The following is a 56,965-nucleotide window of genomic DNA, read 5'->3' as shown; positions in this document are numbered from 1 at the left end:
GATCGCATCGGAGCGGAAGTCCCAGACGAACAGCACGTCGGCGCCGGGCAGCGCGTCGGCCAGTTGGTCGGCGTCGGCGTAGCGCAACTCGGCGTGGGCTTGGATGCGGGCCATTTCCGCCGGTGGGGTCCCACCGTGGAGGACGACGACCGTGGGAGTGCGGTGGATCATGACCTGACCTTAGGTGCGGTGGGGCGTGGGGGCCGGGCAACGGTGATCGTCGGGCGCGCCGGATGAAGAGTTTGTTTCGCCTGCGCTGAACGGGAAAACCGCTTCGGCGCGAGGCATTGACACGCTATGAAGCGTTCGTAGGATTGTCAACAATCCACGGGTACCCTCGGCGACCGAGGCGATTCCCGACCACGCGCGGCGGGGCCGGGACCGGAGGAGATGAGTCAACAGTCCCCACTCCTGCGAACGGAAGATCACGATGCCCAGGTACCTGTCGATCACGCTGGAAAAGCGCGGTGTGTCCTGCGTGGCGGAGCTGCTGGACAAGGACGCCCCCCGCACCTGCGAAGCCGTGTGGCAAGCGCTGCCCCAGGTCGGGCCGGTGCACCACGCCAAGTACGCGCGCAACGAGATCTACACGATGGTGCCGCGGTTCGCGGCCGATGAACCCGGCCAGGAGAACCCGACGGTCACCCCGATCCCGGGCGACGTCGTGTACTTCTCCTTCCCCGGCGGCATGCTGGACCGCCAGTTCAAGGAGGAGAAGAACATCCACGAGCTGCCCGGCGTGATCGACCTGGCGATCTTCTACGGGCGGAACAACCTGCTGCTCAACGGCGACGTGGGTTGGGTGCCGGGCAACGTCTACGCCACCATCGTGGAGGGGCTGGACCGGATGGCCGAGGCGTGCAACGACGTCTGGCGGTCCGGCAGCGTCGGCGAGACCCTCCGCTACGACCGCTACCAGGGTTGACGGGGGGACAAATGCCGCCTGACTTCCTCGGGGCGGTATCGGGCCCGGAGCCGCAACGCGGCGTGGGAGTGATCGCCCCGTTCGACCTGGCGCTGGACCGCGAGCTGTGGCGGTGGACCCCAGCGGGCGTCTCGCTGTATTTGACGCGCACGGCGTTCGTGCCGGTGCCGGTGACCGTCGAGCAGGCCAGCCTGGTCAGCGACGAGGCCGCGGTGCACGGCGCGACTCGCGACCTGCTGGTCCCGGAGCCGGAGGTGGTCGCCTACGCGTGCACCTCCGGCAGCTTCGTGAACGGGGCGACGGGGGAGCGCGCGCTGGTGGAGGTGATGCGGCAGGCCGGTGCGCCGGCCGCGGTCACCGCCTCCGGCGCGCTGGTGCAGGCCCTGCAGATGCTGGGCGCCGGCCGGATCTCGATCGCCACGCCGTACGTGGAGAGCGTGACCGAGCGGTTGCACGGCTTCCTCGACGAGCACGGCATCGAGGTGGTCACCAGCGTCGGCCTGGGACTGCTCGGCCAGATCTGGAAGGTCAACTACCGGCAGGTGGTGGACATCGTGCGCTCGGCCGACCGGCCGGAGGCCGAGGCGATGTTCATCAGCTGCACCAACCTGCCGACCTACGACATCATCGGGCCGCTGGAGCAGGAACTGGGCAAGCCGGTGCTGACGGCCAACCAGGTCACGATCTGGGCGGCGCTGCGCGAGATGGGGCTGCAGGCGGTGGCCCCGGAACAGCGGCTGATGCAGGTGGTGGACGCGCCGGCCGCGTGACGATCGCATCAAGAACGGGTTAGCCGCTGCGGACCCTGCGGTAACATTGTCAACAATCGACCGGTTGTGCGGTGTTGGCGTCGACGGATCCGCAGCGGTGGTGTCGGAAACGATGTCGACTAAGGATGGAGCTACCGGTGCCGTTCACCGCAGGAATTCTCTACCCCGGCTACAGCGCCGAGGACGACTACCCGGCGCTCGAAGGGCTGCTCGGCGGTGATGTCCGGCTGCCCCTGGTGCACACCTTGATGCGCGAGGACGCGCATCGGGTGGACGCGCTGCTGGACATCGGCTCGGACGACGTGCTCGCCGAGGGTGCGCGGCAGTTGCTGGAGCACGGTGTGCAGTCGGTGATCTGGGCGTGCACCAGCGGCAGTTTCGTCTTCGGCCCGCAGGGCGCGCGGGAGCAGGTGGAGAAGCTGCAGGCGGTCACCGGGCTGCCGACGTCCAGCACGTCGTTCGCGTTCGTGCACGCCGCGGCGGCCCTGGGGCTGCGGCGGGTGGCGGTGGCCGCGACCTACCCCGACGACGTGGCCACCAGGTTCGTCGAGTTCCTGCAGGCCGCGGGGCTGGAGGTGGTGAGGTTGTCCAGCCGGGGCATCATCACCGCCGCCGAGGTGGGCACGCTCGGCCGCGACGCGGTGCTGGAGTTCGCGGCGGCCAACGACGACGACCGGGCCGATGCGCTGCTGATGCCGGACACCGCGCTGCACACCGCGGCGTGGCTGGGTGAGCTGGATGACCGGCTCGGCAAACCGGTGCTCACCGCCAACCAGGTCAGCGCCTGGGAGGCGCTGCGACTGGCCGGTGATCGCGCGGCGCGCGACGGATTGGGAACGCTGTTCCGCGAGGGAACAGGAGGGGAGCGCGATGCCTCCCCGGAATGAGGAGATGGTGTCAGGTGCTCGGGACCGACGAGCAGAACCAGCAGCCGGGTGAGTTAGAGCCGGTGCAGCGCAAGTCGACCGCGGCGATCGTGGCCGACCAGCTGCGGGCGGCGATCATGTACGGGTCGCTGCCGCCCGGAAGCCAGCTCGGCGAAGCCGAACTCGCCGCCCGGCTGGGTGTCAGCCGGGGGCCGCTGCGGGAGGCCATGCAGCGGCTGGTCGCCGAAGGGCTGCTGCGCAGCGAACCGCACCGCGGGCTTTTCGTGATGACGCTGGACGCCGAGGACGTCCACGACATCTACCTGGCCCGGCTGGCGGTGGAGCGCGCCGCGTGCGAGCAGATCGTCCGCCACCACCGGGTGGAGGCGGTGGCGGAGCTGACCGCGGCGCAGAGCCGGATGGTGGCCGCGGCGGGCAAGGGCGACTCGATCGAGCTGGCCGACGCCGACCAGGAGTTCCACGAGACGCTGGTGCGGGTGTCGGGCAGCCCGCGGCTGCAGCGGATGGCGCAGACGCTGCTGGTGGAGAAGCGGATGTGCCTGACGGCGCTGCAGGACAAGTACCACGCGGACGTGCAGGCGCTGGTCGACGAGCACAAGGGGCTCGTCGACGCGATCGAGTCGGGCGACGAGCAGCTGCTGCTGGAGCGGCTGACGGCGCACATGACCGACGCGCTGGAGCGCCTCAACGGCTCCATGGTGAACTGAGGTACCTGATGCGGGGCGGGGTTCCCTCCACAGTGGAGGGAACCCCGCCCCGCTAAGCAGGCCGTGCCGCGAATCTGTTGTTGTCAGAGGCCGCCGACGGCGACGTACTTGGTCTCCAGGAACTCGTCGATGCCGAACTTGCCGCCTTCGCGGCCGAGTCCGGAGTGCTTCACGCCGCCGAAGGGCGCCGCCGGGTTGGACACGATGCCCTGGTTGAGGCCCACCATGCCGCTCTCCAGCGCCTCCGACACCCGCAGGCCGCGCTGCAGATCGCGGGTGTAGAGGTAGCTGACCAGCCCGTACTCGGTGTCGTTGGCCTGGGCGATGACGGCCTGCTCGTCGGTGAAGGTGGTGATCGGCGCGACCGGCCCGAAGATCTCCTCCCGGCCCATCCGGGCCTCCAGTGGCACGTTCGTGAGCACGGTCGGCTGGTAGAAGTAGCCCTCGCCGTCGCGGCCGGCGCCGCCGGTGACGACGTCCGCGCCGAGCCGCACCGCGTCGGCGACCAGCTCGGTGACCTTGCCCAGCTGGGCGTCGTCGATCAGGGGGCCCACCTGGATCTCGTCGGTGACTCCGCGGCCGACCCGCAGGCCGCTCATCCGCTCGGCCAGCCGCCGGGAGAACTCCTCGGCGACGTCGGCGTGCACGTAGAACCGGTTGGCCGCCGTGCAGGCCTCGCCGATGTTGCGCATCTTGGCCAGCATCGCGCCGTCGACCGCGGCATCCAGGTCGGCGTCGTCGAACACGATGAACGGCGCGTTGCCGCCCAGCTCCAGCGACACCTTGAGCACCTGGTCGGCGGACTGCTCGATGAGCTTGCGGCCCACCGCGGTGGATCCGGTGAACGACAGCTTGCGGGCGCGGCCGTCGCGGATCATCGGTTCCATCAGCTTGCCCGCGCTGCGCGAGGTGACCACGTTGAGGACGCCGTCGGGCAGCCCGGCCTCGATGAGGATCTCGGCCAGCGCCAGCATCGACAGCGGCGTCTGGTGCGCCGGCTTGATCACCGTGGTGCAGCCCGCGGCGATGGCCGGGCCGATCTTGCGGGTGCCCATCGCCATCGGGAAGTTCCACGGCGTGATCAGCAGCGCCGGGCCGACGGGCTGGCGCATCACCAGGAACCGGCCGCTGCCGTTGGGCGCCACCGCGTAGTCGCCGCCGATGCGCACGGCCTCCTCGGAGAACCAGCGGAAGAACTCCGCCGCATAGGTGACCTCGGCGCGCGACTCGGTCAGCGGCTTGCCCATCTCCAGCGTCATCAGCAGCGCGAGGTCCTCGTGCCGCTGCATGATCAGCTCGAAGGCGCGCCGCAGGATCTCGCCGCGCTCGCGAGGCGGGTGCTTGGCCCACTGCGGCTGGGCATCGGCCGCGGCCGCCAGCGCCGCCAGCCCTTCGCGCGGGGAGGCGTCGGCGACCGAGCACAGCGCACGGCCGGTGGAGGGATCGTCGACCTCGAAGCTGCGGTCTCCTTCGGCATCGCGCCATTTGCCGCCGATGAGCAGTTGCTTGGGCGCGGCGTCGACGACGGCGGCCTCTCGGGGGTGCTGTTCGGTTGAGATCGTCATGGCAACGGCGAACCCTTCTGCCTCGGGTGGTGGACAGCGACGCTCGGTGATGGTTGCATGTCAGCGGAGATTGTCAACAATCCTACATTTTGCATGTCACGAACCCTTGGAGTCGATCATGGCTGAGCTCTCGCCGGTGCTGAAGCAGGCCACGCCGGTCCTGGCCGCCCGCGGGGAAGGGGTCTACCTCTACGACGAGCAGGATCGCCGGTACCTGGACTTCACCGCCGGGATCGGGGTCACCAGCACGGGCCACTGCCACCCGCGCGTGGTCGAGGCCGCCCAGCGCCAGGTGGGTACCCTCATTCACGGCCAGTACACGACCGTCATGCACCGGCCTCTGCTGCGGCTGACCGAACGGCTCGGCGAGGTGCTCCCGGCCGGTCTGGACCGGCTGTTCTACGTCAACTCCGGCAGCGAAGCGGTGGAGGCCGCGGTCCGGCTGGCCCGTCAGGCCACCGGACGGCAGAACATCGTCGCCTTCCAAGGTGGCTTCCACGGGCGCACGATGGGCGCCGGCGCGCTCACCAGCTCCGGGGTGAAGGTGCGGGCCGGGATCGGCCCGATGATGCCCGGCGTCGTGTTCACCCCGTTCCCCGAGGCCTACCGGCACCGCTGCAGCGAGGCCGACGCGGTGCGCTTCGCGCTAGCCGAGTTCGACCAGCTGCTGGTCACCGTCAGCTCGCCGCGCGACACCGCCGCGATCATCATCGAACCGGTGCTCGGCGAAGGCGGCTACATCCCCGCGCCGCCGGAGTTCCTCGCCGGCCTGCGGGAACGCGCCGACCGGCACGGCATCCTGCTGATCGTCGACGAGGTGCAGACCGGCGTCGGGCGTACCGGCCGGTTCTGGGGCCACGACCACGCCGGCATCCGTCCCGATATCCTGATCACCGCCAAGGGCCTGGCCAGCGGCTTCCCGCTGTCGGCCATCGCCGCGCCGGAGGCGCTGATGGGCCAGGCCTGGCCGGGCTCGCAGGGCGGCACCTACGGCGGCAACGCGGTGTCGGCCGCGGCGGCGCTGGCCACCCTCGACGTGGTGCGGGACGAGGGGCTCGTCGACAACGCCGCCGAACAGGGTGCCCGGCTGCAGGAGGGTCTACGCAAGGTCGCCGCCGAGCACCCGGTGATCGGCGACGTGCGCGGGCTCGGCCTGATGGTGGGCAACGAGTTCAGCACCCCCGAGGGCGTGCCGGACACCGAGACGGCCACCCGTGTGCACCAGGCCGCCGCCCGGCGCGGGCTGCTGCTGCTGACCTGCGGACCGCACGGCAACGTGGTGCGGATGATCCCGCCGCTGATCGTCACCGCCGAACAGGTCGACGACGCCGTCGGGCTGTGGGCGGAAGCGGTGCGCGACGCCGTCAACGGCTGACCACCACGGCCGTGGTGGCGGGCTGTGAGGTCGCACTCACGCCCGCCACCAGCCGAAACGGGTGGTCTCCGATCACCGTTCGGTAGCGGTGGGTGATTCCCCGGCGGTCGTCTGCGATGCTTCACGCCAAACCCGGCGCGTGCGGGGCGCGCCGGATCGAACCGACGCAGGTGTGTGCATGAGCGACTGGTCGGCGGGACAACCGCCGAGGAGCCGGAGACCGCAAGGCGGCGGCGAGAGGTACGACTACTACCGGGGCGCTCCGAGCGGGCCGCCACCCGGACGGCGTCCGCCGCCCCCTCCGCCTCATCAAGGCCCTCGGCGGCCGGTGGACGACGAACCGCCACCGCTGCCGCCGCGGCGCAAGCAGAAGCGGTGGGGCCGGCGCATCGGCATCACCCTGGTCGTGCTGGTGCTGCTGCTGGGCGGCCTCGTGATCTACTTCGACAGCATGCTGCAGCGCACCGACGCGCTGTCGTTCAGCGGGCAGGCCCCGGACTCGTCCGGCTCCAACTGGCTGCTGGTCGGCTCCGACAGCCGTGAAGGCCTCGACGACGCGCAGCGCGAAGAGCTGTCGGCCGGCGACGCCGGCGGCCAGCGCACCGACAGCGTGATGCTGGTGCACATCCCCGGCGGCGGTGGTCAGCCGGCGCTGATCAGCCTGCCCCGCGACTCGTACGTGGAGATCCCGGGTCACGGGAAGACCAAGCTCAACGCGGCGTTCTCCTTCGGCGGCCCGCAACTGCTGGCGGAGACCGTCGAGAAGGCCACCGGCGTGCACATCGACCACTACGCGGAGATCGGCTTCGGCGGGTTCGCCGACCTGGTCAACGCCGTCGGCGGGGTCGACATCTGCCTGGACAAGCCGATGGACGACGAAATGGCGAACGCGCACCTGCCGGCCGGCTGCCAGGAGCTGGACGGCCCGCAGGCTCTGGCCTTCGTGCGGGCGCGCTACTCGCTCAAGGGTGGTGACCTGGAGCGGGCGGAGAACCAGCGCAAGCTGCTGGGCGCCCTGGTCAACAAGGCGACCAGCCCGTCGACGCTGCTCAACCCGTTCCGGCTGTTCCCGCTGGCCTCCAGCGCGAGCAAGACGTTCGTGGTCAACGACGGCGACCACCTGTGGCACCTGGCCTCGCTGGGCCTGGCGATGGGCGACATCAGCGGCGGCGATGGTGTGACCACCAGCGCGCCGTTCGGGCGCTTCGGCAAGGACTCCAACGGCGGCTCCGTCGTCGTCTGGGACTCCAAGGCCGCCAGTCGCATGTTCGACGCGATCGCCAACGACCAGCCCATCCCGCCGGACCTGCTGAACAAGTAGACCGCGCGACCAACGATGCGGGCCGCCCCGGAAGCTCCGGGGCGGCCCGCATCGCCGTTGGGAGGGACGGTCAGGAGATGAATCGCTTGAGCTGCTTGTTGTTGCCGTTGAAGGTGTCCTGCCCACCGGGGAAGGTGCCCTTGTCGTTGTGCTGCCAGATGGTCTGGTAATCCCAGCCAGCCGGCAGCGCGCCGAGGTCGGTGCCGTAACGGGCGACCCACAGCGGGTTGTTCGGAGCGAAGTCCGGATTGGACGCGGTGCAGCGGTTCCACCAGTTGGTCGTGGTGTAGATGACCGGGAAGCGCCCCGTCCGGGCGTGGTAGGTGTTGCTGAAGTCGGCGATCCACCGCGACATCGCGGCCGGGTCCAGGCCGTAGCAGGCCTCGCCGTAGGGGTTGTACTCGATGTCCAGCGCCCCGGGCAGGGTGCGACCGTCGTGGCGCCAGCCGCCGCCGTTGTCGACGAAGAAGTTGGCCTGGTCGCGGCCGGCGGAGCGATCCGGCAGCCCGAAGTGGTAGGAGCCGCGGATCATGCCGACGTCGTGGGAGCCGTCGTACTGCTGTCCGAATCGGGCGTTGCGGAAGCCGGTGCCCTCGGTGGCCTTGACGTAGGCGAACCGGGCGCCGTCGGCCCAGGCCCGCGGCCAGTCGACGTCACCCTGATGGCCGCTGACGTCCATTCCGGACACCGCGCCGGCCGGGAGGTAGCGCGCTTGGGCGTCCCTGCCGCCTGGCACGCTGTAGCCCGCCCAGGCGCCATTGGGATCTTCCGGGTTCAGCCGCGGGGCGGCGCGCGACTGTTCGGCGTTGGCCGTGCCGCCGGCCAGCGCGGCCGTCGCGATCACCGCCGCGAGCAGCGCTGCGGTCCTACGTGGACGGCGGGAAACGTTGCGGGCCGGGCGTCGCCGTTGACGGCTGCCGACCGGGCCGCGGAATTTGCGGAGCATGCACTCGCCTCCTCACCAGCAAAGGCATCGTCGTCGAGTGGGACCGGGGGTGCGGATCTTGCGCGTTGGGAGAATAACCCGCACATTGCGGGCCCGCTCAGGTCCGCCACGGCGTTTCGCCGGTTTTGCCCCATGTGGACACGAGCTGTCCACTGTGGTGGTACCCGGCGTGATCCACGTCTCCCGATTGGAGAATCGGCGTCGCGTCCGGTAGGTCTCGGGCATGGCACAGCGAACGGGTGGTCCCGGAGCGGGGCGGTACAGGGGCCGGCGGCCGGGCGATCACCGGCGCGACGAGCGGCCCCGCGGTGATCGCGGTGACGAGCAAGCGCTGCGGCAGGAGCTGCACGCCATGCACGGCGCGAGCTACGGCCGCTACAAGTCCTTGGGTGGCTGCTGGTCCTTCGGCGGATTCACCCTTGAGGTCCAGCGCGTGCAGCCGGACCCGTTCGCCCCGGCCAGCCGCTGCGAGGTCCGGATCGACCCGGAGGTCGCGGGCTTCCCCGAGCAGCTGTGGTCGACGCCGGTTCGCGCGCGGGCGCTGGCCGGATACCTGGTGCGGGCGGTGTACCGCAGGCTCCGCGACAGCCGGTTGCGGGTCGACGCCGGCCGGCAGGAGGTGCTGGACCGCAGCGCCTGCCAGATCGCCGGGGGAGAGGTGGTGCTGCGCCTGGGCATCGACCTGCCGGGACGCGGCCGGACCATCGACGGCAGGCAGGCGGAGCAGGCGCTGTGCGACGAGCTGCCCGACGCGGTGGAGGCCGCGCTGCGCTGGGCCACGGCCGATCAACGGCGGCTGCGTGAGTTCGTGGACTCCATTGAGGACACCGACGCGCTGCGGCGGATGCTGCCGGACCTGGGCCTGGTGGCGTTCGTCGCCGACGGCGCGATGCTGCCCCGGCTCAGCGGCGTCGACGAGCGGCCGCTGACCGACGGGGTGCCGTTCGCCTCGCCGGAGTCGCTGAGCGTCGAGGTCGAGCTGCCCAACCGGGGCCGGGTGCGCGGCATGGGGGTGCCCGAGGGGATCACCCTGATCGTCGGCGGCGGGTTCCACGGCAAGTCGACGCTGCTGCGCGCGCTGGAATTTGGCGTCTACGACCACGTTCCCGGCGACGGACGGGAACTGGTGGTGTGCCGCGAGGACACCGTCAAGGTGCGCGCCGAGGACGGGCGGCGGGTGCACCGGGTGGACGTCAGCCCGTTCGTCGGGCACCTGCCCACCGGCGCCGACACCACCGACTTCTCCACCGACAACGCCTCCGGCTCGACCTCGCAGGCCGCCGCGATCGTGGAGGCTGTGGAGGCCGGGGCGAAGGTGCTGCTGGTCGACGAGGACACCGCGGCGACGAACCTGATGATCCGCGACGCCCGGATGCAGGCGCTCGTCGCCAAGGAGTCCGAGCCGCTGACGCCGTTCGTCGACCTGATCCGGCCGCTGCACGCCGCGCACGGGGTGTCGACGGTGCTGGTGATGGGCGGCTCCGGGGACTACATGGACGTGGCCGACCAGGTGCTGATGCTCGACGCCTACCATGCGCGCGACGTCACCGGGCGCGCCCGGCAGTTGGCCGCCGCGCCCACCGGCCGCCGTTCGGAGGCCGAGGCGTTCCCGCAGGTCCGGCACCGCGTCGTGGACCCGCGCTCGATCCCCACCGAACGGCCGAAGGTCCGCGCCCGCGGAGTGGACGCGTTGACGCTGGGCGAATCCACTGTGGAGCTGCGCGGCGTGGAGCAGGTCGTCGACCCTGCGCAGGTCACTGGGATCGGGCTGGCGCTGGTCAGCTGCGCGCGGCGGGGCGTGCTCGACGGCGCCCGCACCGTTGCGGAGGTGCTCGACGCCTTCGACGCGGACGTCGCCGAGCGAGGCGTCCTGGCCGTCGACGAGCGCTACGTGGGCGATTTCGCCGTGCCGCGGCGCTTTGAGCTGGCGGCCGCGCTGAACCGGCTCCGGGTGCTGAGGGTGGCCGGTTTTCGCACGTGAGGAGGTTTGCCCGGCGGCGGCGGACGGGCATCATCGAGGCGAGTGGTTTTCCCGATGTGCTGCCGTGCGCACGCGCGGCGGACGGGAGGCGAGCGATGCCTCGCATGGGTTTCCCGGAACGAACCACCACCGGTTATGCCGACCGCCGGCACGCCGGGCGGGTCCTGGCCCAGCGGATGACCGGGCTGGACCTGGTCGATCCCGTGGTCCTCGGGCTGGCCAGGGGAGGGGTGCCGGTGGCCGCCGAGGTGGCCCGGATGCTGCAGGCGCCGCTGCGGGTCTGCGTGGCGCGCAAGATCGGCGCGCCGAGCCAGCCGGAACTGGCCGTCGGCGCCGTGACCGCCGACGGGCCGCCGAGCTACGACCAGCAGCTGGTGCGCTCGTTCCACCTCGACGAGCGGACCCTGCAAGCGGCCTGCGAGCGGGAGCGGGCCGAGGCGCGGCGCCGGGAGCGGCTGTTCCAGCGCGGCGAGCCGCTGCCGCTGGCCGGGCGTGACGTGGTGCTGGTCGACGACGGTCTGGCCACCGGGGCCACTGCGCGCGCGGCGGTGCGGATGCTGCGCGGGTCGGCACCGCGCAGCGTTGTGCTGGCCGTGCCGGTGGGGGCGCCGGACGCGGTCGCCGCGCTGCGTGCGGAAGCCGATGTGGTGGTGTGCGTGCTGCAGCCGGTCGGCTTCGCCGCGGTGGGGCAGTGGTACCGAGACTTCAACGCCACCACGGACGAGGAGATCTTCGAGATCCTGCAGGACCTAGACCAACCGTAAATCTTGCCAAGATGGCAATATTGCAAATCTGGCAAGATTTGCTACGGTGGTCGACATGACCGCCGAAGACGACGCCCGCATCGGGCTGCGGGAGCGCAAGAAGCGCCAGACACGCCTCGCGTTGAGCCGGGAGGCGATCCGCCTGACCGTCGAACGCGGATGGCAGGACGTCACGGTGGACGACATCGCCGCGGCCGCCGACGTCTCCCCACGAACCTTCCGGAACTACTTCGCCGGCAAGGCCGAGGCCATCGCCGCCAGCCACCTCGAACGCGCCCTGCGGATCGCCGAGGAGCTGCGCGCGCGACCGGCCGACGAACCGTTGTGGGACGCCATCGGCAACGCGGTGCAGGCGCAGTTCGCGCCGGCACCGGACGACCGGCAGCCTCGCGACGAGGGCTGGATCGACGGCCTGCGGCTCATGCTCGCCGAACCCGCGGTGCAGGGCGAAGTCCTCAAGGCGAACGCGATCGCGCAGGACGAGCTGGCGAAGGCCATCGCCGAACGAACCGGCACCGACGTGACGCACGACCTGTACCCGCAACTGGTCGCCGCCGTGGTCGGCGCGGGCAGCGCCACGGCCGTGACGCACTGGCTGCGCGAAGACCCGCACGGCTCTGCTCTGCCGCTGCTGCGCCAGGCGTTCGCCCGGATCGCGGCGGGCCTTCCGACTCCCTGAAACCCGACCGAATCGCCCGGCGCGGTCGCGGCCGGGCGATTCGCCCTGCCCTCTTCCTTTTCGAACGAACGGAGTAAAACCCCGATGATCGCCGATGTCCTCATCGCCGGCGGTGGCCCGAACGGGCTCATGCTGGCCTGCGAGCTGGGCCTGGCCGGGCTGCGGCCGATCGTGCTGGAACGCCTGACCGAGCCCGGCGACGAACCCAAGGCCAACGGCCTCGTCGGCCAGGTCGTGAAGATGGTCGACCGCCGAGGACTGCACGACCAGCTCAGCGGCGGGCCGCGACCACCGCGGCCGAACTCCGCCTACTTCATGTTCGCCGGGATGAGCCTGAACCTGGGCCTGCTGGCGGACAGCCCCGTCTACAACCTGCCCGTGCCGCAGCGCCGCATCGTGGAAGTCCTGGCGCAGCGGGCCGCCGAGCTCGGAGCCGACATCCGCCGGGGACACGAGGTCACCGACCTGTCGCAGGACGACGACGCGGTCGAGGTGGAGGTCACGGGCCCGGACGGGCCGTACCGGCTGCGGGCCCGGCACCTGGTCGGCGCGGACGGCGCCCACAGCGGCATCCGCAAGCGCGCCGGTATCGGATTCCCCGGCGTCAGCTACGACCGGACGACGAACCGGACGGCCAACGCCACCGTTCCCGCGGACTGGGTGGACCCCACGACCGGCGCGCTGAACGTGCCCGGCATCGGCGCGATCCTGCCGTTCCTGCCGCACCGCACCGAGCGCGGCGGCTTCGGGTACGCGCCGTTGCCGGGGCAGGACCCGCTGATCAGCACCATCGAGTGGGACGAGCCGGAGACCGAGGCGCAGATGACCCTCGACGAGTTGCGGGAGAGCGCCCGCCGGGTCCTGGGCGTCGACGTGCCGCTCGGCCCGCCCACCGGCGCCGGGCCGCACGTGCTGCGACGCCGCAGCGGCGGCAATACCCGCGTGGCCGAACGGTTCCGGGACCGACGGGTGTTCCTCCTCGGCGACGCCGCGCACGTCTACACCGCGGGCGGCGGTCCCGGCCTCAACCTCGGCCTGCAGGACGCGATCAACCTCGGCTGGAAACTCGCCGCCGAGCTGCGCGGCGACGCCCCGCCCGGGCTGCTGGACAGCTACGAGGCGGAACGCGGCCAGGCAGCCAGGCGCATGAACACCTACGCCCAGGCGCAGTCCGCGCTGATCGCCCCGGGCAGCGACGTCACCGCGCTGCGCGAGCTGTTCACCGAGCTGCTCGACGACCCCGGCACGATCCAGCGCATCGCGGACCTCACCGCGGGCTCCGACGTCCGCTACGACATGGGAGCCGCCGGCGCGCATCCGCGCACCGGCCGGTGCGCCCCGGAATTCGAGCTGCACACCGAAACCGGGCCGGTGCGGTTGGCGGAGCTGACCCGCAGCGCGCGACCGCTGCTGATCGACCTGACCGACGACGGATCGCCGGGTGCGCTCGCCGGGCGCACCGACCAGGTGGACGTGGTCCGCGGGCGGATCGTCGGGGCCGATATCGGTGCCACCGCCCTGCTCCTCCGGCCGGACTGCTACGTGGCGTGGGCATCGGCATCGTCCAGCCCGGATGCCGCCGAGCTGGACGCGCTCCAGGCGGCGGCCGAGAGGTGGTTCGGCGTTCCCGCGACCGCCCGTGCCTGACCGGGGCTACTCACAGTCCACTGTGGTCCGACTGGTGAGTGGACGTCCTCGAGTTCGGACGGATGTGCCTGCTGGCTCAGCCGGTGTGAAGGATCCGAAGGCGATCGGGTCCCCCCAGATCTCGATCAACGACCTGGATCGGTGCCCAGGCCCATTGCCACACGCTGATGCCTGGCGTGCGGGAGAACCGGATCTGCCCGCGGGTGCCGTCGACTGCAACGTGTGGCCAGGATTCCGCGATGCGAGCCCGGTCGGGGCCGTGAGAACGCAGGGCATCGGCGAGGACGGCGACCGTGTCGTAGCCCTCGAAGGCGACGAAGGAGGGCGCTTCACCCAGCCGCTCCCGGAGGGCCGCCTCGACCCGTGCACCGAGCGGGCTGAGGCGCTCGGGCAGGTAGCGCAAGAACGGGATCGCGGCGCCGTCGTCGCCCAGCAACGCCGCCCATTCGGCGAACTCCGGTTGCCCTGCCGGAGCACCGATCATGACCCCGGCGAGACGCTGGTCGCTGCGGACGGACTTGACGATCGACACCGCCGGCTCCGGGTTGCCGACCAGAAGGAGGAGGGCTGTCGCGCGATTGTCGACGAGTTCGTCGCACACGGCCGTGGGAGCGAGCGCGCGCATGTCGAGTTCGACGACGGTGCCACCGAGTGGAGCGAGGTGGTCCCGCAGAACGCGGGCCCCAGATGCCCAGTAGACACTCGGCTCGGCTGCTACGGCGATTCGACTGTGGCCCGCGTTGAGGAGGAAGTCCGCGTAGATCTGCCAGCCAACGGACTGCGCCGGAGCGATGCGCGCGACCCATTCCGTTGGCTGTTCGGTGAGCACGTCGAGCACCGCTGACGAGCAGAGGAACGGCACGCCAAGGGCGTCGGCTCTGGTGGCAGCGGCGCGAGCGACGACGCTGTGGTACTCCCCGGTCAGGGCGGCCACGCCCAGGCCGGCCAGTTCATCTACGGCCGCTGCGGCCTTCTGCGGATCGGCCGCGGTGTCTCGGACCACCAGCTCGAGTGGCCTTCCGGCGATCCCGCCGGCGTCGTTGACTTCGCGAGCGGCCAGTTCGAGTCCGGCGAGCAGGTGTCGGCCCGCCTCGACCCAGCCGGGCCGGGTCAGCGGGACGAGAGTGCCGATCTGGACGGACGATCCGTCGGTCCGCTCCGCGCCGGCTGGCGGTGGTGGTGTGTACATGCGTTGGTGTCTCCCGTGCGACGACTTCGTTGTAGTTTGCCCGAATCGCAGAGTGGTCGGTGTAGTGGTCGACGGTGCCGCGTCCGGCGGTGTCCTTTGTGGTCAGTGGTGGGCCGGGGTGCGGTTCGTGGCTGCGGGATGCCTGCCGGTGCGGCGCGGGCCTCCGGTCAGTGCGGCTCCGAACCAGTTGGGGGAGGCGTAGCCGGGGCCGCTGGCGAGCCCGCCCAGCCACGCTCCGGCGGCGGCACCGAGGCAGAACGCGGCGATGTTGGTGGCGGAGACGAGCGGCGCCAGCGGCGCGTCAGCGATCTGCCAGGAGGATCAGGCCCGCGTCGGTGGGGCGGAAGCCGCAGGCGTCGAAGTAGAAGCCGCGCAGGTGCGGCTCGAAGTCGACGTGCAACCAGGTGCAGCCCGCGCGCCGCGCAGACTGTGCCGCGCGCCGCACGAGTTCCGTTCCGACGCCGCGGTGCTGATGGTCGGGGCGGACCTTGGTGTCGAGCAGGAAGGCGTGGTCGCCGCCGTCCCACGCAATGTTGACGAAGCCGATCAGCGCGCCGCCGGGCAGTCGCGCGGTCACCCAGCCCAGGCTGTGCGCGCGCACCCTTTCCCACCAGCCGGGCTCGGCAGTGCCGCCGTGGGAGAGGGTCAGGGACACGAGTTCGTCGTCGGAGGCCTCGGCCCGCCACCGGTAGTCGATCTCCACCACCCGATGGTCCCAGTCTCCCGCCGGGGAGGAAATCGCTTTTCCGGCACGGGTATCCACCTTGCCACAACATTGAGTTTGATATTTCTCATGATTTCAGTGTTGATCAAAATCAATCCTCCTGACCAACCTGCACCAACCGAGGCCACGACGCGATAGCCTCGCGGCACTTACTCCTGCGCTGCGGAGAACCGGGAAACGGGTGGACTTGCGCCACCGGTCGGGGGGCTTCTGGCGCGTCGGGGTGGAGCTAGGTGTCCGTCTCGGGTTGATTGGTTCGTTATGACTGCCGCTGGACATTCCGACAGCACGCCGACGCAGGCGGGTAGGCACACGCCACCTCGGCGGTCGGGGACGAGACGGAGTGCCGATTCCGGCGAGTCGGGCTATTCGGCCGAGGTGGCGTGGCAGGTCGGCGAGGCCGCCGCCGCGCTAGGCGATCGGCTGCGCGACCCCGCTGTGCCGCACAGCGTCGAGGAGATCGAGCAGGTCATGCGCGGGTTCTCGTTGACGGTCGAGGGCATGGCCGTCGGGTGTGGCGGGGTGACCGAGTGGCTGCGGGCGGCCGGGCACGTCGGTCCGCTGTCCGGGCACGCCAGCGTGATGTCGGAGCGCCTGTCGCACATCGGCAAGGAGCTGACCCGGTTGGCCGACGCGATCGAGAAGGCGCAGAAGCGCGCGAGCTGACGCGGGGCGCGCGGGCGAACACTGTCGGTGCGGCGCCGCGGCGAGCGCAGTGGTGCTGCACGGCTGTTGCGGGCCTCTCAGTATGTTGGTGCCAACATCACGATCGCGATGATCGAACTGCGCTCCGCGGAGCGGGCTCGGTGGCGTGGTCGTGGGGATCAGCGCGGCGCCGTTGGTGGGCGCGTTGGCGGGTCGGCGGTCGGGCGCCGGTCCTGCCTTGCGGGTGCTGCGTGCTGGTCTGCTGCTGGAGTTCGGTTGCAGGCGGGGCCTGCGTGTGCGTGTGGAGGTGGCCCCTTTGGTTCGCGGCAGTGTCGGTGATTCCTCTGCCGCCTTTGATTCGCTGTTCAGCGAGGTGTTCTCGGGGACGTCGGCGGATGCTTCTGCGTCGGAGCGCGGTCTGGCGTTGGGCACGTTGCTGGATGCGCAGGCGCACGAGGTGGTGTCGAAGGCGGTTCGGGCCACTGTGGACTGGGGCAGCCGGGAGCTGGACGGTGCGCATCTTCTGTGGGCGGTGACGCAGGTGCCGGCGACGGCGGAGTTGCTGGTGTCCTCCGGGGTAAGGGTGGAGGAGTTGGCGGCCGCGGTGCGGTCGGCGGTGGAGGCGCAGGATTCGGGGGCGGCGGGCCGGCCGGTGCTGTCGTCGGCGGCTCGGCGGGCGTTGTTGGGGGCTTATCAGCAGGCGTTGGGCGAGGGTGTCGACGTGGTGGGGGCGCGGCACCTGGTGTTGGGGTTGGCCGCGGATGCGGATTCCGTGGCCGGGAGGGCGTTGGCGCGGGCGATCGAGTTGGGTGATCGGGGTGCGGCTCGGTCGGTGTTGAGCGTGACGCCGCGGCTGGACGAGTTCGGGCTGGATCTGACGGAGCTGGCACGGGCCGGGAAGCTGGATCCGGTGGTGGGCCGGGATGCCGAGATCGAGCAGGCGATCGAGGTGCTGGGGCGGCGGTCGAAGAACAACCCGGTGTTCATGGGGGATCCGGGGGTGGGCAAGACCGCGATCGTGGAAGGTTTGGCGCGGCGGATCGTCGAGGGCGCGGTGCCGTGGTCGTTGGCGGACATGCGGGTGGTGTCGCTGGACCTGGCCGGGATGGTGGCCGGGGCGAAGTACCGGGGTGAGTTCGAGCAGCGGTTCCGGGATGTGCTGGCGGAGATCCGGGCACATCGGGAGGACGTGCTGGTGTTCATCGACGAAGTGCACAGCATCGTAGGGGCCGGCGCGGGCGAGGGTTCGATGGACGCGGGGACGATGCTCAAGCCGGCGTTGGCGCGCGGTGAGGTGCGGTTGATCGGGGCGACGACCGTGGAGGAGTACCGGCGGCACGTGGAGAAGGATCCGGCGTTGGAGCGCCGGTTCGCGCCGATCATGGTGGGGGAGCCGTCGGTGGCCGAGACGGTGGTGGTGCTGGAGGGGTTGCGGGAGAAATACCAGCGGCATCACCGGGTGCGCATCGATGATGGTGCGTTGTCGGCGGCGGCGGAGTTGTCGCAGCGCTACATCGCGGATCGGTTCTTGCCGGATAAGGCGGTGGATCTGCTGGACCAGGCGTGTTCGCGGGTGCGGTTGCGGCGCGGTGGTGAGGTGCGGGAGTCGGCGGTGTTCGAGCCGACGGTGGTCGCGGATGACGTGGCGGACGTGGTGGCGTCGCGGACCGGGATTCCGGTGGCGGATGTGAGTGCGCAGGACGTGCAGCGGTTGCTGGAGTTGGAGCAGCAGTTGCGGTCGCGGGTGGTCGGTCAGGATGCGGCGGTGGCGTCGGTGGCCGAGGCCGTGCGGCGGGCTCGGGCCGGGTTGGCGGATCCGGATCGGCCGATCGGGAGTTTCTTGTTCCTGGGGCCGACGGGTGTGGGCAAGACGGAGTTGGCGCGGGCGTTGGCGCATGCGTTGTTCGGTGATGCGCAGCGGTTGTTGCGGTTGGACATGGGGGAGTTCCAGGAGAAGCACACGGTGTCGCGGCTGGTCGGTGCGCCGCCGGGGTACGTGGGTTATGGCGAGGCGGGGCAGTTGACGGATCGGGTGCGGCGGCAGCCGTATTCGGTGGTGTTGCTGGATGAGGTGGAGAAGGCGCATCCGGATGTGTTCAACACGTTGCTGCAGGTGCTGGATGCGGGGCGGTTGACCGATTCGCAGGGTCGCTTGGTGGATTTCCGCAACGTGGTGGTGATCATGACCTCGAACATCGGGGCGGATCGGGTGCTGGATGCGGGGGCCGATGCCGGGGAGTCGGCGTTGGTGGTGTTGGAGGAGTTGCGGGCGTTCTTCCGTCCGGAGTTCATCAACCGGATCGATGACGTGGTGGTGTTCCGGCCGTTGGGGGCGGAGCAGTTGCGGCGGATCGCGTCGTTGTTGCTGGAGCGCACGGGCGCGCAGTTGGAGGCGAAGGGCGTCCGGTTGGTGGTGGGTGATGCGGGCCTGGATTGGTTGGTGGAGCGGGGGTATCAGCCGGAGTTCGGGGCGCGGCCGTTGCGGCGGGTGATCGCGCGGGAGTTGGACAACCGGCTGGCGTCGATGGTGTTGGCGGGCACGGTGTCGGCGGGTGATCAGGTGTCGGTGGATGTCGTTGGTGGGGAGTTGGCGTTGTCGGTGACGTCGGTGTGGGAGCCGGTGTCGGGTGGTCGGCATGCGGCGCCGGTGGAGCGTGCTGAGGTGGAGGGTTCGCAGCCGGTTCGGAGGCACAGCGTGTTCGGGTGAGCGCGTCAGCGGTGCAGCGTGGCGATCCAGGTGGTGAGGTCCTTGGGGCGGCGGAATCGGTGGACGGTGGGGCCGTGGGGGTTGGCGGCCCATTGCCGGATTCGGGTGCGTTTGGTGTGGAAGGACCGGAAGTGCCAGAGCAGGATGGAGTCGTGTGCGAGGAGGGTGCGGATGGTTTCGCGGTTTCCGTTGCAGACGGTGGTCCTGTTGATGACGCGGGCGATGCTGCGTCGGAGCAGTCGGCTCAGGGACAGCCAGCGGGGGTAGTCGAGGGCGACGATGAGGTCGGCGCGGGCGAGTGGGATGTCGAGCCACTGGCCGTAGGCGGAGTCGAGGATCCATTGCTGCTGGGTGCAGATGTCGTGGATCTTGTCGCGTTGTTCGTGTGTGGGGATCTGGATCCAGTCGGGTTCCCAGGTGAGGTCGTCGACGGAGTGCCAGGGCAGGCCGGTGGCTCGGCTGATGCGGCTCGCGGCGGTTGATTTGCCGGATCCCGTGACGCCGTAGACGACGATGCGTTGGGCTGGGCTGGCCGGCATGGTCGTGAGCTTAGCGTGTTGCGGGTGTCGGAACGCCGGGTCGTGGTGACTCTGTGCGACTGGGTGGTGGTCGGCGGTGGGGCGGTGTGTCGCCCGGCTGGTCGGTATTTTGGCTCGTTGCAGCTTTGTGGCCATCTGATCGGGAGCGAATTTCACACGAACGTGGCGAGCCTTGTTCGGGTCGGGCGGCGGCTCCTACGGTGGGGGGTGCGGTTGAGCAGCCGCCACGGAGTACCCCTTGCGTTGAGCGCAGCGGCGAGTTCGCGGTCCCGTGGCCAACCGAACCGTCGATACGCAACCAGGGGAGGTAGCGTGATCGTCTCCAGATCCGGGATGTCATCGGCCGCGTGGGTGAGCGTGGGCCACGAGATCGTTGCGCCGCGCGCGTCCGACGATCCGGTCGTCGGGCATTCGATGTGCACGTCCGCATTAAGGCTGGCCGTGGAGTGGCCCGTGCCGGGCGTGGTGGTGGTGCGCATCGGTGGTGAGATCGATCTGTCCACGGTGCCCAGGCTGACGGAGTTGATCCGGCAGCGGCTGACGGCCGCGGCGTTGCAGGCCATCGTGGTGGATGTTTCGGAGGTGTCGTTCGCCAGCAGTGCGGCGATCGAGTTGTTGTTGCACGCGCAGCGTCGTGCCGAGCACCGGCGGACCAGGTTGTTCGTGGTTCCTGGTCATGGTGCGGTGCTGCGGTTGTTGACGATCACGCGGCTGCGCGAGCGGTTCGTGTGCCGGGCTTCGGCGGCGGAGGCGGTTGCTGAGGCGCGTGGGTGACGCGCCTCAGCGGTGTCAGCCGTCGTTCCGAGGACGCGGCGGTCGGTGGCGAAGTGTTGTGCGACATGCTGCCAGGCCTTGGTGAAGTGTTCGGCCGGTTCGGGGTGTACGTGAATAGTTTTCGCGATCAGGGGGTCTGCTGTCCGGCCTGGAACGACACCGCCCGCGCCGTGTTCACCCGCGCGTTGAGGTCGGCGACTGCCATTGGCGAGGTCACTGCGATCTGCGTGAAGTGCAGCAGCCGCGGCCCCTGCACCCCGACCTGCACCCAGCCCTCGGTGCGTTCCTCCTTCGCCAGCAAGAACAACAGCCCTAGCAAGCAGAAGAAGATGAACAGCACGCACAGCACGATCGCCCACGCCGGGATTGTGCGGGTCGTGCGGCTCATGTCGGTGAACGTCCACGCCACCTCGCCCACCGGGGCCGTTCCTGAGGGCGTCATGACCTCTGTCCGGGTGCACACGATGTCCCCGATCGTGACGACCGGAAGCGGGGCTGAGAAAGGGACGACCATGGGTGATCATCTTAGGAGCAAGCCGTCCGACCCCGCCGGAGGATGGCAGGATTCCCGCCGTGCACACCTACATCGCACTGCTGCGCGCCGTGAACCTCGGCAGCCGCGGCCGCGTCGCCATGGCCGACCTCCGCGACCTGGTCGCCGCGGCCGGGCATGGTGACGTCGCGACGTACCTGCAGAGCGGCAACGTCGTCTTCACCTCCGATCGCACCGACCCCGAGGCGCTGTCGGCGGACCTGCGGCGGCGGCTGGCCGGCGAACTCGGCGTGGACACCCCGGTCCTGGTGCGCACCGGCACCGAGATCACCGGCATCGCCGCGCACCACCCCTTCCAGGACGGTCAGCACGACCACGCCAAGCTGCACGTCGCGTTCCTGACCGCCGAACCCGACCCCGGCCAGGCCGCGCAGCTGGCCGTGCCCGACGGGGCGCCCGAAGAACTCCACCTGGCCGGCCGCGAGCTTTACCTGCACTACCCGGCCGGGGCGGGCCGGAGCAAGCTCACCGCCGCCTACCTGGAGAAGCGGCTCGGGGTCGGCCTCACCGCCCGCAACTGGAAGACAGTCACCGCACTGGCCGAACTCGCCCGGCAGCGGACCTGAAAACAGGGCGTGGCCCGGCGCACAGCGGCCTCGTGTCACGGTCGGACCTGGCGCTCACTGCGTCCCGATGTCGTAAGCGGTGCCGCCGGCGATGGCCTGGAGCTTGTCCGGGTTGGCCACGTTGTGGATCGCGGCGATGCGGCCGTCGGCGCCGAAGTCGAAGGTGACGGTGGCGATCAACCGGTCCGGTCCGCTGAACAGGATGCCCGGCCCGCCGTTGATCTCGACGAGTTCGGCCTTCATGTCGGCGGGTTCGATGCCCTGGTAGGTGACGGTGCCGATGGCCGCGAACCACCCGGCCACCGTTTCCGCGCCCACGACCGGGCGCAGCGCCTGGCGGACCTTGCCGCCGCCGTCGGTCCACAGCGTCACTTCCGGCGAGATCAACTTCATCAGGGCGTTGACATCGCCGCCGGTGGCCGCGGCCAAGAACCGTTCGGTGACGTTGCGCTGCTGCGAGCGGTCCGCGGCGAAGCGCGGCCGCCGGGCGTGCACGTGCTCCCGGGCCCGGTGCGCGCACTGGCGCACGGCGGCTTCGGAGCGCTCCACCACCTCGGCGATCTCGGCGTGGCTGAAGTCGAAGACCTCCTTGAGCACGAACACCGCGCGTTCGAGCGGGCTGAGCGTCTCCAGCACCACCAGCATGGCCATCGACACCGACTCGGCGTCGGCGACGCTCTCGGAGGCGTCACCGCCGGTCAGGATCGGTTCCGGCAGCCACGGCCCCACGTAGGTCTCCCGCTTGTGCCGGGTCGAGCGCAGCCGCTCCAGCGCCAGGTTCGACACGATCCGGGCCAGGTAAGCCTTGGGGTCGGCCACTTGTGAGCGGTCGGTGGCGGACCACTTGATCCAGGCGTCCTGGACCGCGTCCTCGGCGTCGGCCGCCGAGCCGAGGACGCGGTAGGCCACGGAGAACAGCAGGTTGCGGTGCTCGCGGAACACCTGCTGGTCGAGGTGGGCGGACAGGTCGGTCACCGGGCCTCCCGGACACGGGTGAAACGGCCCCCACGGGGCCAGAACACGCCCGAGACGGGCATCTTCTTCATGCGGCCGTAGGTCGGCCATGGTGAGGCGGTCACCGTCTCCTTGTACCGGACGGCCATGCGGCCGGTCAGGCAGATCCGGCGTGGGCTGTCATCGGGGCGGGTGAACTGCACCACGGCATCGTTTCGTCCCAGGCTGACCGGCGTGTGGTAGTAGCCGAAGCGGAACAGCTTGGGCTGCTTGCCGTTGAGCACACGGTCAATCGACAGCGCGGCGTGCACCCCGGTCGGCATGCCGCCCTGGCAGGTGCCGTGCATGACGCCGTAGCCCTGGCGGATCGCGGCCGCGTCGCCGATCGCGTACACCTCGGGATGGGTCCACCGACCGCAGCGCGGCGTCGGTGACGATGCGTCCGCGCTCGTCGACGGCCAGCCCAGCGGCGGCCGCCAGCGGCGACACCCGCGTACCGCTCGTCCACAGGACCGCGTCGGCGGCGATGCTCTCCCCGCCTGCCAGTTCGACGGTGTCGGGCAGCACTTTCACCACCTCGACCCTGGAGCGCACCTGGACGCCCAGCCGGTCGAGCGCGGCGTGCAGGTACGCCTTGGCTTTGGAGTTCATGGCGGCACCTGGCTCGGCCCGGCCCAGCAGCACGACGTTCAGCTCCGGGTGCCGCTCGGCGATCTCCGCGGCCGACTCGATGCCGGTCAGCCCGCTGCCGCCGACCACCACCGTGCCGCTACCGAGCCGCCCCAGCCGGTCGGCCAGCAACTCGGCGTCCTGGGCGCTGCTGAGGGTGTACGCGTGGTCCTCGCCCCCCGGCACCGCCGACGTGTCGGCCACGCTGCCCAAGGCGTACACCAACGTGTCGTAGTGCAGCACCTGGTCGTCGTCGATCCGCACGGTCTTCGCAGCCGCGTCCACCGCCGTCACCCAGCCCTGCACGAACCGCGTGCCCGTGCCGTTCAGCAGCTCCGGGATGCTCAGCTCGGCGAGCCGCTGGCCGGACGCCGTCATGTGCAGCCGCAAGCGCTCGGTGAACCGCTCCTGCGCGTTCACCACGGTTACCTGCACCTCTTCGCGCCGCTTGGTTCGCGCCGCTTGGTTCGGGCCGCGAGCTGGATAGCCGCGGCCATGCCCGCGTATCCCGCCCCCAAGATCACCACGCGGTGCGTGGTCGCCGTGCCGGTCTCCTGTCGTGCGCTCATCGTCGCGTCCTCCTCGACTCGCTTGCTGATGCCCACCAGATGGGGGCAGGCGGCCTGGACGTGACATGGGTCGGATGTGATGCGCAACACTATTCGAATGGGAAGCCGTCAGGCGACGGTCGACGGGGGACGCTGACGTCGAGCCCGAGCCCGCCGTGCGGTGCCGTCCCTCCGCTCATCGTCCACAATGGCCGAACCGCCGGGTGAACCAGGGCGGCATCTCGGCCTGTCCGGATGGTCGGGGCTTGATCGGTCGCTGGAGAAGGCACCCGGTGGCCGCCGTCGCTGGAAGATGCGGCGGTGGGTCGAATGGGTCAGCACAGCCCGTCGACATGGATAGGTTCGGGCCATGGACCTACCAACGGCAGCACCGTCGATTCGCGGCATGGCCGATCTGGCCACCCCTATGTCCATCCGGGTGGCCGCGACGCTCAGCCTGGTGGAGCACGCGGGGAGCGCGGGAGCGACGGCCGAGCAACTCGCCTCCGAGACCGGGACCTCGGCGCCTGCACTGCGACGCTTGCTCGATCACCTGGTCACGATCGGCGTCTTCGAACTCGATCCGCAGTCCAGCCGCTACCGGCCCACGGACCTCGGCATCCAGCTGAGCGAGGACGCTCCGGACGGGATCAAGCCCCTGCTCGACATCAACAGCGCCGGCGGCCGCGCCGAACTCGCCTTCGTCGAACTGCTCGGGACGATCACCACCGGTACGCCCGCCTACCCGCACCGGTACGGGCGCGATTTCTGGGCGGACCTCGACAGCCGGCCCGAATTGCGGCGCTCGTTCGACGCCCAGATGAACTGGCGGTTCCAAGCGCAGGCACCGCAGATCGCCGAGCGCTTCAACTGGAGCCGCTTCTCCGAGATCCTCGATGTGGGCGGAGGTGATGGGACCGTGCTCGCCGCGATCCTGCACGCCCATCCCGGCCTTCGCGGGCGTGTCCTGGACCTGCCTCCGACGGCTACCGTTGCCAACGACAGATTCGCGGCCGCTGGACTCGACGGTCGGGCCGGCGCCGTTTCCGGCAGTTTCTTCGATCCGCTGCCCGTGGGGGCCGACGCCTACCTGCTGTCCGACATCCTGCACGACTGGGACGACGAGCAGGCCCGCACGATCCTGGCCGGATGCCGCCGCGCTGCCGCACCCAGCGGCACCGTGGTGGTCATCGAGCCGGTGCTGCGGCAGGGCGTCGGCACCGCGATCGACCTGTTCATGCTGATGTGCTTCGGCGGCCGGGAACGCACGGTCGACGAGCTGGCCGAGCTGGCTGCCGACTGCGGACTCGTCCTCCGCGACTCGGTTCCGGTCGCGGACGGGCGGACGGCACTGGAATTCGGAGTCATGAACGGACCCGGCTGACGAACATGGCCCCGTGGTGCTGCCCGCCGCGAAGCTCGGGCAGCACCACTCCCACAACGGCCAGCTCGCCAGCCGACTCCAGGACCAGGAATCAACAGCGGTCGAGCACTCTGCCCTGGTCACGGTCCACAGCCGATCAGCGCCTCCGCCACGGCGACCTGCACGTCGTTCAGCTCGGTTTCGCCGTCCTCGATGTCCCACAGGCAGTTCTGCAGCACCCGCCCCAGCGTCCAGCCCGCCGCGCGCTGCCGATCCAGGCCCACCACCTCGATCATCGCCTCGAAGCGGCGTCGCACCGCCGCGGCCACATCGCCGGTGGCCACCACGTCGTCCCACCGGTTGTGCAGCGCCGGCATCAGTTCGAAACACGGGTCACCGGCCAGCGGCTGCGGGTCGATGGCCAGCCACGGTTCCCGTTGCGCCGCAAGAACATTGTCGTAATGCAGGTCCCAGTGCAGCAGTCGGTCGCCCGCCTCGCCGCGCAACTCCTCGACCACGCCCGCGCAGTGCTCCAGCAGCCGCCGTTGCGCCGGATCGGACAGCTGCGCGCACGCCTCGGGCACGTCGGTGAGCATCGCGGCCGCGATGTCCGACAACCGCCGAACGCCGGGCGGCGCGGGCACGGCGCTCAACCGCGCCAGCAGCCCGGCCAGGATCCGCGTCGCCGCCACGTCATCGTCCACACTGGACAACGAGGTGGCCGTGAGCCGTTCCAGCAGCATGCTGCCCGAATCCGGATCGTGCTCCAGCAGCCGCACCGCACCTCGCCCGCCCCACACCCGCAGCCCCACCGGCTCCCCGGCGGTGTCCTCGGTGACCGGCTGCAACTTCAGCACCGCGGGGCTGCCATCGGCGCGCACGACCGGCAGCACCAGAGCCACCATGCCGTGCCGGGCGGCGCCATCCGGGCGCAGGCGCCACGCCGCCAGCCGCTGCTCGGCCAGCGCGGGAAGCCCGTCGATCCAACTGGATCCGCGGGAGCTGGTGCGATGGGTCGCCGCGAGCGCGGCCGGAACCACCACAGCAGGAGACATCGTCGAAACACCCCTTCGTCATCTGTGATCACGTGGACGAAGGAGTCCGGGGCGGGCCGCGACTACGTCAAAGCACGACACGACTCTAGCCGCTGCACGCAGCAGCACGACCATCCCCGCAACTCACCTCGGTCGCCTGCTTTGATGAGCTCATGCGCCGATCACGCACCCTCGCCGCGCCCTGGCTGGGCCTCGCTCTGAGCGCGGTCGCGTTGACCGGCTGCACCGCATCGGCCGACCCGCCCGAGTTACCACCGGCCGGGGTGTACGAACACGACGCGGCGGGGGAGACCTCGCAGGCCGAACCGATCTCGCCCGGCGGCACCGCCGCAGCGGTCACCGGCCCGTTGATCGACGCCGGCTGGTTCTGCGCGCAGGTCCGGGCCAACGCGGACGGGCGCGCCCTGTGGTGCCGGATCGGTCACCGAGACGACCGCGACACCACCGACGCGGTCGTCTCGCAGGTGGCGCAGTTCCTCCTCGACCGCGATGACCGGCTCGCGTGGGCGTGGTTCCAACTGCCCGACACGGCCCCCGACGGCGACGATCCGGTCACGGCCGCCGCGGCACCGGCGCTGTCCGCGATCTGGCCCGGCGCCGGTGACCGGATCCGGCAGGAGGCCGACGACTTCGAGCGCGACCGCACGCAGCGCCAGGACGGCGAGGTCCGGCGGACGGCGTGGCGGGACGGGCACGCCGACTACGTCCTGTCCGCCGTGGACGGGCTGGTCGTCACCGCTCGGGACACCTCGGTCCGGCGCTGGCCCTCCGGCGCCGAGCACTATGCGACGACGATGAGCTCCGCCGTCGACGACCTGCGGGCCGGCGGATACGACTGCTACTACCCGCCGCAGCAGTCCTGCAACCGCGTCCAGTCCAACGGCTACTTCCGGGTCTCGCTGCGCGGCGACCAGATCGTCTCGGCCCAGTTCGGCATCGGCAGCTGGATCGAGGGCGGTCGGCAACGGCATCTGCTCAGCCAGGAATTCCCGCGTGGGCTGACGTTCCTGACCGAGGGGGTCCGCCGCGCGGTCACCGACCGCATCGAGGACTGCCGCCGCTCCGGAACCAGCTTCGCCGGGATCGTGGCCGGGACCATCGTGATCGTCGACGCGCGCCGAGGCCCCGTCGACGGGGCCGACCACGTGACGTACCTCGACGTCCAGATCGGCGCACCACTGGCCGGCACCTACTAGCCTCAGAACGGCACCCGCGCGTCGCGAAGCGCGCCCAGCACCGCGCTGTCACCGTGCTCCACGACCAGATCCGGCTGCGGCTCGACGCGGCCCGAGAACATGCGCAGCACACCCACGGCATCGCCGCGCACGGTCGCCACGGGCGCATCCGCCCCGATCTGCCAGCCACCGGAGACCGCACCGGTGAGCTCCAGCACCAGCGGCGGCCCGGTCCACGCATCGTCGAGATCCCGCAGCACTTGCTCGACCACGCCGCGGTCGTGCTCGTGCGTGGCGAACGCCCGCCCGGTCGCCCGGCAGATGTCGACGCGGTGCATCCACATGTCGCGGGCCAGCACCACGTCCACCACGTACCCCATCGCCACCGGCAGCGTCCCCGGATAACCCGTGTCGAAGGTCTGCCCGCGCACCGCCTCGGTCATGCCCGGCAGTGCCCGGATCACCTGCCGCCACAACGGCGCGAACTCGGCCGCCAGCTCACCGGCCTGCCGGTCCCGCCACGCGTCCACCGCCATCTCGTTCAGCGCATCCAGCCGGTACAGCCGCGGATACCGCAGTGCGCCTTCCCGCGCCCGCAGCACCATGAGATCCGGGGCGAGCGCGGCCTCGGCGTTGCCGAGCACGTGGGCGACGACGTCGCGCACGGTCCAACGAGGGCAGTCGGTGGCCATCAGCCACTCCTCGGCCGACAACTCGCCCAGCACCGCCCGCATCGCCGCGACCTCTGGCCGTAGCACCTCCGCCGCGTGCGCATGCTCGGTTCGCGCCACATCATGGGCCCGCACGATGGTGGTCATGATCCACCCCCCTCGCTCGATCTCGGACAACCCCCGGATACCCCCGGGCGCCGCCCGCGACCCTCAGCGGCCGGTCCAGCGATGCGGCGTCTTGTCCAGGAAAGCGCGCACCCCGTTGCGGAAGTCCTCGCTGCCGAACACGGTGCGCACCAGGTCGTCGCCGTCGGGCAGGTTCGCCAACCGCAACCGGCGCACCGCCTCCTTGCCCGCCCACATCGTCAACGGCGCGTGCTGCGCCAACCGCGCGGCCACACCCGCCACGGTCTCCTCCAGTTCACCGACCTCGCACAGCCGCGCGACGAACCCCGCCGCATGCGCCTCGTCGGCGCTGAACATTCGCGCCCGCAACAACATGTCCTTCGCCCGCGCCGGCCCCAGGTGGAACACCAGCAGCGAATAGGTGTTCATCGACAGGCAGTTGCCCAGCGTCCGCGCCACCGGCACCCCGAACCGGCCCGTCGTCGTCGACACCCGGATGTCGCACGCCGCCGCCAACGCGATGCCCGCACCCACGCAGAACCCGGAGATCGCGGCGACCGTGGGCACCCTGGTGGTCTCCAACCGCTCCAGCACCGCCTCCATCCGCTGCTCGTAGGCCACCCCGTCCTCGCCGGAGGTGAACCCGGTGAACTGCGCGATGTCGGTGCCGGCCACGAACGCCTCGTCCCCGGCGCCGCGCAGGACCAGCACCCGGATACCGTCGTCAGCGTCGGCGGCCTCGCACGCGGCGACCAGCCCGTCGTACATCTCCCAGCTCATCGCGTTGCGCTGCCGCGGCCGGTTGAACGTCACCTGCAGCACGGCCCCCTCGCGGGCCACCAGCAACTCGTCAGACATGCGACTCCTCTTCGGACTGCTCCGGCGCGGCGCGCCGGAGGAACACCCGGGCGCGGCGGCCGAGCGCCGGGCCGGCCAGCAGCACCACCGCCAGTGCCAGGATCACCACCGCGATCGGCTTGGTCAGCACCAGCCACAGATTCCCGTCCAGCAGCGCCGAGGACTGCACCAGCGCCTTCTCGAACAACGCCCCGATGACCACCCCGACCACCAGCGGTGCCATCGGCAACTCGAAGCGCTTCATGCCGTAGCCGATGACCCCGAAGATCAGCACCAGCCACACGCTGAAGACGTTGTTGTCGATGGCGTAGGCCCCGACGAAGCTGGTGAAAAGGATCAACGGGTACAGGTAGGCGTAGGGGATGCGCAGCAGCTGCGCGAACACCGGCGCCAACGGCAGGTTGAGCACCAGCAGGATCACGTTGCCGATGAAGAACGACACCAGCAGACCCCACACCAGCTCCGGCTGCTCCTCGAACAGCAGCGGCCCCGGCTGCACCCCGTAGACCGTCAGCGCACCCAGCAGCACCGCCGTGGTCGCACCACCGGGAATGCCCAGCGTCAGCGTCGGGATGAAGTTGGCGTTGGCCGCGGCGTTGTTGGCGCTCTCCGGTGCCGCGACGCCCTGGATCGCGCCGTGCCCGAACTGCGCGGAGTTCCGGGAAACCCGCTTCTCCAGACCGTAGGCCAGGAACGACGCCAGCGTCGACCCCGCGCCCGGCAGCGTGCCCAGCAGGAACCCGATCGCGCTGCCCCGGCCGATCGCGCCGGCCGAATCCCGGATGTCGCGGCGGCGGATCATCAGATCCCGGAAGCGCGCGCGGATCGGCGTCGCCGCCCCCACCCGGATCTGGTACAGCACCTCGCCGACGGCGAACAACCCGATGACGACCTCGATGTAGGGGATGCCCGAGAGCAGCTCGATGCTGCCGAAGGTGTAGCGGGCCTCGCCGGTGCCCGCGTCGATGCCCACGCACGCCAGCAACACCCCGGCGCAGGCCATCGCCGCGGCCCGCAGCTTCGAACCGGTCGACAGCACCACCATCGTCACCAGCGCCAGCACCATCACCGCCAGGTTCTCCGGCGGCCCGAACCGCAACGCGAACTGCGCGAACGGCGGCGCGAGCGCGGCCAGCAGCACCAGCGACAGGATCGCCGCGGCGAACGACCCGATCGCCGCGATCGCCAGCGCCGCGCCCGCGCGGCCCTGCCGCGCCATCTGATAGCCGTCCAAAGTGGTCACCACGCTGGCCGCCTCGCCCGGCGTGGACAGCAGCACCGAGGTGATCGTGCCGCCGTACTGCGAGCCGTAGTAGATCCCGGCCAGCATGATCAGCGCGGTGACCGGCTCCACGGTCAGCGTCAGCGGGATCAGGATCGCCACCCCCGTGCTGGAACCCAGCCCGGGCAGCAACCCGATCACGGTCCCCAACACCACGCCGACGAAGCACCACAACAAGTTCGTCGGCGTGAAAGCAGTGGATAAACCCAGCAACAAGTTGTCGATCACTTGTGCCTCCGGTGAAAACAGGTGTTACCAATACGCGGCATCGGGGCTGTCCTCGCCAGACGACATCTGAGAACCCGCGGCGGTGCGAGTTGCGAGGGTGGGCTAAGCGGCTGACGCCGCTTCAAAACCGGCGAATCCGTGTCGAGCATGCTGGGCCTCCCGCCTCGACTCCGGTTTCTCAGAACCCGAACACCCCGGTGGGCAGCGGTACCCGCAGCACCACCGCGAAGATCACGTGCATCGCCGCCGCCGACACCGCTGAGAGCGCCAGCGAGGGCAGCACCTTGCGCCGCTCCAGCCAGGTGGAGATCACCAGCACCAGCAGCCCGAACGCGGTGACCATGCCCAGCAGCGGCACCACCAGCAGCGCCGCGGGCAACAGCGCGAACACCCGCCGCAAGATCCACATCCGCTGCGCGGGCGTTCGCCCGAAATCATCGGTGCCGCCCTCCGGGGCGGCCGGGGCCGGCCGGCGCAGCTGCTCGACCAGCAGCAGCACCGAGAACACCGCCAGCAGACCTCCAGCCACCAGCGGCAGGAACCCCGGCCCGATCCGCGACTCCGGCAGCATCACCCCGTAACCGACCGCGCTGACCGCGAAACCCGTGCCCACCAAAGCAAGCCCACCGAAGAGCGCCACCTGCGGCGACCGCTGCCCGCTCATCGCCGCACCACCTGCGCCAGCAGCTCCTCGTTGTCCCGCAAGTACGTGGTGAACTCCTCGCCGAAAGCCAACCGCGGCTGCAGGAACTCCGACTCGACGTACTCGGTGTAGGCGGGGGAGCCGGCGAAGCGGCGTGCCACCCCGATCCAGTACTCGGCGGCCTGCGGGTTGAGCCCGCCTGGCGCGATCATGCCGCGGAACTGCGCGATGGACACCGGCACGCCCTGCTCCACCGACGTCGGGATCCCCGCCAGCTCCGGATAGGTGTAGCGCTGGTCGGCGAACACGCACAGCGCCTTGAGCTGCCCGGCCCGCAGCTGGCCGACGACCTCGCTGGGATTCAGCGACGCCAGCTCCACCTGCCCGCCGAGCACCGCCGCCAGCGTCTCCCCGCCGCCCTCGTAGGGCACGGTGTCGAAATCGGCGCCGGCCACGCGCTCCATCTGCGAGAACACCACCGCATCCGGGCCTACCGCACCGGAAATCCCGGCCAGCACCCGCCGCCCGCGGCTCTGCGCCACCGCGTCCGCGCAACTGGTGATCGGCGACCCCGGCAGCGCCACCAGCAGCGTGTAGTCGTCGCCGATCTTCATGATCGGCGTGAAGCTGCGGTAGGAGAACGCCACGTCGACGCTCAACGGCAGCGACAGCAGCGACGTCTCGGTGGCCAGCAGGTAGTCCGGCGAACCTGCCTTGGCCAGGAAGTAGGAGTAGCCGACCGCGCCCTGTCCGCCCTCCCGGTTGTCGACGTTGACCCGCAGCCCCGGCTCCACGCCCGCGAGTCCGTCGGCCATCGCGCGCCCCGCGATGTCGCTGCCGCCACCGGCGGCGAAGGGCACCACCATCGTCACGTTCCCCACCGGCCGCGGCCCACCGGAACCTTCCTGCCCGGCGCTGCCGGTGGCGCACCCACCCAGCAGCACCGCCGCGCACAACGCGGCCACCACGCCGCGACTCCGCAACAACACGCGCATCGCTGCTCCTCCTTGAGCTGCGTCGCGAAAAAAAGGGAAGAAGTAGGGGATTTACTCGCCGGTGGCGATGACCCCGGACTCGCGCAACCGTTCCAGCTCCTCGGTACCGGCACCGGCCTCGGCCAGGACCTCCGCGGTGTGCGCGCCCAGCACCGGCCCGGCCGCGCCGCGACGCGCCGGGGTCGCCGACATCCGCATCGGCGAACCGATCTGCCGCACCTCGCCGAGCTCCGGATGCGGCGCGTCCCAGAAGAATCCGCGCTGCCCGAGGTGATCGTCGGTGAACACCTGGTCCATGGTCGCGATCGGCGCGCACGGCACCCCCGCGGCCACCAGCACGTCCACGATCTCCGCAGTCGTACGCGACGCCGTGGCCACCTCGATGGCCGCGATGAGGCTGTCGCGGTGGTGGTAGCGGTCGTAGGAACTGGTGTAGCGGTCGTCGTCGAGCAGTTCGGCGAGCCCGAGGGCATGGCAGAACGCCGGCCAGGTCTTCGTCGTCGTGGCCCCGACGGTCACCCACCCGTCCTTGCTGCGCACCGCCTGGTAGGGCGCGCTGTTCTGGTGCGCCGAACCGTGCGCGCGGCCGACCTCGCCGGTGGCGAAGTAGTTCCCGGCCTCCCACACCGCGAACGACACCCCCGCCTCGTACAGCGACACGTCCACGTGCTGGCCCTCGCCGGTGTGCTCGCGGGCCCGCAGCGCGGCCATCGCGGCCATCGCCGAGTACAACCCGCACACCAGGTCGCACATCGGCACCCCAACCTTGGCCGGCTCCCCGCCGGGCGGGCCGGTGATGCTCATCAGGCCCGCGCGGGCCTGCGCCATGATGTCCAGCCCGGGCTGAGCTGCGAGCGGCCCGTCCTGCCCCCACCCCGACGCCGACACGTACACCAGCCGCGGACTGCGGGCGTGCACGGCGTCGTAGCCGAAGCCCAGCGCGGACAGCGCGCCCGGCCGCAGGTTCTCCACCAGCACGTCCGCGGTGTCCAGCAGTGACCACAGCAGCCGCCGCCCTTCGTCGGTCTTCAGATCCAGCGCCACCGACCGCTTGTTGCGGTTGAGCCGTACGAACGGGGAGCTGTGGCCGTCGAGGAACGGCCCGGTCTGGCGCACCGGGTCGCCGCCGGCGGGGTTTTCCACCTTGATGACGTCGGCACCGAGGTCGGCCAGTTGCATCGTCGCGAACGGCGCGGCCATGAACGCGCCGATCTCCACCACGCGCACCCCGTGCAGCGGGGCCTGGGATCGGGAGTCCGGGGGAGAAGTCATGCGCGGCTCCAAGAAATCCGGGCGGAAACCGGATACCGTGATCGGCATCACCTGACTTTTGTCTACAGCAGGCAGATCGGAGCTGACAAGCTTTGTCCCACGAGGTTGCCCCGAGCGGACCAGCGCCACGGCACCGTCGCGAAAGCGCGCCGGAACCGGGCCCGGGAAGGGAAGACTGCTGGACGTGACCGGATCCGTTGAAGACAGCCCCGCGACCCGCCGGGCCCCGAGCATCGTCGGCCCACCGAGCCTGGTGGAGCTGGCCGCCGCGACGCTGCGCCGCATGATCATCGGCGGCGACCTGCTGTGCGGGCAGCGCGTCGTGGAGAACCGGCTGACCCACGAGCTGGGCATCAGCCGGCCGCCGCTGCGGGAAGCGCTGCGGGTGCTCGAACGCGAAGGCCTGGTGCGGCAGGTGCCGCGCAAAGGCGTGATCGTGACCCCGCTGACGCTGCACGACATCTACGAGATCTGCACCCTGCGCGCCGAATTCGAGCGCCTCGCGGTGCGCCTGGGCGTGCCGGTCACCGAATCCGCCCGGCTGCGCCGCTGCCGGCAGGCCCTGCAGCGGATGGACGACGCCGCGGTCACCGGCGACGAATCGGCCTTCATGGAATGCTCCTTCGAGTTCCACCTGTCGGTCGTCGGCCTGTCCGGGCACCAGCGCCTCGAAGACGCCTACCGGTCGCTGCAGCTGCAAGTGATGCTGTCCATGGCGCTGAACCGGAAAGCCCGCCAGGGCCGCGAAAGCCTCGCCGAGGACGTGGCCCGCCACCGGCGCCTGCTGTCGATCATCGAGGCCGGCGACCCCGAGGCGGTGCTCACCGAACTCGCCGAGCACGGCGACCGCACCTTCCTCGACGGCATCGAGACCAAAGTGGACGGACACACCGACGTGGCGCTGCAGTGGCTGCGGCGGCAGCGGGAGAAACAGGAGGAACAGTGAGTTCAGGCCCCTCGCACACGCTGACCATCGACGGGATCGCCCCGCAGCTCGACGCCGACGTGTTCGTCGCGCCCGGCGCCGCGCTCATCGGCCGCGTGCGCCTGGCCGCCGGCGCGAGCGTCTGGTACAACGCCGTGCTGCGCGGCGACCAGGAGAACATCAGCGTCGGCACCCGCAGCAACATCCAGGACGGCTGCGTCGTGCACGCCGACCCCGGCTTCCCGGCCGAGATCGGCACCGGCGTCACCGTCGGCCACAAGGCGGTCCTGCACGGCTGCACAGTGGAAGACGACTGCCTGATCGGCATGGGCGCGGTGGTCCTCAACGGCGCCCGCATCGGGGCCGGATCGCTGATCGCGGCCGGCGCCGTGGTCCTGGAAGGCACCGTGATCCCGCCGGGCTCGATGGTCGCCGGCACCCCGGGCAAGGTCCGCCGCGAACTCACCGAAGAAGAGCAGGCCGGCCTCAAGCTCTCCGCCGAGCACTACGTCACCCTGGCCGCCAAACACCGCGAAGCCCTCGCCTGACGCTGAGCGGGCCGCCTCTTCCGGCTGGGGCGGCCCGCTCTCAGCGCCGCGGCGAAAGCGCTCGGGTACACGAGGCCGGGGATCTTGCCCCAGAAAGAGCAACAGCACTTACATAAGCGCTGTTACAGTCGGCCGGTGATGATCGACGGTCCCGATCCGACCGAGGAAGAAAGCGTCTGGCAGCCGCTGCGCCGCCTGCTGGCCGACATGGACGACGAGATCGGCCGCCTGTACCGGCAGCGGGGCCTGGACGGCATCCGCCCGCGGTTCGTCATGCCCCTGATCCGCCTCGGCCACCGCGGCGCCATGACCATCCGCGAACTCGCCGGCGCCCTGGACGTGACCCACTCGGCGATGAGCCAGACCGTGAGCGCCATGCGCCGCGAAGGACTGGTGCGCAGCGTCGCGGGCACCGACGCGCGAACCCGCCAGGTGACGCTGACCAAACGCGCCCACGCGCTCCTCCCGCTGCTGGAAGCCGAGTGGCGGGCCACCGAACAGGCCGTCCGAGAGCTGGAAGGCGAACTGCCGCACCCGCTCAGCGAAGTGGTCCGGGACCTGGAGGAGGCCCTGGCGCGGCGCTCGTTCCACGACCGGATCGCCCACCACCTCCGGCGGTCGCCGGAACAGTCCTCGTGAGCCTGGCGGACCGGCTGCTCGACACCCGGCCGCTGCGCACCAGCGCCGCCTTCCGCCGCCTGTGGGCGGGAAGCGTCCTCTCCGCCCTGGGCGGGCAGCTGACGGTGGTCGCGGTGCTCTTCCAGATGTGGGAGCTCACCGGCAGCGCCCTCGCGGTGGGCGCGATCGGCCTCGTCCAGTCCATCGCGATGGTCTTCTTCGGAGTGCTCGGCGGCGCGTTGGCCGACGCCGTCGACCGCCGGCGCCTGGTGCTGATCACCACCGTCGTGCAGCTGCTGGCCGCCGGACTGCTCGCCGTGCACGCCGCCTCCGGCGCCGCCTCGATGTGGGGGCTGCTCGCGCTCACGGCGCTGCAGACAGCAGGCAGTGGGCTGGGCGCGCCCGCCCGCAAGACATTCGTGGTGCGCCTGCTGCCCGCCGACCAGGTCGGCGCGGGCATCGCCTTGACCAACCTCGCCTTCCAGGCGGCCATGCTGATCGGCCCTGCCATCGCGGGCGTGGTGGTGGGCCAGTGGGGCGTGGGCGCCTGCTACCTGCTCGACGCGCTGACCTTCGCCGCCGCGCTCTACGGCGTGCAGCGGCTCCCCGCCATGCGGCCGCAGGGGGAGACCGCCCGCCCCGGGGCGCGAGCGATCTGGGAAGGCTGCCGGTTCATCACCGGCAAACCCCTGCTGCACGGCGCGTTGCTCAGCGACGTCCTCGCGACCGTGACGGCCATGCCGATGGCGCTGTTCCCGCTGATCAACTCCGAGCGCTTCGGCGGGCACCCGGAAACCCTGGGGCTGTTCTTCTCCGCGGTCGCCGTCGGCGGACTCGCGGCGGGCGCCGCCTCCGGCATGGTGACCCGCGCCCGCCGACCGGGCGCGGTCATGCTGGCCGCGGCCGGAGCGTGGGGCCTGGCACTGGCCGGATTCGGCCTGGCACAGCCGCTGTGGCTGGCGCTGACCTGCCTTGCCGCGGCCGGCGCGGCCGACACCACCTCGGTGATCACGCGCGGGGCGATCGTGCAGCTGGCGACGCCGGACTCACACCGAGGCAGGGTCAGCGCCGTGGACCACATCGTCGGCGTCTCCGGCCCCGACCTGGGCAACTTCCGGGGCGGCCTGGTCGCCGACGCGACATCGGCGGCGTTCGCGGCCTTCTCCGGCGGCGTGCTCTGCGTCGTCGGCATCGTCGTGCTCGCGCTGACGAACAGATCCCTGCGCCGATTCGAGACCACCGCCCCGGAGCTGCCCGGCCGGTAGCCGGAAACGCTACGCCGCCGCGGGGTTGGCCCCCACCACGACCGTGGCATCCAGCTCCTCGCACCCGGCCACGCTCGGTACCAGCCCGGCATCCGCGAAGAGCTCCGCCGTGTGCGGCGCCTGGCGGCGGCTGGTCTCGATGAGCAGGTGCCCGCCCGGCGCGAGCCACTCCGGCGCCGCGGCCGCCACCCGGCGCTGGACGTCCAGGCCATCGGCGCCGCCGTCCAGCGCCACCTGCGGTTCGTGCAGCCGCGCCTCCGGAGGCATCAGATCGACCTCGTCGGAAGGCACGTAGGGGGCGTTGACCACCAGGACCTCGACACGGCCCCGCAACGCCACCGGAAGCGCCCGGTAGAGGTCGCCTTCGAAGACCTCACCAGTGATGTTGCGGCGCGCGCAGCGCACCGCCGCGGGATCGACGTCCGCGGCGTACAACTCCACCGGAAGCCGTGCGGCGAGCGCAGCGCCGACCGCACCCGAGCCGCAGCACAGGTCGACCACGACCGAGCTCGGCCGGGCCAGCACGGCGGCCTGCTCGACGAGGAACTCGGTGCGGCGCCGGGGAACGAACACCCCGGGATCCACGGAGATGCGCAGACCGCAGAACTCCGCCCAGCCCAGCACCTGCTCCAGCGGCAGGCCATCGACCCGGCGCTGCACCATGCCGGAAAGCTCGGTCGGGTCGGCGGCCGCCGACAGCAGCAGCCGCGCCTCGTCCTCGGCGAACACACAACCAGCAGCGCGCAGGCTGCTCACAACAGCGGAAAAAGATGATGACAACACAGAGATGAGAAGTGCCTTTCGGTGACCACGAGCGCTCTCAGCGACGCCGGTCACGGCGACGGAAGGAGAGCACCCGACCTGCAACAGCGGTAATGGGTCTCACCTCCTCGGTCGCGCATGTTGCGGCAACACTAGCAGCAGCACCGGAGCGGACCCACCCGCCACCCATCGGTCCACATAGGACTACCCTGGCTCATTCCTCGTAGGTGATCCGGTACTTCGCGGCGATGGCGTCAAGCGCGGCGGGATCCAGGCGGCCGCCGGAGCTCACCTGGGCCCGGGCCTCGATCAGGTCCTCGACGAAGCACTCCCACCCGCCGGGGGAAGAGGTCTGCGGCACGCGCGGCGGCGGCGTGGATCCCGGCCACAGGGCGTACGGGGCACCGTGCGGCAGGAGCACGAGCTGCCCCCGGGTCGCGGTGTTGCGGCCTCAGTCGGCGGTCTTGTAGTCCAGACCGAGCCCGCCGCGCATCTCGCGCAAGCAGTCCTCGAAGGCCGGGCGCAGGTCGGAGAAGGCGAAGTGACCGCCCGAAACGCACTGGTGCCGTGGCCGGCCGGCCACGGCACCAGTGTCTTCAGCAGGTTCCGGCATCAGTCGCCCGGTTGTTGGTCGCCCCGGTATTGCGTCGCGGCGCGTGGCCGCCGGACCGATGCCTCGACCGCGCCCGGCGAAGCGGCCGGGCAGGGTTGGGTACTGACGGACGTCAGCGCCGGGCGTGGCTGCTCGACGCAGGGTTCCGCATCACCATGCGGGCCCGCTGCATCTCACGTGCCATACCGCCCAGCCAGCGAACCAGACCTGCCATCGGGGCGTCCTCCACTAACTTCGAGGGGATGAGTCGACGGTGCTTCGTCCCGTTGTCAAATGCCGGACGCGACAACCGGCGCGAACCGGGCGGGATGAAGCCGTCTCACCCGCCATGTCGTCGCAGGTAGCTCCCGTGTTTCTCGCAATTCATAACGTATTGGTAACGAAGATTCAGATAGGGTGCTTATCCATCGATAGGGGCATGCTCGTTGGGCTTCGCCGACGCTGCGTGCATGCCCCGGGTGGACCATCAACCGGGATGCGCGCCGACGGTGTCACGCAGCTCCCCGGCCATGGCCATGTCCGACTGCCGCGCGCAATGCGCACAGCAGAAGAACCGGCCGCTGGCCTCCACCCCGTGCCCGAGAATCCGGGTCCCGCAGTGCTCGCACTGCGGCGCGAGTCGCTGCGCAGCGCATTCGAAGCAGTCGAAGGTGTGCACCCCACCGCCCACGGTGTGCACTTCGAAGGTCATCCAGTAGTCGTTGCCGCAGACTTCGCAGGTCGCCATGACGTCGCCTTTCCATGCCGACGGGTGGACACCCGCAGGATGCGTCCCTACCAATGGGTCAGCAACCGCACCACCACCCGATTCGCAGCTGCCCACCCGCCGCCGGGATATGCCAGCATGATCACGATCACACCGAACGCATCGGGGGAGCACATGCACGACGACCGCCGCATCGTCGAACAGCGCCTCGACCGGGTGCTGGCCGAACGCCTGCGACCCGCCTACTACGCCGAAACGCTGCCCTGCGACATCGCGGTCTGGCACGCGCCCGGCGAACCCGTGCCCGTCGCCGAGGCATTGCGCGCCGACTACGCGCCCGCCGGCATCGGCGAAGCCTGGGGACCCGCCTGGGGCACCAGCTGGTTCCGCCTCGCCGCGACCATCCCGCCGCAGTGGGACGGCCGCACCGTCGAAGTCGTGGTCGACCTCGGCTTCGACGCCGACCGCCCCGGATTCCAGTGCGAAGGCCTCGCCCACAGCGCCGACGGCACCCCCATCAAGGGCCTCAACCCCCGCAACACCTACCTGCCCGCCGGCCGCAACTCCGCCGGCCGGCACCGCACCTGGTACGTCGAAGCCGCCGCCAACCCGATCATCCTCGGCGACAACGGCTTCCGGCCCACCGACCTCGGCACCAAGCCCACCACCGCGACCCCGCCGCTGTACCGGCTGCGCCGCGCCGAACTCGCCGTGCTCGACGAACCCGTGTGGCAACTCGTCCAGGACGCCGAGGTCCTCGACCAGCTCATGCGGCAACTCCCCGCGGACTCACCGCGCCGCCACGAGATCCTGCGCGCCCTGGAACGCATGCTCGACCGCCTCGACCTGCACGACATCACCGGCACCGCACCCGCCGCCCGCGACGAACTCGCCGGCGCCCTCGCCCGGCCTGCGCACCACAGCGCCCACGTGATCTCCGCCATCGGCCACGCGCACATCGACTCCGCCTGGCTGTGGCCGCTGCGCGAAACCGTCCGCAAGGTCGCCCGCACCGTCGCCAACGTCACCGCCCTGATGGCCGAGCACCCCGACTTCCACTTCGCCATGTCGCAGGCCCAGCAGCTGGCCTGGATCAAGGAGCACCACCACCAGCTGTACGACCGCGTCCGCACCTTCGTGCACACCGGGCAGTTCGTGCCGGTCGGCGGCATGTGGGTGGAAGCCGACACCAACATGCCCGGCGGCGAGGCCATGGCCCGCCAGTTCGTCCACGGCAAGCGCTTCTACCTCGAGGAGTTCGGCATCGAAACCCGCGAGGTGTGGCTGCCCGACTCCTTCGGCTACAGCGCCGCCCTGCCACAGCTCGTCGCCCAGTCCGGCTCGCGGTGGTTCCTCACCCAGAAGATCTCCTGGAACCAGACCAACAAGTTCCCGCACCACACCTTCTGGTGGGAAGGCATCGACGGCACCCGGGTGTTCACCCACTTCCCGCCCGCCGACACCTACAACTCCGAGATCAGCGGCGCCGAACTCGCCCACGCCACCGACAACTTCGCCGAGCACGGCTACGCCACCCGCTCCCTGCTGCCCTTCGGCCACGGCGACGGCGGGGGAGGTCCCACCCGCGAAATGCTCGCCCGCGCCTACCGCACCGCCGACCTCGAAGGCTCCCCGCGCGTCCGCCTCGAAACCCCCGAGGAGTTCTTCGCCGCCGCCGAAGCCGACCACGCCCGCCCCGCGGTGTGGTCCGGCGAGCTGTACCTGGAGATGCACCGCGGCACCTACACCTCGCAGGCCAAGACCAAACAGGGCAACCGCCGCAGCGAACACCTGCTGCGCGAAGCCGAGCTGTGGTGCGCCACCGCCGCCATCGCCACCGGCCGCGACTACCCGCACGACGCGCTGGACCGGCTGTGGAAGCAGGTGCTGCTGCACCAGTTCCACGACATCCTGCCCGGCTCCTCGATCTCCTGGGTGCACCGCGAGGCCGAAGCCGCCTACGCCCGCATCGCCACCGAACTCGAAGCGATCATCACCGGCGCGCTGCACGCCCTGGCCGGCGAACCCGCCGGGCCGCTGACCTTCAACGCCGCCCCGCACGCCCGCGACGGCGTTCCCGCCCTCGGCGCGGCCACCGCGAACACCACCACCGCGGCGACGGCCACCCGCCACCCCGACGGCACCACCACCCTCGACAACGGCCTGCTGCGCGTCACCATCGACCACCGCGGGCTGCTGACCTCCGTCTACGACCACGCCGCCGAACGCGAGGCGCTGGCCGGCCCCGCGAACCTGCTGCAGCTGCACGCCGACCACCCCAACGCCTGGGACGCCTGGGACCTCGACGCCTTCTACCGGCACCACACCCAGGACCTCACCGAGCTCGACGAACTGGACCTCGACACCGGCACCGTCCGCATCCGCCGCCGCTTCGGCCGGTCCACGGTGGAGCAGCGCATCAGCCTCGCCGCCGACGCCCGCCGCGTCGACATCGACACCGACATCGACTGGCACGAAACCGAGAAACTCCTCAAGGCGGCCTTCCCGCTGGACGTGCACGCCGACCGCTCCGCCGCGGAAACCCAGTTCGGGCACGTCATGCGCCCCACCCACACCAACACCTCGTGGGACGCCGCGAAGTTCGAGATCTGCGCCCACCGCTTCCTGCACGTCGCAGAACCCGGCTACGGCCACGCCCTGGTCAACGACGCCACCTACGGGCACGACGTCACCCGCGACACCCGCGCCGACGGCGGCACGACCACCACCGTGCGCCTGTCCTTGCTGCGCGCGCCCCGCTTCCCGGATCCCGACACCGACCACGGCCGCCACCACCTGCGCTACGCCTTGGTCGTCGGGGCGGACATCGGCGACGCCGTCCGCGAGGGCTACCGCATCAACCTGCCCGAACGCGTCATCAGCGGCTCGCGGCCCGTCGCGCCCCTGGTGGCCGTGGACAACGACGCCGTCGTCATCGAGGCGGTCAAGCTCGCCGACGACCGAAGCGGAGACCTCGTGGTCCGCCTCTACGAATCACGCGGCGGTCGTGCCCGCGCCCGGCTGACCATCTCGTTCCCGGCCACCTCGGTCACCCGCACCGACCTCCTCGAACGGCCGCTCGCCGAACCCGACGCCACCACCGACGCATTCGACCTGCGGCTGCGGCCCTTCGAGATCCGGACCCTGCGCTTCGCCCGCCCGGCCGGGGCGTGACCGGCTTCGGGAACTGTGCGCACGCAACGACCAGAACCGCCGTCACCGAGGAGACCGCCTAGCGGGCCGCGACCTCGAGCACGATCTTGCCCGTGGTGGCAGCGGTTTCGATGCGGCGGTGGACGTCCGCGACCTGGTCCCACCGCAGGGATTCCACCTGCACGTGCAGATCCCCGCGCGCGGCCGCGGCCACCGCGCGACGCAATGCCCGTCCCGCGTGTTCGGGGTAGGCGGCCGAGAACGCGGCCAGGTTGAACCCGGATACGGTCTTGTTGGTGAACCAGAGCTCGTTGGCGGACACGCCCACGTCCTCGGCGCCGGAGGCGTTGCCCATCACGATCAACCGCCCCATCGGTGCCAACCCGTCCAGGCCGGTTCGCCTGTTGGCGCCACCGACCATGTCCACGACGATGTCGAATTCGCCGGCGTTGTCGAACCGGTCGCGCAAGACGACCTCGTCGTAGCCGAACCGCTTCGCCACGTCGATCTTCGCGGGACTGCCGACGGTACCGACGACCCGCCCGGCACCCAGCAGCCGCGCGACCTGCCCGAGCTGGCTGCCCACCCCGCCGGCGGCGGCATGGACCAGCACCTTCTCGCCCGGCTCGATCCGGGCCACCCGGTCGAGCACCAGGAACGCGGTCGTGCTGTTGGACGGCAGCGCCGCGGCGAGATCCAGGTCCGGCCCGTGCTCGTCGAGCGGGGCCACCAGATCCGCGGCGGTGACGACCACTTCGGCGTACCCGCCGCCGGCCACGATGGTCAGCGCCGCGACCGGCTGACCGACCCGCAGCCCGTCGACGCCGGGGCCCACGGCGCGGATGCGTCCAGAAACCTCGATGCCGGGCACGAACGGCAGCGGCACGTCGACCACGCCTTGCCGGTAGAGGACCTCGGCGAAGTTCGCGCCCGCGTAGGCCACGTCGATCGACACCTGGCCGGGCCCGGGCTCGGGGACGTCGAGCTCGGCGAAGCGCAGCACCTCCGCGCCGCCGAACTCGGGGATGGTGATGGCCTGCATCTGCGCGGTGTTGTTCGTCATGACGACGATCCTGCGGGCGCGGCGAGCGGGTAGGCAGTGTCAGCTCATGGTGGGTGTGCCACCACCAGGATGTGCGCGCATCAGCCGCGCCAGCCGCTCGGCGGCATCGGTGCCCGGTTGCGGGTTGTGCAGGATCAGGTGGTGGCCGGGATGCTCCGGCAGCGGCAACGAGGTCGCGTCGAACACCAGCAGCCCGGCGTCGGGATGATCGACGGCCTTGACCGCGCTGGTGTGCTCCGCCGCGTCGTGGCGGGCCCACAAGGCGGCGAACTCGCCGCTGACCTCGGCCAGGTCGGCGGCGATGCGGTCGAACTCCGGATCGTCGGGATAGCGGGCGGCGTCGGCGCGGAAACCGGCGACCACCGCCGGGGCGGTGGCGTCCCAATGCCGGTGCACGGCCCGGTACCGGGCGTTGGTGAAGAACGACACCAGGCAGTTGTGGTCGGTCTCGCCGTAGCCGAACACCACCCGCGCGGCGTCGTTCACCGCGGTGAAGTTCCAATGCCGATCGCGGATGTAGCCCGGCCGCGGCGCCCACGCGTCCAGCAACCCCTGCATCTGCGGAGACACCGGCGCCGACGGCACCGCCGTGCGCTGGGGCGGATTGAGACCGGCGAGCCGGTAGAGGTGGTCACGTTCGGCCTCGTCGAGCAGCAGCGCCCGCACGACCGCGTCCAGGACGTCATCGGAGACCTTGATGTCGCGGCCCTGCTCGAGCCACGTGTACCAGGACACGCCCACCCCGGCCAGCACCGCGACCTCCTCGCGCCGCAATCCGGGCGTGCGCCGCCGCCCAGCGTCGGGGAGGCCGACATCGGCGGGCGTCAGTCGTTCGCGGCGGCTGCGCAGGAACGCACGCAGCTCGGCAAGACGTCGGTCATGGGACGGGGCGGTGCTCACCGGCCCACCTTAGGACGAGCACCGTTCACCGCAGGCGCGCCGGTTCAGCCCAGCAGGTGCTGCCAGGTCCGCTGGTCCAGCACGCCGGTGGCGGCCAGGCCGCTGGCGGACTGGAACTCCCGCACCACCGCGGTCATCCGGTCGCCGAAACGCGCATCCGCCGCCACGTACCGGCCGCAGGAGGTGAGCAGGACCTGCGCCGCCCGCACCGCTTCACCACCGGCACCCGCACCGAGCACCGGCGCCAATCCGGCCCAGGCCGAGCCGCCGAACAAGCCCGGCTCCGGCAGCCGCGTCGCGTAGCAGGACACGCCCGCCGCGCCGCCGGCCGCGACGATCTCGCCTGCCGCGACCTGGGTCTGCGGGCCGAACACGCCGTCCACCGGCACCGAAGCGCCTTGCGCCCGCAGCAGGAGCTGCAACGCCGTCACCGACGGGCCCGCCGCTTCCGGGCGCAGCAGCGGCCACACCGCCGGCTGCACCACGGCCTGGCCCGCGGCCGCGCCGACGGCCTCGCGCAGCTCCGGTAATCGTCCATACAGGACATCGCCGGGGCATTCGGTGGCCATGAAGTCGCGGTGCCCGTAGATCTCGCCGGGCTCGATGCCGTACTGCGACACCATGTAGGTGCACAACAGCACCAGCGAATCCCACAGGTCTTCCGGCACGTCGGTGTCGATGTAGGTGCACGTGCTGATCGCCGGCGGTCAGCACCTCCAGGCTCCGGTGGCGGCCCTCCATCAGCCAGCCGCCGCGGGAGTTGGTGAAGTTCTGCCCGGTGTCCTTCCACCCGTTGGAATCCATGTGGAAGTCCTGGATCTGCCGGGCCAGCGCGAACGCCGCCTCCTGCGAGGTGTCGTCGACGTTGGGCGAGGCGGTGTGGTGCACGACGATCTTGACCGGCTTGCTGTCGAGCACGTCCACCGGCGAACTGGGCTCCCGCGCCTGCCAATCCGCCGTCGACGCGATCTCCGGCGCGGCCGCCCGCCGCGACCCGCCGGCTGCCACCGCAGGCAACCCGCACATGCCGACCGCCGTCGCCGCCAGCCCACCGGCCAGCAACACCCGACGGGCCATCCGAACATCGCGCAATGCCATAGCCACTCCCCAAACCGGACGAACGATCATGATCAGGGCCGAGCCTTGGAGATCCGAACGGTACGCAGCGGTAACTAGAGCGGGGAATTCTTGGCGACAATCCGCCAACAACCGGTCAAAGAATCACCACGCCACCGCCGGATGACAAGATCACCCGCGTCGAACGCGTCACAACCGAACCGCCGCAGCGTCCCTTTCTGTGACCGACGAACACCGCGGACAACGGGAGTGCGCAAGATGGACCGGTTCGTCACGTTCCTGCGCCGCCAGCTCGACATCGACCTCGAGCTGCTGCGCGTGGCCAGGCAAGACGCCGAAACCGGCGCCGCCCACGCCTGCCTGATCACCCCCATCAGGGGATTCCGGGAATGCGAGCTGAAGTCCCGCCTGCTGACCAACCACCACCACTGCGGCACCGGCGGCGGCCCCTGCGACGAACTGGGGGAGAGCTACCCGCCCGAGGACGAACGCGGCTGTCCCACCCGGGCGTTCCTCGGCCTGCCCTATGCCGACCGCCCCGGCTACATCGCCCGCTGGCGCCCCTGAACCCGCCGGTCCAGGGGCGCCGAGAGGCGCGGCCTTTCCGAGCGGGTTCCGGAAGCAAACGGGCAGATACCTACCTGTACCGGCTTTCTCGTCCCGCCTCGGCGATACCGTCATCGTCGGCGAGCGCGAGAGTGGGGAAGCGGCGCAGTAGCGTGGTGAGTGCGACCTCGGTCTGAACGCGTGCCAGCGCGGCGCCGAGGCAGAGGTGTGGCCCGTGGGCGTATCCCAGGTGTGGGTCACCGGCGGGACCGGCCTCTCTGCCGTCATCTCCTCGCAGCACGAACGCGGCCTTGGCGCGGCGCAGTGCCCGCAGGAACTCCACCGCCTCCAGCTCGATCGCTTCGCTGGCTTGCCTGCGGAGCGTGGACGCTCACACGCCGGACCTGTCGATGCTGCCTGGCCCGGCGTGCGCTCTACGCCTCGCGGCCGCCGGGGGCCTGCTGGTTCGCTGCCCGGTTGGCGAAGAGCTTCTCGACGTACCTGTCGAGAAGGATGTCGTATGCCTTCGCGCTTTCCTCGTCCATGGTGGTGTGCCGGACGATCTTGATCCCGCTGCTGGGATTCAGCATGTAGTTCGCCGACAGGAGAATGCGTGCCTGCATGAAGTTCTGCCGGTTCGCCACTCGCATCATCTCGTGGCTGCTCTTTTTTCCCTGCCCCTGGAAATGTTCGGGGTTTCGCTCGACGAGTTCGCGCTGCCGGTCCAGGTCCGGATGGCTCAACCTTTCCGGATGAGCCACATAGTCGTCGAGATATGTGGTCGGCGCATATGCACCCTGCCAGAACCGTTCAAGGGTCCTGTTGTGAAGCTCCATGGCCTGATTCTTCAGGCGCCACTGGCGCCGCTGCTCCGCACGCGCATCAAGTTGGGCACGCACCGCATTCGCCTGTTCTGCGGTGATGTGGGCGCCGGGCGGGATGATGCTGCTATCCGGAACCGGTGACGGCTCCTCGATAGAGCGATTCCATACGTCCCGGACCTCATCGAGGTTTCTGGCGATCTCGTCATTCATCCTCTCCCGCTCCTGACCTGCGGGCAGCTTGCTGTCGCCCTCGCCCGTCGGGTTGTTGTAGCGGATGGGGCCGAGCGTATGGAGATCGTCGAGAAGTTCGTCGTCGTGCGGCAAACCGTGCGGGTGGGCAAGGTAGGCCACGTCGTCAGCCAGATTCCTGGGGACGAGGATCTGGAACAGGCTGCCTTCCGCGGTGTCGGTGAGCTCTTCAGCCGCCCTGTACATCTCGGCCGCACCACTGGTGTCCAGACCGAATTTCGCCAGGAAGTTCTCCATGAACCACACCACGTCGATCCCCCGCTGACCCTTTCCGTCCTGGAAGTAGAAGAAGGTCTCTTCACCCAGGTGATTCAGGCCGCCGTGGAGGGACAAATTAGCGGATATGATGTTCGATTTGGTGGGAACGATATTGTCATCGATCAGCCCGTGTTGACTCATGTCGGCTTCGAAGAACTGCGCCATGTTCGCATACTGCGAATAGTCGTTGTCCTCCGGACCCGGATATCTCAGGAAGTGGAAGTCATCCGGGATTTCCACGCCATAATGACGGGCGTAGACCCGATTGTAGACATCCTGCGCCACCCGGATCCGGGGATCTTGGGCATGGAAGAAGGGATAGTAGTCCGGGCCGTGCTCATCCTCCTTCGCGATCACCGCCTGCTGTATCCGCTTGAAATGCTCGGCTTGCTCCGGGGTGATCTTCCGCCGTACCCACCCGTCGATTTCCTGCTCCTCTGCCGGTTCCGTGGGCTTGAGGAAACGAGTGTGCACATCCGCCGAGTTCCGCCCCTGCTCCTTCAGTTCGGCATTGTGAAAAGGGAGATCGAGATGCGTCTGCGTAGCCGAGTGCTTCGCAGCGGACTGCTGGTGCCCTCCTGTGCCGGCTGGTCTGCCGGTCGCGGCCGGGCTTGCCCCTGGGTCTGGCAGAGCGGCACGGTAGGGAGTGCGTCGCTCTGCGGCGTCTGACAGGCTCAGCGGCAAGCCGCTACCGTCCAGCAGCGCCACCGCGGAAGCGTGACTCATAAGCGCGCGCAGTTCCGGCTGGGAGCTGATGCGACGTTTCACCGGGGTCTTCGCGAAATCGACCTCCCAGATCCCCATCTGGCCGGGGTGATCGGGGTCCCTGCCGTGCACCACCAGGATCACGTGATCATGCTGGTTCTGCCGGGCCAGCCGCACCACCGCTAGCCTTTCCGGCCTCTGCACCAGTGTTTTCGCCACCTTGGCCGGATCGGGCCACGGCTCGGGCACGACCTGCAGGATGTCCATCAGCCCCAGCCAGTCCTTCTTGGCGATCACCCGCTCGCCAGCCGCGTCCTCGGCCTCCGCACTGCGATTGCCCATCCGCCCATACGCCACCGCAAACCCCTCCGCCGCCAGCGGCACGCAATCGTCGGCCAGATCCGCGCCATCGGCCAGCGCAGCCCGCCGCTGGTTCGCGCGCTTCGGTGCCCACTCCAGCAGCCGCTGCGCCGGCGGTGTCTGCATGCCGGCGTCGGAGCTCCAGGACTGGGGGGTGGCGGTGTTGTGGGCGGGTGGGGTGGTGTGAATCGGCCGCCGCAGCGCGGTATCGGCCGACTGCGCCCCGTGTGTGTGGTGTCCCGGGGCCGGGGACAGTGTGGTGGAAATGCCGGCAGAGGTCGTGGCCGTCCACACCGGCAGGGTGCCGCCGCTGGTTGCCGGCAGCAGAGCGATGCGCGCCCTGGGAACGCCACGCCCTGCATCCTCGTCGAGAAACAGGGTCGACAGTGTGTTCACGGTGATCAGCTCCGCGCCGCCGAGGCCCCGCGTGACCTGCCTGCGCGCCATGGCAGGCACCACGTCGAAGTCGGTCAGCAGCAGCACACGCGACGGCATCGGTCCCCAGGCCGCCCCATCGGCCGCGGCCAGGTCCTTGCGCAGGCGCAGGCCGAAGGCCAGCGGCGTCTCCCAGTAGCTGACGTCCTGCCGCTCGTCGTAGACGGCGAACCGGCCGCCGGCGAAGTAGCCGGCCACCACGGCCACGTCTTCGAGGCCGAAAGGCAGCTCGCCCAGTTCCCGGCTGTGCCAGGGCAGGGCCGCCGCGCGCAGCGCCCCAGTGACCGGGTCGGTCTGTGCTGGCGTCCCTGGCTGGTAGGCGTCGTTCGGCGTCCACGCCACGTGCGAGGATCCCAACACCGGCGCGTTCAGGGCGGATGAGCGGGATTGGCGGTCGCGCCGGTCGAAGTAGCACAGGCCGCGGGCGCGCTTACCGCCGACCAGGTACGGGCGCAGTCCGGCCGGGGCAGGGTAGCCGGAAGGGGCGGAGCGTTCGACCAGCCAGCTGGCGGGATTGGACGTGAACCGGGATCGGTAGGCCCATCGCACCCGGTCACCGGCCGGGCCTTGGGGGTAGGCCGATCTGAGCCGCCCGCCGCGGCCGTCCGGAGTGCAGTACAGGCCCACCCTCACCTTGACCCCGGCGGCGCGGCCGGCTGGGTCGAGTGGCTCAGCACCTACCACCATCTCACCGTGCGGAAACCAGACCAGGCGCCCGAGCAGGTCGGCGAGCTGCTGGCGCACCGCACCCCTGCTGCAGGTCAAGATCACCAGCGGGTCCTCCAGCGGCCGCTTCGAGGTACTCAGCTCCGGCAGCGCCCGCAGCCACGAGCCCAGCGCATGATCCGTGACCGGATGCGTCAGGCCGCCCACCGCCAGGCACATCCGTTCCTTTTGAGACGAGTGCGCCATGAGGAGGAACGGGTCGAGCCCTGGCAACCACGGCCATGGCCGCTGCGGAAAGGAAGCCGTCGACACTGGCCCGATGCGGTAGTAGCCGCTGAAATCGGCCACCGCACCGGGAGCCAACATCGCCGCGATGCCAGAGCCCCGGGCCGCAGCGATCCCCGGTGCGTGCTCGGGCAGGGAGGCGTGCACGACGAACCCGCCCATTTCCAAGGGGAGGAGGGTGACATCCTTGCCTGCGAGCTGTGTCAAAACCGGAGAGTCTGTCAGAAGCAACGACGGCCCGCCTCATGCTGCGTGGTGGCGATTCGGTAGGGCTTGATATCCCGGTCGCCATAATTCGCTTATGGTCATTAATGCTGACTTCTACTGGCAGTAGCCAAGTTAGCCTCCTCGAATTTTGGCGCGAACTCACGTATCGGGTTAATCGACTTCTGCAAGATTTCCCTATGGCGCTTCCGTTGTGCACGAAGGTATCTATTGGCGAGCCGGCGGTTGTCCCGGGTGAGTTCGGCGAAGCGCCGTGCTGCAGGCGACACTGCTGCGTCCGGATCCGGGTTGCGGACCGGTGGTGCGGTTGGGCCAGAGCGCTTCGGTGCGGTCCTTCCAAGTCCCGCCTTGGCTGGTCGCGACGGGCAATTCGTGGTGGTGCCAATCGGCGAACAGACACAGTCGTAGAGGTCAGAGGCGTAACCGGAGACGACGACTGTGGTGGGCAGTTGCGCTGGGACTTGGCGAGCGCGCGGTGCGCTACCCGCGTCCGGGTCCGGCCGAAGTTCGAGGCCGGACCCGGACGCGTGCCGGCAGATCAAGGCGCACGCCCCGCACTGCCGCGTGATCCTCACCGTGAACGAGATGAAACGCCTCGGCCGTGCCTCGGCCGAGCTGACCCCCGACTTGGCTTTCCGTTCGGGTTACTCCTCAACCCCCGAATCGGCGGTCAGGACCTCGACGGTTCCCGCGGCGCCGTCCACCCGCACCCGATCACCGCTGCGCAGCCGCGTCGTGGCGTTGCCACAGCCCACCACGGCCGGAATCCCCAGCTCCCGGGCCACGATCGCGGCATGCGACAGCGGCGCACCCACGTCCGTCACCACCGCCGCGGCCCGCGGGAACAACGGTGTCCACCCCACGTTCGTCACCGTCGTCACCAGGACCTCGCCCGGCCGCAACGAATCGCCCTCGTCGACCGAGGTCAGCACCCGCGCCGTGCCCTCGACGACACCGGCCGCGCCGGCGAAACCGCGCACCGAGTGCGACACCGGCGCCAACGTCACCGACTCGTCGAACACGTCCATCCGCCGATCCGGCAGGGTCGACCACCGCACCGGGTCGAAATGCCCCCGGACCAACGTCGGGTACGGCCCCAGCGCCGCATACGCCCGGTAGGTCTGCCGCCGGTCCGCAACTGCCCCCAACGGCTCCCGCGAACCGCCCAGCACCGCCAGAACCTCCTCGATCCGCAAGAAGAAAAGGTCCTCGCCGCACCCGGTCAGCTCGCCGGCGCGCAACACGAAGGCCCGCAGCACCCAGAACGCCCGGATCAACTCCGAACGCGCCGCCTCCCGGCCCCGGGCGGCCCGCGCGGCCCCGGCGATCCGGCGCCGCAACCCCCGCTCCTTGCCCGGGTGCCGCGACCGCAGCCGCGCCCACGCCGCATCCCGCGCGCGTTGCTGCCGCGCCAGCAACTCCGCCGGATCCGCCGCCGACCGCAACCCCGCCAGTTGCCGGTCGATCCACTCCGGATCCTCGGCGGGCCGGGGCGCGGACACCTCGAACTCGTCCGGGCACCGGTGCCCCCACGACCGCGCGAACGTCTCCCGGCCGATCTCCCCGCGCGCCAGCTCGCCCAGCCCCATCACCGGCCCCAGGCTCGCCAGCGCGTCCCCGCCGGCGCTGAGCCCGGTCAGCAACGCGTTCGCGTCCGCCTCGCCGACCAGCTTCAGCAGCCGCGGCCGAATCCGCACCAGACCCGCGCCGTCCAACCGAGCCCCGGCCGCCAGCATCCGGCTGGAATCCCGCAGCAACGGCTCCACATCCGAACGCCACAACGCCCGCAACTCCCCGGCGTCACCGACTGCGGCGATCCGCTCGTGCAACCGCGCGCACCGATCCGGCGAGGCCGCCAGCAGTTCCGGCAGCCGCCGCTGGTACGCCGCGACGCGACGCAGGAACGGCAACCCGCTCGCCAGCGCCGACCGCACCACCCGCCACCGCGACATCGGCAGCGCAGGAACCGCCACATCCGCGGGGATGCGCCCGAACGCCTGCTCGCTGGCGGCGCGCACCAGCGAACCCAGCCCCAGCGCGTTGCCCACCGCGAACGTCAAGCTCAGGTTCAGGTAGAAGCGGCCGCCGATGTTGCCCGACAGCCGGTGCGGCCCGACCCGCGACAGCGCCATCGTCTCCGACATGAAGATCTCCACCAGCGACCACGTGCACGGCGTCATCACGCTCGGGATCGCCTCACCGAGATTCGCGCACGTCCACAGGTAATCCCCGCCGAGGCTGTCGTTCCACGTCTCCACCGGCCGGTCCCGCAGCCCCGTGATCGGCCGCGCCTGCACCACCCAGAACCGGCCGTCCCGCGCGGCCCACTCCACGTCCATCGGGCACCTGTACAGCTCTTCGATCCGCACCCCCAGCGCCGCGAGCTCACCGGCCTCGGCGGGGGAGAGGACCGGGACGCCCCGACGACCCTCCGGCACCGGTTCTTCCCTGGTGCCCTCGGCGGTGCGCACCGTCATCACCGCCTTGTCGCCGACGACCTGCTCGCGCACCTGGCCGTCGCGCGCCACCACGTAGGTGTCCGGCGTGACCTGGCCGCCCACGATCGCCTCGCCCAGTCCCCACGCCGCGTTCACCAGGACGTCCTCGCCGGCCCCGGTCACCGGGTCCCGGGTGAACAACACCCCGGCGGCCTCCGCGGGCACCAGCTCCTGCACCACGACCGCCAGCGCCACCTCGTCGGCGGCCACCCCGTTGCGCAGCCGGTAGTCGATCGCCCGTGCGGTCCACAACGACGCCCAGCAGCGCCGCACGGCATCCAGCACCGCGGTCTCGCCGCGGATGTTGAGGTACGTGTCCTGCTGACCCGCGAACGACATCTCCGGCAGGTCTTCGGCGGTCGCCGACGACCGCACCGCCACCGGAACGTCCTCGCCCATCCCGGCATACGCCGCCCGGATCGCCTCCGCGATCTCCTCGGGCACCGGCGATTCGGCGAACCACTGCTGGATCTTCCCGGACGCCGCCTGCGCGGTCTCCGGCCGGTCCGGATCGACCTCCGCCACCGCAGCCAGGATCCGCTCCTGCAAACCCGCGGTGGCGGCGAAATCCCGGTACGCCACCGTCGTCACGTCGAACCCCGGCGGCACCGGCAACCCCGCGCCCGCCAGCCGCGCCAGCGACGCACCCTTACCACCGACCAGCGCCAAGTCCGCGTCGGCGGCATCCAACGGCACCACTACAGACACCGGCACACCCCTCATTCCCCAGCGCCCAACAGGGCCCGGTACTTCGCTTCCGCATTGCTTAATGACTCGTCCAGGTACGACACCGTGGTCGCCGCGAGATCCCGGGCATCCTCCGAAGTGGACTCCCGCCCGGTCGCCAGCGCCTGGCACACCGTCTCGGCCAGCAACTGCGCACGCGTCTCGTCGGAGACCGCGAACTCAGCCGGAACCAGCGGCGGCGCCAGGAAGAACCCGAGGAACACCGAGCTGACCAGCTGCACCGTCTCGGCCAGCCCCAGGTCGGTGCGGATCAGGCCCCGCGCGTGCAGCACCTCCAGGTACCGCACGAAATCGCTGCGCATCGCCTCCCCGGCCTGGGCGGCCTTCTCGGTGCGGGCCAGCTTGCCGATCACGTCCATGTCGCGCGTCAGTACGGCCATGAGCAGGGGATGCCGCTGGTAGACCAGCGCCGTGTGCAGCAGCAGTTCGTGCAGCGACGGCTGCTGCGGCGACTCGACCACCCTCCGCCGGACCTCGGCCAGCAGCCCGACCCGTTCCCGCCGCAGCAGGACCAGGAACAGCCGTTCCCGGTTCTTCCAGTGCAGGTGGATCGTCCCCTTCGAGACCCCGGCCAGCCGGGCGACGTCGTCCAAAGTGGTCTTGTCGTAACCCCAGCGCAGGATCAGCTCGGCAGCGGCGTCCAGAATCCGCTGCCCGCGCTGCCGGCGTTCGAGGGAACGATCCCGAGCACCTTCCGCCACCCCAGCCTCCACGATGTTCGATACATGTTTGACCGGATTTACTCATCTGGTCATAGACGCATAAGCTACGCCTGCCGCACGGGGGTGACAAGCGGGAGGGGGTGGCTATTTACGCGCTCTTGATGCCCGGTCGGGCGGCAGCGTCGAGTCGGCCGGCTCAGCCGGCGCGAGCAGCAGGGCGCACCAGCAGTGCCCAGCCCTGGTCGCGGATCTCGGCCAGGCGATCGGGCTGCGCGGCGAGCCACGCCTGGTCGAAGTACGGCAACTCCAGCTCGGCGCGGTGGAAGTCCAGGACCGGCCGGGCATCCTCCGGCAGCAGGCGCGGCCAGTCGAGGATTCCCCGCTCCAGCGGGCACATCCGGCGCGCCAGACCGCGCGAGGTCCGGCACAGCCAGGCGTCATCGAGGTGGATCGCGCGGACGTGCGGCACGACGCGGCGGGCGGCGGCCACCGGATCTTCCAGCCGGACCACCACGTTCACCGGGTCGAAGGCGACGCCCAGCACGTCCGGGCCGACGGACTCCACGAGCCGGACGATCTCGAAGGTCGTGATCTCCTCATGCGTCTTGATCAGCAACCTGCTGCCCGCATCGCGCAACGCGGGCGCCAGCCGCACCAGCAGATCACCAGTGGCGCGCAGCTGCTCCGGCCACGGGATCGCGGCGTCGAAGCGGTCCGCCTCCACACCCACGATCGCGGTCAGCTCGTGCACGCCGAGCACGGCGGCCGACGCCAGCGTCCGGCCGAATCCGCACAGCAGATCGCCCGGCCCCGCCGCGAGCAGCTCGGCGGCCCGGTCGACGCCGAGCTCGTCCAGCAGGTCCCGCGCCCGGTCCAGCGCGGTCCGCTGCGGAACTCCCTTCAGCAGCAGCGGTTCGGCGATCTGCCTGCCGATCGTCTGCAGCGGGTTAAGCGCACCCATCGGATCCTCGAACACCATGCCGACCCGGCCGCCCCGCACCCGGGTCAACTCGGCCTCGCCGCCGGACAGCAGTTCGGTGCCGCCCAGGCGGATCGAGCCGGAAAACGCGACGTCGGGATCCAGCTGGAGCACCGACCGGGCCATCACGGACTTGCCGGACCCGGACTCGCCGACCAGCGCGACCCGGTCACCGGCGGCCAGGGCGAGGTCGAAGGAATCCACCAGGTCACCGGCCCCGCGGGCCCGTCGACCTGGACCGTCAGCCCGCGGATGTCCAGCAGCGGGGGTGCGACCATCGCGGACCTCATCTCTTCCTCAACGCGGGATTGCGATCGAGTCGCAGTTCCGGCACCTGATGAAGGTCGCCGTCTCCGTACGGGAGGGCGCGATCTCCTCCACGCTGCTGCTGCGCCGGCTGCGGGCGGGCTCCAACAAGAACGCCACCTACACCGCCTTCCGCGAGGTCGGCCGCGTCATCCGCACCATCCAGCTGCTGCGCTACCTGACGGACGCGCCGCTGCGCCGGCGGGTGACCGCGGCGACGAACAAGGTCGAGTCGTTCAACCGGTTCTCGGCGTGGGTCGGCTTCGGTAACGGCGGCGTGATCGCCGACAACGACCCCGTCGAGCAGGAGAAGACCGCGAAATTCAACGCGCTGCTGTCCAACGCGGTGATCTTCCACAACGCGCTCGACATCGCCGAGATCGTGCGCCAGCTGCAGGCCGAAGGGATGGAGATCGATCCGGAGGACCTGGCGCAGGTCTCTCCGTACCTGACCGAGCACATCCGCCGCTTCGGCGAATACTCCACCCACGAACTGGCAGTGACTGCCGCGGGCGCGGCCGCGTTGAGAGGGCATGACGCACCTGACACCGGATGACGACCCGTCCTCGCTGAGCCTGAACAGCCTGATGCGCTCTGCCATGGAGGCCGGTCCCGACGCCCCGCCGCACGCCACCCTCGCCCGCCAGCCGGACGGCCGCTGGCACCTGTTCGTCCACCGCCACGGGGCGATCGAGCCGCCCGCCGAAGTGCCCGCGCGCTCGCCCGCCTCGGCTACGCGGTGGCCGGCGAGTGGCAGAGCACCACGGCCAGGCCCGCGACGTACCTGTCTTCCGGGTGGAGGTGCGCGCGCACGTCCCGGGCGAGGGCCGGAGCGAGTGGCAGCTGGTCCGCGACACCGACGGCGACGAAGTCACCGTCACCCTCATCGCGTCCGCCGACGGTCAGCGGGTGAGTGTCCAGGGCGGCGCCGGCGAGACGTTCCACGGCGAGCGGGCCCGGCAGCGGGCGGTGGAGGAGCTCGTCCCGGCGTATCAAGCCCGCGGCTACCGGCTTGCCGCCGTACGCGCCACCCGCTGAGCACCCGGCCCCGTTTCATAGGTGTTCGCCTGTGAAACACCCCAACCCACGGCGCACGACCTGCGGCGATCATGTTTCATGAGGTGTTGCAAACAGCGGGACAGATGAAACACCCTCATGAAACGATCCGGGGGTGAGCCCGGACCCCCACACCCTCGTTGAGGCGCACACCTGCCCGATGTCGTCCTGCGCCGCCCCGGCCGGCTCGCCGTGCCGGACCGGCAAGGGCAAGGTCGCCGTGCAGTACCACACCGCCCGCTTCCGCCTGGTGCCTCAGCTCGCCAAGACGCTCAACGTGCCCACCCCGCCCGTAGCAAGCCCGGCACGGCCTGGGTGGAGCTGCCGCGGCCGCCGGCCGCCGGCGCCGAGCCGACTGGGCACGTCCGCCTCGGCTACGCCCGCGCCTCCACCGTCCGGCAGTCCCTCGACGCTCAGCTCGACTCCCTCGCCGACGCCGGGGTGACCCGGGTCCTCTCGGAGAAGATCTCCACCCGGGTCACGAAGCGGCCCGAGCTGGACAGGGCCGTCACGCTCGCGCGGGAACTGCGCGCCTCCGGCGTCGCGGTCACCCTCGTCGTCCACGAGCACAAGCGTCTCGGCCGCGGCATCGACCTCGCCACGCTCGCCGAAGAACTCAAAGCGTCCGAGGTCGGGCTGGAGTTCCTCACCGGAGAGCTCCAGGGCAAGCACGATCCCTCCGGGGTCGTGTTCACCGTGCTGTCCGGCATGGAACGCGAGTACATCCGCGACCACACCCTCGAAGGCCACGAGTCCGCCCTCAAACGCGGCAAGACCATCGGCGGCGCCACCGTCGCCGACCCGGACATGCTCGCCATGGCCCTGCACTACCGGGATCAAGGTCTGAGCCTGCGCGACATGGCCGCGAAGCTCGTCATCACCAGCGGCAAGAAGAAGGGCCAGCACCCGTCACCGGCTACCGTCATGCGGATGCTGCGCGAACACGACGAGCAGGCCACCGCGACCGCAGAGGCGTGATCCACCGCTACCTTGCGGCTGGTGTCTGAGCCAGGACTCCGAGGCCGTGTTCGCTCTCCTGTCACTGCCGGGAGATGATGAGCCAGGGCCGCCGGGGCGGCCCCGACGGAGGGACGGGGGGTGTCCCTATGTGGTTGTCAAGCCGCAGCGGGCGCGGCGTCTGGATGGGGGTGCCGGTAGTAGGTCTTGTTGCGGAGCATGGCGAACAGGACGTCGCAGCGGCGCCGGGCCAGGCAGATCAGCGCGGCGTTGTGTTTCTTCCCTTCATCGCGTTTCCGCTGGTAGTAGGTCCTGCTGGTGGGATCGGACAAGGCCGCGAACGCAGCCAGGAAGAACGCTCGTTTGAGTTTGCGGTTGCCGGTTCTGGCCGGGTGTTCGCCCTTGATGGAGGAGCCCGAACTGCGGGTGACTGGGGCGATTCCGGCGTAGGCGGCGAGGTGGGCGGAGGACTTG

Annotated in this window: 57 protein-coding genes and 1 pseudogene (1 of these 58 cut by a window edge); 27 read left to right on the top strand and 31 right to left on the bottom strand. The window is 70.5% G+C overall.

The genetic code is table 11. The features are described 5' to 3' along the window. Positions 1–171, bottom strand: the beginning of a protein-coding gene (locus tag BLW84_RS21055; RefSeq protein WP_177226607.1) for a D-2-hydroxyacid dehydrogenase. 807 nt of this gene lie to the left of the window's left edge; only the first 171 of its 978 coding nucleotides appear in the window; its start codon is at positions 169–171; the stop codon falls past the left edge of the window. 259 nt (positions 172–430) lie between these two features. Here BLW84_RS21055 and BLW84_RS21050 point away from each other — a divergent pair, with 259 nt between their 5' ends. From BLW84_RS21050 to BLW84_RS21035, 4 genes are all read left to right on the top strand, one after another. After that, the gene (locus BLW84_RS21050; protein WP_093267744.1) at positions 431–925 is read left to right on the top strand and encodes a DUF3830 family protein; all 495 of its coding nucleotides are present in this window, start codon (positions 431–433) and stop codon (positions 923–925) included. Between the two features lie 11 nt (positions 926–936). After that, positions 937–1,695 (top strand): maleate cis-trans isomerase family protein, encoded by a 759-nt coding sequence (locus BLW84_RS21045; protein WP_093267742.1) that lies wholly within the window; start codon positions 937–939, stop codon positions 1,693–1,695. Positions 1,696–1,832: 137 nt separating this feature from the next. Beyond that, entirely contained in the window at positions 1,833–2,582 is a 750-nt protein-coding gene (locus BLW84_RS21040; protein ID WP_483880105.1) for a maleate cis-trans isomerase family protein, read from the top strand. A 14-nt stretch (positions 2,583–2,596) separates the two neighbouring features. Beyond that, positions 2,597–3,289 (top strand): GntR family transcriptional regulator, encoded by a 693-nt coding sequence (locus tag BLW84_RS21035; protein WP_093267739.1) that lies wholly within the window; start codon positions 2,597–2,599, stop codon positions 3,287–3,289. A gap of 83 nt (positions 3,290–3,372) precedes the next feature. Here the strand turns inward: BLW84_RS21035 and BLW84_RS21030 are convergent, their stop codons facing one another. Next, positions 3,373–4,854 carry an NAD-dependent succinate-semialdehyde dehydrogenase gene (locus tag BLW84_RS21030; protein ID WP_093267737.1) on the bottom strand — a complete coding sequence of 494 codons (1,482 nt, stop codon included), beginning with the start codon at positions 4,852–4,854 and terminating at the stop codon, positions 3,373–3,375. Positions 4,855–4,972: 118 nt separating this feature from the next. On the opposite strand from BLW84_RS21030, the gene BLW84_RS21025 reads away from it, so the two are divergent. Beyond that, a complete protein-coding gene (locus tag BLW84_RS21025; RefSeq protein ID WP_093267861.1) occupies positions 4,973–6,229 on the top strand; it encodes an aspartate aminotransferase family protein in 1,257 nt (418 codons plus the stop codon). A gap of 178 nt (positions 6,230–6,407) precedes the next feature. After that, positions 6,408–7,550, top strand: coding sequence for an LCP family protein (locus BLW84_RS21020; protein ID WP_093267735.1), 1,143 nt, complete (start codon positions 6,408–6,410; stop codon positions 7,548–7,550). Between the two features lie 70 nt (positions 7,551–7,620). Here the strand turns inward: BLW84_RS21020 and BLW84_RS21015 are convergent, their stop codons facing one another. Next, positions 7,621–8,496: a lysozyme gene (locus tag BLW84_RS21015; RefSeq protein WP_093267734.1), complete on the bottom strand. Its 876-nt coding sequence runs from the start codon at positions 8,494–8,496 to the stop codon at positions 7,621–7,623. A gap of 223 nt (positions 8,497–8,719) precedes the next feature. On the opposite strand from BLW84_RS21015, the gene BLW84_RS21010 reads away from it, so the two are divergent. From BLW84_RS21010 to BLW84_RS20995, 4 genes are all read left to right on the top strand, one after another. Then, complete coding sequence (locus tag BLW84_RS21010; protein WP_093267732.1) at positions 8,720–10,477, top strand: ABC-ATPase domain-containing protein; 1,758 nt, start codon at positions 8,720–8,722, stop codon at positions 10,475–10,477. 95 nt (positions 10,478–10,572) lie between these two features. Next, the gene (locus BLW84_RS21005) at positions 10,573–11,241 is read left to right on the top strand and encodes a phosphoribosyltransferase (RefSeq protein ID WP_425441731.1); all 669 of its coding nucleotides are present in this window, start codon (positions 10,573–10,575) and stop codon (positions 11,239–11,241) included. A 55-nt stretch (positions 11,242–11,296) separates the two neighbouring features. Further along, a complete protein-coding gene (locus BLW84_RS21000) occupies positions 11,297–11,920 on the top strand; it encodes a TetR/AcrR family transcriptional regulator (protein WP_093267730.1) in 624 nt (207 codons plus the stop codon). 84 nt (positions 11,921–12,004) lie between these two features. Beyond that, entirely contained in the window at positions 12,005–13,567 is a 1,563-nt protein-coding gene (locus BLW84_RS20995) for an FAD-dependent monooxygenase (protein ID WP_093267729.1), read from the top strand. A gap of 76 nt (positions 13,568–13,643) precedes the next feature. Here the strand turns inward: BLW84_RS20995 and BLW84_RS20990 are convergent, their stop codons facing one another. Both BLW84_RS20990 and BLW84_RS20985 read right to left on the bottom strand, forming a co-directional pair. Beyond that, entirely contained in the window at positions 13,644–14,756 is a 1,113-nt protein-coding gene (locus BLW84_RS20990) for an ABC transporter substrate-binding protein (RefSeq protein WP_093267728.1), read from the bottom strand. Positions 14,757–15,057: 301 nt separating this feature from the next. Continuing rightward, positions 15,058–15,459: a GNAT family N-acetyltransferase gene (locus BLW84_RS20985; RefSeq protein ID WP_093267860.1), complete on the bottom strand. Its 402-nt coding sequence runs from the start codon at positions 15,457–15,459 to the stop codon at positions 15,058–15,060. Between the two features lie 399 nt (positions 15,460–15,858). Between BLW84_RS20985 and BLW84_RS20980 the strand changes: the two genes are divergently transcribed. Further along, entirely contained in the window at positions 15,859–16,146 is a 288-nt protein-coding gene (locus BLW84_RS20980) for a hypothetical protein (protein ID WP_245761277.1), read from the top strand. 295 nt (positions 16,147–16,441) lie between these two features. After that, positions 16,442–18,832 (top strand): ATP-dependent Clp protease ATP-binding subunit, encoded by a 2,391-nt coding sequence (locus BLW84_RS20975; RefSeq protein WP_425441730.1) that lies wholly within the window; start codon positions 16,442–16,444, stop codon positions 18,830–18,832. A gap of 5 nt (positions 18,833–18,837) precedes the next feature. Here BLW84_RS20975 and BLW84_RS20970 read toward each other — a convergent pair whose 3' ends face one another. Then, positions 18,838–19,371: a P-loop NTPase family protein gene (locus BLW84_RS20970; RefSeq protein WP_093267725.1), complete on the bottom strand. Its 534-nt coding sequence runs from the start codon at positions 19,369–19,371 to the stop codon at positions 18,838–18,840. A gap of 312 nt (positions 19,372–19,683) precedes the next feature. Here BLW84_RS20970 and BLW84_RS20965 point away from each other — a divergent pair, with 312 nt between their 5' ends. After that, a complete protein-coding gene (locus BLW84_RS20965) occupies positions 19,684–20,145 on the top strand; it encodes an STAS domain-containing protein (protein ID WP_177226606.1) in 462 nt (153 codons plus the stop codon). 127 nt (positions 20,146–20,272) lie between these two features. On the opposite strand, the gene BLW84_RS20960 is transcribed toward BLW84_RS20965, so the two are convergent. Further along, positions 20,273–20,563 carry a hypothetical protein gene (locus tag BLW84_RS20960; RefSeq protein ID WP_245761276.1) on the bottom strand — a complete coding sequence of 97 codons (291 nt, stop codon included), beginning with the start codon at positions 20,561–20,563 and terminating at the stop codon, positions 20,273–20,275. A 155-nt stretch (positions 20,564–20,718) separates the two neighbouring features. Here BLW84_RS20960 and BLW84_RS20955 point away from each other — a divergent pair, with 155 nt between their 5' ends. Then, complete coding sequence (locus BLW84_RS20955; protein WP_093267722.1) at positions 20,719–21,264, top strand: DUF1697 domain-containing protein; 546 nt, start codon at positions 20,719–20,721, stop codon at positions 21,262–21,264. 54 nt (positions 21,265–21,318) lie between these two features. On the opposite strand, the gene BLW84_RS20950 is transcribed toward BLW84_RS20955, so the two are convergent. The 4 genes from BLW84_RS20950 to BLW84_RS49185 are packed head-to-tail and all read right to left on the bottom strand — an operon-like array spanning position 21,319 to position 23,456. Next, positions 21,319–22,239, bottom strand: a complete 921-nt coding sequence (locus BLW84_RS20950; RefSeq protein ID WP_245761275.1) for an RNA polymerase sigma-70 factor — start codon at positions 22,237–22,239, stop codon at positions 21,319–21,321. Further along, positions 22,236–22,529 (bottom strand): hypothetical protein, encoded by a 294-nt coding sequence (locus tag BLW84_RS49190; RefSeq protein WP_245761274.1) that lies wholly within the window; start codon positions 22,527–22,529, stop codon positions 22,236–22,238. The genes BLW84_RS20950 and BLW84_RS49190 overlap by 4 nt, the downstream gene beginning before the upstream one ends. Beyond that, positions 22,507–23,310: an NAD(P)/FAD-dependent oxidoreductase gene (locus BLW84_RS20945; protein ID WP_245761273.1), complete on the bottom strand. Its 804-nt coding sequence runs from the start codon at positions 23,308–23,310 to the stop codon at positions 22,507–22,509. Before BLW84_RS20945 ends, BLW84_RS49190 begins: the two co-directional genes overlap by 23 nt. A gap of 2 nt (positions 23,311–23,312) precedes the next feature. Continuing rightward, positions 23,313–23,456, bottom strand: a complete 144-nt coding sequence (locus BLW84_RS49185; RefSeq protein WP_245761272.1) for a hypothetical protein — start codon at positions 23,454–23,456, stop codon at positions 23,313–23,315. A 349-nt stretch (positions 23,457–23,805) separates the two neighbouring features. Between BLW84_RS49185 and BLW84_RS20940 the strand changes: the two genes are divergently transcribed. Beyond that, positions 23,806–24,819: a methyltransferase gene (locus tag BLW84_RS20940; RefSeq protein ID WP_093267720.1), complete on the top strand. Its 1,014-nt coding sequence runs from the start codon at positions 23,806–23,808 to the stop codon at positions 24,817–24,819. Between the two features lie 119 nt (positions 24,820–24,938). Here BLW84_RS20940 and BLW84_RS20935 read toward each other — a convergent pair whose 3' ends face one another. Then, complete coding sequence (locus BLW84_RS20935; protein WP_093267719.1) at positions 24,939–25,853, bottom strand: aminoglycoside phosphotransferase family protein; 915 nt, start codon at positions 25,851–25,853, stop codon at positions 24,939–24,941. 152 nt (positions 25,854–26,005) lie between these two features. Here BLW84_RS20935 and BLW84_RS20930 point away from each other — a divergent pair, with 152 nt between their 5' ends. Further along, the gene (locus tag BLW84_RS20930; protein ID WP_093267717.1) at positions 26,006–27,049 is read left to right on the top strand and encodes a hypothetical protein; all 1,044 of its coding nucleotides are present in this window, start codon (positions 26,006–26,008) and stop codon (positions 27,047–27,049) included. 2 nt (positions 27,050–27,051) lie between these two features. Here the strand turns inward: BLW84_RS20930 and BLW84_RS20925 are convergent, their stop codons facing one another. The 6 genes from BLW84_RS20925 to BLW84_RS20900 all read right to left on the bottom strand — a co-directional run bounded on the left by BLW84_RS20925 (position 27,052) and on the right by BLW84_RS20900 (position 33,103). After that, a complete protein-coding gene (locus BLW84_RS20925; protein WP_093267715.1) occupies positions 27,052–27,846 on the bottom strand; it encodes a maleylpyruvate isomerase family mycothiol-dependent enzyme in 795 nt (264 codons plus the stop codon). 63 nt (positions 27,847–27,909) lie between these two features. Then, positions 27,910–28,683 carry an enoyl-CoA hydratase/isomerase family protein gene (locus BLW84_RS20920; RefSeq protein ID WP_093267713.1) on the bottom strand — a complete coding sequence of 258 codons (774 nt, stop codon included), beginning with the start codon at positions 28,681–28,683 and terminating at the stop codon, positions 27,910–27,912. Further along, positions 28,676–30,193: a tripartite tricarboxylate transporter permease gene (locus BLW84_RS20915; protein ID WP_093267711.1), complete on the bottom strand. Its 1,518-nt coding sequence runs from the start codon at positions 30,191–30,193 to the stop codon at positions 28,676–28,678. Before BLW84_RS20915 ends, BLW84_RS20920 begins: the two co-directional genes overlap by 8 nt. A gap of 178 nt (positions 30,194–30,371) precedes the next feature. Next, on the bottom strand, positions 30,372–30,857 hold the full coding sequence (locus BLW84_RS20910) for a tripartite tricarboxylate transporter TctB family protein (RefSeq protein ID WP_093267709.1): 486 nt from the start codon (positions 30,855–30,857) through the stop codon (positions 30,372–30,374). After that, positions 30,854–31,831, bottom strand: a complete 978-nt coding sequence (locus BLW84_RS20905) for a tripartite tricarboxylate transporter substrate binding protein (RefSeq protein WP_093267708.1) — start codon at positions 31,829–31,831, stop codon at positions 30,854–30,856. The genes BLW84_RS20910 and BLW84_RS20905 overlap by 4 nt, the downstream gene beginning before the upstream one ends. A gap of 51 nt (positions 31,832–31,882) precedes the next feature. Continuing rightward, positions 31,883–33,103, bottom strand: coding sequence for a CaiB/BaiF CoA transferase family protein (locus BLW84_RS20900; protein WP_093267856.1), 1,221 nt, complete (start codon positions 33,101–33,103; stop codon positions 31,883–31,885). A 184-nt stretch (positions 33,104–33,287) separates the two neighbouring features. Here BLW84_RS20900 and BLW84_RS20895 point away from each other — a divergent pair, with 184 nt between their 5' ends. The 4 genes from BLW84_RS20895 (at position 33,288) to BLW84_RS20880 (ending at position 36,459) form a co-directional block, all read left to right on the top strand. Beyond that, entirely contained in the window at positions 33,288–34,049 is a 762-nt protein-coding gene (locus tag BLW84_RS20895; protein ID WP_093267706.1) for a GntR family transcriptional regulator, read from the top strand. After that, complete coding sequence (locus BLW84_RS20890) at positions 34,046–34,576, top strand: gamma carbonic anhydrase family protein (RefSeq protein WP_093267704.1); 531 nt, start codon at positions 34,046–34,048, stop codon at positions 34,574–34,576. The genes BLW84_RS20895 and BLW84_RS20890 overlap by 4 nt, the downstream gene beginning before the upstream one ends. A 138-nt stretch (positions 34,577–34,714) precedes the next feature. Beyond that, positions 34,715–35,215, top strand: coding sequence for a MarR family winged helix-turn-helix transcriptional regulator (locus tag BLW84_RS20885; RefSeq protein WP_093267702.1), 501 nt, complete (start codon positions 34,715–34,717; stop codon positions 35,213–35,215). Then, positions 35,212–36,459, top strand: a complete 1,248-nt coding sequence (locus BLW84_RS20880; RefSeq protein ID WP_093267701.1) for an MFS transporter — start codon at positions 35,212–35,214, stop codon at positions 36,457–36,459. Before BLW84_RS20885 ends, BLW84_RS20880 begins: the two co-directional genes overlap by 4 nt. 9 nt (positions 36,460–36,468) lie before the next feature. Here the strand turns inward: BLW84_RS20880 and BLW84_RS20875 are convergent, their stop codons facing one another. The 4 genes from BLW84_RS20875 to BLW84_RS20865 form a co-directional block, all read right to left on the bottom strand. Next, entirely contained in the window at positions 36,469–37,215 is a 747-nt protein-coding gene (locus BLW84_RS20875; protein ID WP_245761271.1) for a putative protein N(5)-glutamine methyltransferase, read from the bottom strand. Between the two features lie 220 nt (positions 37,216–37,435). Continuing rightward, positions 37,436–37,642 (bottom strand): hypothetical protein, encoded by a 207-nt coding sequence (locus tag BLW84_RS20870; protein WP_177226605.1) that lies wholly within the window; start codon positions 37,640–37,642, stop codon positions 37,436–37,438. Positions 37,643–37,672: 30 nt separating this feature from the next. Then, positions 37,673–37,804, bottom strand: a complete 132-nt coding sequence (locus tag BLW84_RS49930; RefSeq protein WP_281247427.1) for a hypothetical protein — start codon at positions 37,802–37,804, stop codon at positions 37,673–37,675. A gap of 496 nt (positions 37,805–38,300) precedes the next feature. Then, positions 38,301–38,561 carry a Prokaryotic metallothionein gene (locus BLW84_RS20865; RefSeq protein ID WP_093267697.1) on the bottom strand — a complete coding sequence of 87 codons (261 nt, stop codon included), beginning with the start codon at positions 38,559–38,561 and terminating at the stop codon, positions 38,301–38,303. Between the two features lie 117 nt (positions 38,562–38,678). Here BLW84_RS20865 and BLW84_RS20860 point away from each other — a divergent pair, with 117 nt between their 5' ends. After that, positions 38,679–41,714, top strand: coding sequence for an alpha-mannosidase (locus BLW84_RS20860; RefSeq protein ID WP_245761270.1), 3,036 nt, complete (start codon positions 38,679–38,681; stop codon positions 41,712–41,714). Between the two features lie 58 nt (positions 41,715–41,772). Here the strand turns inward: BLW84_RS20860 and BLW84_RS20855 are convergent, their stop codons facing one another. Genes BLW84_RS20855 through BLW84_RS49180 form a run of 3 tightly spaced genes read right to left on the bottom strand, consistent with a single transcriptional unit; the run spans position 41,773 to position 44,324 of the window. Beyond that, complete coding sequence (locus BLW84_RS20855; RefSeq protein ID WP_093267696.1) at positions 41,773–42,756, bottom strand: quinone oxidoreductase family protein; 984 nt, start codon at positions 42,754–42,756, stop codon at positions 41,773–41,775. Between the two features lie 39 nt (positions 42,757–42,795). Next, positions 42,796–43,656, bottom strand: a complete 861-nt coding sequence (locus tag BLW84_RS20850) for a helix-turn-helix transcriptional regulator (protein ID WP_093267695.1) — start codon at positions 43,654–43,656, stop codon at positions 42,796–42,798. 44 nt (positions 43,657–43,700) lie between these two features. Further along, the gene (locus BLW84_RS49180; protein WP_245761269.1) at positions 43,701–44,324 is read right to left on the bottom strand and encodes a peptidoglycan recognition protein family protein; all 624 of its coding nucleotides are present in this window, start codon (positions 44,322–44,324) and stop codon (positions 43,701–43,703) included. 95 nt (positions 44,325–44,419) lie between these two features. Between BLW84_RS49180 and BLW84_RS49175 the strand changes: the two genes are divergently transcribed. Together BLW84_RS49175 and BLW84_RS20840 are read left to right on the top strand one after the other, a co-directional pair. Beyond that, positions 44,420–44,899 carry a hypothetical protein gene (locus tag BLW84_RS49175; RefSeq protein WP_245761268.1) on the top strand — a complete coding sequence of 160 codons (480 nt, stop codon included), beginning with the start codon at positions 44,420–44,422 and terminating at the stop codon, positions 44,897–44,899. A 92-nt stretch (positions 44,900–44,991) separates the two neighbouring features. Next, positions 44,992–45,300 (top strand): DUF6221 family protein, encoded by a 309-nt coding sequence (locus BLW84_RS20840; protein ID WP_093267852.1) that lies wholly within the window; start codon positions 44,992–44,994, stop codon positions 45,298–45,300. Positions 45,301–45,370: 70 nt separating this feature from the next. Here BLW84_RS20840 and BLW84_RS20835 read toward each other — a convergent pair whose 3' ends face one another. The 5 genes from BLW84_RS20835 to BLW84_RS20810 all read right to left on the bottom strand — a co-directional run bounded on the left by BLW84_RS20835 (position 45,371) and on the right by BLW84_RS20810 (position 54,376). Next, entirely contained in the window at positions 45,371–45,580 is a 210-nt protein-coding gene (locus BLW84_RS20835) for a cytochrome P450 (protein ID WP_425441732.1), read from the bottom strand. A 133-nt stretch (positions 45,581–45,713) separates the two neighbouring features. Beyond that, positions 45,714–49,268: a hypothetical protein gene (locus BLW84_RS20830; protein WP_143061041.1), complete on the bottom strand. Its 3,555-nt coding sequence runs from the start codon at positions 49,266–49,268 to the stop codon at positions 45,714–45,716. A gap of 662 nt (positions 49,269–49,930) precedes the next feature. After that, positions 49,931–52,492, bottom strand: a complete 2,562-nt coding sequence (locus tag BLW84_RS20820; protein ID WP_245761267.1) for a PEP/pyruvate-binding domain-containing protein — start codon at positions 52,490–52,492, stop codon at positions 49,931–49,933. An 11-nt stretch (positions 52,493–52,503) separates the two neighbouring features. Next, positions 52,504–53,232 (bottom strand): TetR/AcrR family transcriptional regulator, encoded by a 729-nt coding sequence (locus tag BLW84_RS20815; protein WP_177226604.1) that lies wholly within the window; start codon positions 53,230–53,232, stop codon positions 52,504–52,506. 157 nt (positions 53,233–53,389) lie between these two features. Continuing rightward, a complete protein-coding gene (locus BLW84_RS20810; protein ID WP_177226603.1) occupies positions 53,390–54,376 on the bottom strand; it encodes a TIM barrel protein in 987 nt (328 codons plus the stop codon). A 64-nt stretch (positions 54,377–54,440) separates the two neighbouring features. On the opposite strand from BLW84_RS20810, the gene BLW84_RS20805 reads away from it, so the two are divergent. The 4 genes and pseudogenes from BLW84_RS20805 (at position 54,441) to BLW84_RS20795 (ending at position 56,512) form a co-directional block, all read left to right on the top strand. Further along, complete coding sequence (locus BLW84_RS20805; RefSeq protein ID WP_281247426.1) at positions 54,441–55,034, top strand: Tn3 family transposase; 594 nt, start codon at positions 54,441–54,443, stop codon at positions 55,032–55,034. A gap of 194 nt (positions 55,035–55,228) precedes the next feature. Beyond that, positions 55,229–55,516: a hypothetical protein gene (locus BLW84_RS20800; protein ID WP_093267684.1), complete on the top strand. Its 288-nt coding sequence runs from the start codon at positions 55,229–55,231 to the stop codon at positions 55,514–55,516. A gap of 133 nt (positions 55,517–55,649) precedes the next feature. After that, positions 55,650–55,808: pseudogene (locus BLW84_RS50355) on the top strand (zinc finger domain-containing protein); the annotation flags it as partial. Positions 55,809–55,849: 41 nt separating this feature from the next. Then, entirely contained in the window at positions 55,850–56,512 is a 663-nt protein-coding gene (locus tag BLW84_RS20795) for a recombinase family protein (protein ID WP_218157395.1), read from the top strand. A gap of 137 nt (positions 56,513–56,649) precedes the next feature. On the opposite strand, the gene BLW84_RS20790 is transcribed toward BLW84_RS20795, so the two are convergent. Then, a partial coding sequence (locus tag BLW84_RS20790; protein WP_143061040.1) for a transposase occupies positions 56,650–56,965 on the bottom strand: 316 nt, incomplete at its 5' end.

The organism is Saccharopolyspora shandongensis (assembly GCF_900106995.1).
Classification (GTDB): domain Bacteria; phylum Actinomycetota; class Actinomycetes; order Mycobacteriales; family Pseudonocardiaceae; genus Saccharopolyspora; species Saccharopolyspora shandongensis.
The sequence above is the reverse complement of the archived record's forward strand: the minus strand, read 5'-3'. Positions and strand labels throughout refer to the sequence as shown.

Coding starts and splice junctions, on each gene's coding strand:
- BLW84_RS21010 (WP_093267732.1), top strand. CDS start 8,720: ATGGCACAGCGAACGGGTGGTCCCGGAGCGGGGCGGTACAGGGGCCGG.
- BLW84_RS21020 (WP_093267735.1), top strand. CDS start 6,408: ATGAGCGACTGGTCGGCGGGACAACCGCCGAGGAGCCGGAGACCGCAA.
- BLW84_RS20910 (WP_093267709.1), bottom strand. CDS start 30,857: ATGAGCGGGCAGCGGTCGCCGCAGGTGGCGCTCTTCGGTGGGCTTGCT.
- BLW84_RS21025 (WP_093267861.1), top strand. CDS start 4,973: ATGGCTGAGCTCTCGCCGGTGCTGAAGCAGGCCACGCCGGTCCTGGCC.
- BLW84_RS20860 (WP_245761270.1), top strand. CDS start 38,679: ATGATCACGATCACACCGAACGCATCGGGGGAGCACATGCACGACGAC.
- BLW84_RS20995 (WP_093267729.1), top strand. CDS start 12,005: ATGATCGCCGATGTCCTCATCGCCGGCGGTGGCCCGAACGGGCTCATG.
- BLW84_RS20840 (WP_093267852.1), top strand. CDS start 44,992: ATGGACCGGTTCGTCACGTTCCTGCGCCGCCAGCTCGACATCGACCTC.
- BLW84_RS20970 (WP_093267725.1), bottom strand. CDS start 19,371: ATGCCGGCCAGCCCAGCCCAACGCATCGTCGTCTACGGCGTCACGGGA.
- BLW84_RS20925 (WP_093267715.1), bottom strand. CDS start 27,846: ATGACCACCATCGTGCGGGCCCATGATGTGGCGCGAACCGAGCATGCG.
- BLW84_RS20855 (WP_093267696.1), bottom strand. CDS start 42,756: ATGACGAACAACACCGCGCAGATGCAGGCCATCACCATCCCCGAGTTC.
- BLW84_RS21015 (WP_093267734.1), bottom strand. CDS start 8,496: ATGCTCCGCAAATTCCGCGGCCCGGTCGGCAGCCGTCAACGGCGACGC.
- BLW84_RS20885 (WP_093267702.1), top strand. CDS start 34,715: ATGATCGACGGTCCCGATCCGACCGAGGAAGAAAGCGTCTGGCAGCCG.
- BLW84_RS21045 (WP_093267742.1), top strand. CDS start 937: ATGCCGCCTGACTTCCTCGGGGCGGTATCGGGCCCGGAGCCGCAACGC.
- BLW84_RS20905 (WP_093267708.1), bottom strand. CDS start 31,831: ATGCGCGTGTTGTTGCGGAGTCGCGGCGTGGTGGCCGCGTTGTGCGCG.
- BLW84_RS20940 (WP_093267720.1), top strand. CDS start 23,806: ATGGACCTACCAACGGCAGCACCGTCGATTCGCGGCATGGCCGATCTG.
- BLW84_RS21050 (WP_093267744.1), top strand. CDS start 431: ATGCCCAGGTACCTGTCGATCACGCTGGAAAAGCGCGGTGTGTCCTGC.
- BLW84_RS21030 (WP_093267737.1), bottom strand. CDS start 4,854: ATGACGATCTCAACCGAACAGCACCCCCGAGAGGCCGCCGTCGTCGAC.
- BLW84_RS20930 (WP_093267717.1), top strand. CDS start 26,006: ATGCGCCGATCACGCACCCTCGCCGCGCCCTGGCTGGGCCTCGCTCTG.
- BLW84_RS20865 (WP_093267697.1), bottom strand. CDS start 38,561: ATGGCGACCTGCGAAGTCTGCGGCAACGACTACTGGATGACCTTCGAA.
- BLW84_RS20920 (WP_093267713.1), bottom strand. CDS start 28,683: ATGTCTGACGAGTTGCTGGTGGCCCGCGAGGGGGCCGTGCTGCAGGTG.
- BLW84_RS21000 (WP_093267730.1), top strand. CDS start 11,297: ATGACCGCCGAAGACGACGCCCGCATCGGGCTGCGGGAGCGCAAGAAG.
- BLW84_RS21005 (WP_425441731.1), top strand. CDS start 10,573: ATGCCTCGCATGGGTTTCCCGGAACGAACCACCACCGGTTATGCCGAC.
- BLW84_RS20900 (WP_093267856.1), bottom strand. CDS start 33,103: ATGACTTCTCCCCCGGACTCCCGATCCCAGGCCCCGCTGCACGGGGTG.
- BLW84_RS49185 (WP_245761272.1), bottom strand. CDS start 23,456: ATGAGCGCACGACAGGAGACCGGCACGGCGACCACGCACCGCGTGGTG.
- BLW84_RS20990 (WP_093267728.1), bottom strand. CDS start 14,756: ATGTACACACCACCACCGCCAGCCGGCGCGGAGCGGACCGACGGATCG.
- BLW84_RS20935 (WP_093267719.1), bottom strand. CDS start 25,853: ATGTCTCCTGCTGTGGTGGTTCCGGCCGCGCTCGCGGCGACCCATCGC.